The following is a 50,009-nucleotide window of genomic DNA, read 5'->3' on the forward strand; positions in this document are numbered from 1 at the left end:
CCATAATAAGTATACTGAAAAAAAATAATCAACAAAAATATAATAAAAAATCCCTTAAACTATAAATAAACAGTTAAAAATAAGTATTTTTACTAGTACTCCCAAAACTGCGATTCATCCTCGACTTCAGAAGTCGAGGTATTCTCGCATTCTTAAGATAAAGAAGATAATGGGCATGTCGCATATATTATTCATTAACTTTTACATTTAAGGGGGATTTTGTTTAGTGGAGTTGTAATTTTGGTTTGTGTAAAACTCTCTTTAATTTGTTCTTTGATTAGGGATAGGAATATTTCAAATTATTATCTGTTTAAGACTTTCCAAAGTTAAGTCAATCATTTAGTTTCATCGCAATTAAACAAATAAACAATTTAAAGGAATTTAATTTTATTATTGTAAAATGTTTAATGATTTTCATAAGAAAATTATTTTTAATTCAATAAACTATTATATTTAATGAATGAAAGATATATATTTCATTTGAATTGTTGAAAATCATATAGATTAACTTTATATATTATGTACAACTTATATATAACTGGTTAATCTAAGACTTTGATTTTTAGATTAAATCATAAAAATGAGGTTGCGTAAAATATGAAGAAATCGTATATATCAATATTGTTGCTATTTTTAGTAATGATATTAGCAGTTTCTGCTGTCAGTGCAGCAGAAGATATTGATACTTCAGACTCAGACCTACAGGCTGTAGATGAGGCACCTGTTGAAGAGGTGGCTTCTGAGGACGTTGAACCGCTTGCGGCAACGGACGATGCAGATGTAGTGGCTGATCCTGGAGATGGTAATAATTTCACCTCACTTCAAACCATAGTTGATACAAAGTATTCCCATACTCTTCAAAAGGATTACACTAGGGTTGAAGGAGACAGCGATATATCAATAAGTGGTAAAACCTTTACTTTGATAGGTAACAACTACAAAATTGATGCTAATAACTTGGGTGGAATTTTTAAAGTTGATTCTGATGCTACTTTAATTTTAGTCGGTGTGACTTTGGTTAACGGTAACTCAGATTATGGTGGAGCAATTTATAACGAAGGACTACTTACTATTTCTGAATGTAAATTAACTAACAACACTGCTAGTGCTAATGGTGGTGCAATTTACAACGTTGGTACAATAGAAAGCTTTTCTTCCTCCACTTTTGAAAACAATAAAGCAAGTAATGGTGCTGCACTTTATACAACAACTGATACAGAAGTGCGAAGTTCCACTTTTGATGGAAACATTGCAGTAAATAAAGGTGGTGCTATTTATGCAGATGAAAATGTTGCACTAACAGTTGAAAACAGTATTTTCATGAACAATGAAATTACTAAAAACAGCTATTCCAATGGTGGTGCAGCAATATTTAATCTTGGAAACAATTTAAATGTTCGTGGATCCCGATTTGTTAACAACCTAGCTCCTTGGATAGGCAGTACAGGTGCCATATCCTCCTGGAGTACAGGTACTGTATACATTAAAGACTCATACTTCGAACGCAACGTTGCACGTTTCGGTGCAGCAATCGAACTTGAAGAATTAGATCAAAAAGAGGTTGCAGTTGAAAACTGTACATTCTACAATAATACAGGTTATGTTGGTGTTGGTATTAATGCAAATGATAATGTAAAATATTTAAACGTAACCAAATGTACATTTGACTCAAACAACTTCCATGGTCCTCAAGGCGCTCCTACTACTGGTGCTATGGGTGCAGGTATCTGTGTTGGTACTAATACTGTTCCTGTAACATTAGAAATATCTTACAGTGTCTTTAAAAACAATTATGGAGATGATAAAAACGGATCTACTGGTGCAGCTATCCGTTTAGCAAATTGTGCATCCGGTATCATTGACAACTGTACCTTTGAAAACAACTATGGTACTCGTAGCGCTGCAATCAGCAGTGGTACTTTTAAGGATGATGGTGATGTAACTTTAGTTATCAAAGATTCTACATTCATAAATAACCAAGCCACAGACAATATCACTGTGTCTATAGATGAAGAATTCAATGCAAAAATTGAAAATTGTGATATTCAGGATTCAAACAAGTATTCAGTTTATAATTCAGGTACTCTTGAGTTAAGTGAGAATAATATTCCTAACGGTGTTTACAGTAAAGGTACCATTATATCACAAATCAATGCAACTATTTTAAACAATGAGACTGTTACCACTAATGATGGTACATACCTGATTAATGCTACAGTTACTGATGACAATGGTAACCTAATGACAATCGTTAATGGTTTAACCTTTGTGACTGACGGTGCTGAAGTTGAAGCAGTCTACAATGCTACTACTGGAGTATATGAAGGACTCATGACATTACCTGCTCCTGGTATATACACTGTTAACATTACTTATATAGATGAGGATAAGTTGAATGTGAAAACAGCTACTATTAATAACTACAAAGGTACCTTCCAGGACTTGCAGAATAAAATAGATAATGCTATAAGTGGTACTTTAGACTTAGCATATGACTTTGCATTCACTCCTGAACTTGGCGACAGTGAGGTTAATGGTATAATTATTGATGAAGATTTAACTATTAATGGTAATGGTCATACTATCAGTGGTAGTAATGCTGCTAGAATCTTTAATATTACTGCAGGTACTTTAACCTTAACTAATGTCACTGTTTGTAATGGTGCTGCTAGTGAAGGTGCTGGTGTATATGTTGCTAATGGTGCTACTTTAGCTGCTAATGATGCTGTATTTAGTAATAATATTGCACAGGAATATGATGGTGGTGCTATTTATACTAATGGTGGTAGTATTAATCTTACTAGTTGTGTTTTAGATAGTAATGATGTAACTAAATTAGAAGCTAGGGCTTCTGAAAATCATGGTGGTGCTGCAATATATGCTAATAATGCAATGGTTACTTTAACTAATACTAATGTTATTAATAATGGTAAAAATCTCAACCGTACTGAAGGCGATTTAGTTAATGGTGTTTTAAACTTACTCAATTCCCAAACCACTATTGAAAATTGTTTATTTGAAAACAACAATGGTGTTTATGGTGGAGCAATTTATGCTGAAGATGGGACTATAACTATTTCTAAATCTAGTTTCCTTGCTAATAATGCATATTGCGGTGGAGCTATTCAATTAGAAGGAAATTTAAACTTTGAAATTAAAGATACTATATTCACTGAAAATAACAAAGCAGTAGGTATTGGTAGTCCTGGTTATACTGCTGGTGGAGGTGCCATATTTATTAAAAACGCTGGTGGTTCTATTGATAATATTACTGTGAAAGATTCTTATTCAGCCCAAGGTGGTGCTGTTGATATAGAAAGTACCAAAAAAACTAATATTACTGGCAGTACTTTTGAAAACAATCACGCTGATAATTTGGCAGGTGCACTTTACTTATATGCTCCTTCTATAACTGTTGACAATTGTACTTTTAAAAACAATAGTGCTGATAAAGGTGGGGCTATTTTTATTTATGATAATAGAGGAGGATCTGCAGCTACCATTAATAATGTAATATTTGATTCAAATAATGCTACTAATGCTGGTGCTCTCTGGGCATGGGATAATGTTGCTATTTCTGATTCTAGATTCATCGATAACACCGCTACTGAAACAGGTGGTGCTATAGTTTTCACTAATTACTGCACTGATTCTTCCTTAACTAACTCTAACTTCACTGGAAACACTGCTGAGGATGGTAATGCAATATATAATAATCAAGGTGTTATCACATTATCTAAAAACAATGTGTCCAGCGAAAAAGCTGATATTGTAAGTACAGGAATAATCAAATCAACAATCTACATTGAAATCTTGAACAATGGTACTACATACCACTGTGGCGATATTACTCTTCAAGCTACTGTTACAGATGATATTGGTAACTTAATGGATATTACTGGTCTCAAATTCAAAGTCAATGATACTGCAAACTCTTTAGTTGATGCAAAATATAATCCTGATAATAGATTATATGAAGGAATTTACACTCCTAAAGATGCTGGTATATTCAACATTGATGCTAATTGCACTACTTCAGCCAATTTAGTAATAATTACAACTGCTAACATTACTATTGTCAAATCATTAATCGACATCCAAAACATGATTGATGCAGCTGACGCTGGTGACATTATTGAGTTAACCGGTGATTACGCATATGTTGAAGAATTTGATTCAAGCATTAAAAATGGTATTGTAGTTAATAAGACTGTAACTATTGACGGTAAAGGATACACTATTTCAGGTTCCGATGCCGCCAGAATATTTAATGTTGGTAATAATGCTGTTTTAAATTTATCTAATGTTACTTTAACCAAAGGTAAAGCTTTAAATGGTGGTGCTGTTTATGTTAATGCTGGTGCTGAATTGAATGCTGATTATGTAAACTTCGATGAAAACACTGCTGCTGAACGTGGTGGAGCTATCTGGTCTGCAGGTACTGTAACCATTGATAATTCAGGATTTGACAGCAATAATATTACAGAAAGGAAAAACAATGTTGACAATGGTGGAGCAGCTATCTACAATTACGGTACTTTAAATGTTGATCACTCATCATTCACTAATGACCTTAAAAACTATGTTGTCAGAACTGGAGATAATAATAATCCTCAATTTATTGAGGCTGTTGTTTTCAATTCAGGCAAAGCTGTAATAAATAATTCCTACTTTGAAAATAACAGTGGTACCTATGGAGGTGCTATAGCTTCATATCCTATACTCGGTGCTACCAAAGCTAGTTTAACTGTTGAAAATTCTGATTTTGTCAATAACTTAGCATATTGCGGTGCAGCTATCTATATCGCTGCAGATAAAGGTGAAGAATCTTATTTCTCCATTGATAATTGTACATTTATAGGAAATAATGCTACCGGTATTGGCAGTTATGGTTACACTTCTGCTGGTGGTGCAATCGTTATAGTAGATATTGCTGAAGGTACTATTAAAAATTCCAAGTTCTATAATAACACAGCTACCGTAGGTGGTGCTGTTGATATTAGTAGCAATAATAATGCTAATAATGTTATTGATGTAGAAATTGATAATTGTGACTTTGAAAACAACACTGCTGTCGGTTCTCCTAAAAGAGAAGCTGTTGGTGGTGCTATACGTACCAATACCAAGTATGCAACTGGTGACATATTGAATTTAACTGTTAATAATTCCAACTTCACCAACAATAAAGCTGCTGCTGGAGGTTCAGCAATTTACAGCAACGGTACTTTAACATTATCCGGAAACAATGTAACTTCAGGAAATGCCGAAATCGAAGTTGGTGCAAAAGGATTTATAACTTCAACCATTAAAGTAACAATCCTTGACGGTGAAGTTAAAACCATTGAAACTCTGGAAGCTGAATTATCCGCTAAAGTGACTGATGATGAGGATAACCTGATTAAAGACGCCCAATTCAAATTCACAATAAATGATGAGGAAGTTGCTGCAGTTTATAATGCTGCTAATAAATTATATGAAGCTACTTACACTCTTCCATCTGCTGGTATCTATCCGGTAAACATTACCTATGCCAGTGATGATGAATTGGAAGTTGAAAACGCTACTGTTAAATCCATTTATGGTACTTTCACACAATTACAACAATTAATTGATAATGCAACTGATACTTTAGTTTTACCATACAACTTCACATATAATGCTGAAATTGATGGTGACGCATTGAAAGCTGGTGTGGTAATAAACAAAGCATTGACTGTAGACGGTAACGGTTCCACTATCAGTGGTGCTGATGCCGCTAGAATCTTCCAACTCAATGCAAATAACATTAACATTACAAACACTACTTTCACTAATGGTCATGCTAACACTTCAAGTCAACAATTTGCTGACTGGGGTGGAGCAATCTACTCTAACGGTGCTTATAACAGTCATGTAATATCTGATTGTAAGTTCTACAACAACACCGCTTACAATGGTGGTGCGATTTACTTAAGTAGTGACGGTAGTGACATCATCGGTTGTGAATTTGAAGACAACAATGCTACCGCATCCGGTGGTGCAGTATTCCTATATGGTTTGAATGATGCCATTTCTGATTCCACATTCAAGTTCAACATGGCAGATGAATTAGGTGGAGCTGTTGCATGCTACAGCGGTCAACAAGCTGCTGAGATTACAAATTCTGTTTTCATTGGCAATGCTGCTCTTAAAAACGGTGGTGCAGTATCCATGCAAAAAGCTGCAGGTAAGATAACTGATTCCAATTTCACAGGAAACACTGCTTATAATGGTGGTGCTGTCTACTGGGGTGCAAATGGAGGTTCCATCACTGGTGGTGAATTCATTGAAAACAAGGCATTTGGTGATTTAGGTGGAGCAATCTTTGCTGAAGGTACTGGTTTAACCCTTACATCCACATTCACTGAAAACTATGCTGATAACGGTGGAGCCATTGCTGTATTTAAAGATGCAACAATCACTGAAAGCACATTCACCAACAACACTGCTAAAAATTATGGTGGTGCAATATACGTGAACAGCAGTGCAAAACTGGACATTACAAAATCTGCAATGAAAAACAACTCTGCTACTGTCGGTAGTTCAATTTATTCCAACGGTACAATCGGATCCACTATTGTCAACGCTACAATCTTAGATAATAAGACCTTGAATGACACTGGTTTAGGTGATCTTTACGTACTCAATGCTACATTGACTGATGATATGGGCAATAGCATTTACGACCCTAACTTCAGATTCACTGTAAATGGTGTTGAAATTGAAGATGCTCCATTATATCATGATGGAACCGGTTTATACACTCTTGGCTATGCTGTGGAAAAAGCTGGTTTAAATGTCATTTCAACCAGTTACAGTGCTGCTGGCTTGCAAGTGTTCACTGGTGCTTTAGATATTCCATTAGCTAATGTTACCGAGTTCACTGTTAAGGTTGAAAGCATTGTTGAAGGCGAAAACGCTACAGTATTCGTAACCCTGATTGGTGTGAATGACGCTGGTTTAAATGCTATTGTTACTGTAATCGTTAACAATGAAGATCATGCTGTAAATGTTGTGAATGGTACTGGTAACATTACAATTGATGGTTTAGCTCATGGTCAATACCCGGTTGTTGCAATGTTTGAAGATCCTAATTACGAACCTGCAATCAACTCAACAGTATTCTACGTCAAAGGAGCTACAAAATTAACCGTTGAGTCAGTTGAAGCTAACTACAGTGACATTATCACAATAACCGTCAACTTGACTGACAGTGAAGGAAACCCATTAACCGGCATTGTTAATGTCATGGGTGAAGACGTATTCGTAGAAAACGGTGTTGGAACATTTACCATTGACACTCAACCTGATGTTGGCACCTACAATTGGACTGCAGTCTATGAAGGTAACAACGCCTACATGAACTCCAGTGCTGATTTCACAGTGACTGTTAACGTCAAGGAATTGACTGAGGATGACTTGTACATAGAAATCTCTGGTGATGCCCCTGACAATGTGACCGTTTACATTGAAGGTCCTGTCGGTGAATACAATGTTACTGTTGACGGTCAGACCGTAACTGTGCCTGTTGTATATGATGAAGAGGATGGATTTGCATGGGGCGAAGCTAACATCACAGGATTGACTCCTGGTGTGAAAGTCGCCACTATCTCACTCGATGATCCTCAATACAAATTGGCCGAAGACGTATCCACCAAGGAATTTGAATACCTAGGATACCCTGAATACACTGTGAATATTACTGGAACCTATCCTAATGCTGTAATCAACATTGAAGGTCCTGACGGAAACTATACCGTATCTATCGATGAAGACCATCAATATGAGATTACCGTAAAAGATGGTGTTGGCAGTCAAAATGTTTCAGGCTTATTCGCCGGTGACTATGAAGCATATGTTGAATTTGAAGAACAAGATGGATATCATGGTGTTGATAGCTGGGTTGATTTCACTATTGCTAAAGCTCCTTTAGATATTGCTGAGCCTGAAGTAATCGGCGATATGGTAATCGGCAGTCAAATCAACATTACTTTCACATTACCTACAGACGTTGACCCTTCCAATGTATCCGCATTCATGGATGGTGAACCTGTTGATGTATTCATCATCAATGAAACCACTGGAGTCTACACTTTAGTATTATACGGTTTCACTGCTGCTGAAGGTCATTATTTCGTTGTTCAAGTAAACGACCCTAACTATGAGGATGCTATTGCTGAGGTATATTTCTCAATTGAAAAAATCACTCCAGCTTTAGAGGTTAATGATACCGTTGGTGAATGGAACGAATCTGTTGACATTCCAATCAAATTGACCGGTGCTGACGGCACTCCTATCACTGGAGATGTTATTGTCACTGTATCATGGGGTGTTGATGGCAAAACTCAAGTGGTAACACTTAATGAAACTGGTGAAGGTGTTGCAACCTTTGCAATCACTGAATCTTTAGGCAATTTGACCGTAACTGCGAAATACTATGGTGACGATACCTACTATGCAGTTGAAAAAACAGCTACATTAACCATTACAGACTCTATGGAAGCTAAATTGGTTGTTGTTGCTGACAGTCAAGTTCCATACAATGATACTGTATATGTGAATGTAACCTTAACCAATGCTCGTGATGCTGTAATCGGTAACGCTACAATCACTTACACTGTTGACGGTGGAGAAGTTCAAACAGCAAAGGTTAATGAAGATGGATTTGTAAGCATTCCAGTCACTGGTTTAGCTGGAGGCAAACACACTATTGAAGTCAAATTCAATAATGAATCATACAGTCCTGTTAGTGAATCCGTAACTGTTACTGTAACTCCTATAGCACCTGTTGTAACATCCAATGTTACTGAAAATGCTAAAGTCGGTGAAAACGTGACTATTACCATAATCGCTCCTGGTTTAACCGGTAATTTCACTGTGACTGTTGACAGCGATCCTGTTACCTTTGATTTACCTGTAATTGATGGTGTTGCAATCATCAACGTTACCGGTTTGGCTGCTGGTCACCACTCATATGAGGTTATCTACAACGGTGATGAAAACTACACAACCGGCACTGATGCTAACTCATTCGATGTTGCTCAAGTTCCAACAGAAACCGCTTTAGACATTACAGTTCCTGAAAACTCAACTGCTCCTGTAATCAGTGTTGAATTGCCTGAAGACGCTACAGGTTACTTGCTGGTTGATATTGACGGTGATAAAAAATACTATGCTCCTCTTGTAAACGGATCTGCAACTATCCAAACCGATTCATTGGATGCTGGAAACCACACTGTAAATGTCACATACACAGGTGATGATAAATACGCTAAAGCAAGTGTTAGCAAAGAGATTACTATTAACACTATTCCGGTTAATTTAACTGCTAGTGCTGCTAACATTGAAGTTGGTCAAAACGCTACAATCATTGTCAAATTGCCTGAAGGCGTTGATGGTGTCGCATTAGTTGAATTGGATGGTGTATACTATCCTGTGACTGACGGTAAGGCTGTTATCGAAAACTTAACTGAAGGCACATACACTGCAACTGTAACCTTTATGGGTAACGGCTTATATGAGGACAATGAAACCACTGTCACATTCAATGTGACTAAAGTTAAGGTCTCACCTGAACAGGCATTCAACATTACCGCTCCTGAAAACAGCACTTCACAAGTCATTTCAGTCAACTTGCCTGAAGATGCTACTGGATACCTATTGTTAGACATCAATGGAACACAAACACACGTCCCATTGGTCAACGGTAAAGCAAATGTGACTGTCCCTACTCTTGCTGAAGGTACTTACAACGCTACTATCACATACACTGGTGACGACAAGTACGGTCCAATCACAACAACCAAGGAAATCAACGTGACATCCAACGTTCCTGAAAACGCACTCAACATTCCTGACAGTGCAAAATCAGATGAGCCAACCACTTACTCCATTAGCTTGCCAAGCAATGCTACCGGATACCTTGAAGTGGATGTTGACGGAACCAAGTATGTTGCTGCTTTAAACAATGGATCTGCCAGTGTAACTATACCAGCATTGCCTGCAGGCAATCATAACGTGACCGTTACATACACCGGTGATGCTAATTACTCACCTGTGAGCAAGGCAACCACTTTAAGTGTAGCTGCTCCTGTATTCAACCTATCTAACAACAAGAACGTGAATGTTGTATACTCAGCTAAAGCCAACTACAAAGTTCTCGTGACTCGTGACGGCAAGGCTGTTGGTGCAGGTCAGACCGTTACTTTCAAGTTCAACGGCAAAACATACACTGCCAAGACTGACAGTAAAGGTTACGCAACCTTGAATCTCAATACTAAAGTGAAAGTCAAAAAATACACTATCACAGCAACCTACAATGGCGTAACAGTCAAAAACACAGTCAATGTGAAACACTTGATTAAGGCTTCTAACAAGAAGATTAAGAAATCCAAGAAAGTCAACAAGATTAAAGTTAAAACCAATAAGGTCAATGGTAAATACCTTAAAGGTAAGAAGTTAACTTTAAAAATCAAGGGCAAAAAGGTTAAAGCTAAAATCAACAAGAAAGGTGTAGCTACTTTCAAACTCAAGAAGAGCATTACTAAAAAGCTCAAAGCGGGTAAGAAATACAAATACACCGTAACCTACGGTAAGGACAAAGTAACCAAGAAAGTTAAAGTTAGAAGATAGGGATTAAATTTAATCTCTATTACTTTTTTTATTTTTTCATATAGATTTCAAAATCAACAAACGCTTATTTTTCAAACAACTGTCATTTAAACACAATACCAATTAAGAATCAACCCACTTTTTCATAAAACAATTGTTTTAATCACACTCACAATTCATTTAACGAAACATAATCCCCGGTCCGGAAACCCTCATGTTTTCACTTCACTAAATTTTTATATAATATTAAAAATAGAAATTAAATCATTAATATATTGGTGATTAAATGAGAATACTTCTTATTCATTCTGATTATTTAAACTACAATGTGAAAAAAGAGACACCTGTAGCCGAGAAAATCGAAGAAGCCAAAAAACAAGGCCAATTCGATGATTCCCTGGTAGTGTTTACAGCTGTCGAGAAAGACGATGAAAATAATCCAGAAGGTATCGTTAAAAACTTAGTTAAAGAAGTTTTAAAAACTAATGATCAAGTTAAAGCAGAAAATATAGTGTTATATCCATATGCCCACTTATCTTCATCATTAAGTTCCCCAAAAGTCGCTGTTCAAATCCTGAAAGATGCTGAAGAGGCACTTTTGGCTGAAAACTTAACAGTTCAAAGAGTACCTTTCGGATGGTACAAGGCATTCGAGATATCCTGCAAAGGACACCCGTTAAGCGAGCTTTCAAGAACCATAACTGCCGAAGAGGAAGAGGCAAAGGTTGAAAGGAAACCGTCAAAATGGCAAATCCTCGAAGGGGACAAGATCACTCAAATCGATGAGTTCAACTTCGAAAACCATGCCTTCAAGCAGCTCGTCGACTATGAGCTTGGACGCGGAGCATCAGATGAAGGAGAACCTCCACATGTTAAAATCATGCGTGAAAAGGAAATCTGCGACTACGAGCCTGCATCAGATGTCGGAAACCTCAGATGGTACCCTAAAGGAAAACTCATAAGGGACCTTCTTGCAGACTACGTCTATGACCTCACAGTCGACCGTGGAGCGATGCCTGTTGAAACCCCAATCTTTTATGACCTGGACAATCAGGCAATCTACGAGCACGCATACAAGTTCGGTGAAAGGCAATACCGTACCGACACCAAAAAGAATTTAATGCTGAGGTTTGCTGCATGCTTCGGAGCATTCAGACTGATGAGCGATTCATACCTCACATGGAAAAACTTCCCTGCAAAGATATTCGAATTGACCAGGTACAGTTTCCGTTACGAGAAAAAAGGAGAAGTCGTCGGTCTTAAAAGATTAAGGGCATTCACAATGCCGGACTGCCACTCATTCTGTACAGACGTGCATGCATCCCTTCAGGAATTCTCCGAGCAAACCGACATGTGCATGCAGACCGGCGTGGACCTCAACCTTGACTTCGAGGTTATCTTCAGGGCAACCCAGGACTTCTTCGAGGAAAACGAGGAATGGATGTACGATATCGCAAGGAAATTCAACAAACCTATCCTTTTAGAGATCTTGCCTGAAAGACACCACTACTGGGTGTGCAAAATAGACCTTGCCAATATCGATGCACTAGGACGCCCAATCGAAAACCCAACCGTGCAGATTGACGTTGAAAGCGGTAAAAGGTTCGACATCACCTACCTCGGTGAAGACGGCAAGCAGCACAACCCGACAATCATTCACACTTCCCCAACCGGAAGTATCGAAAGGGTCTTATGCGCAATGCTTGAAAAGACCGCAATCGAGCTTGATGAAAGAGCGCCAATGCTTCCAACCTGGCTGAGCCCAATACAGGCAAGAATACTCACAATCAGCGAGGCACACAAGGAATTCGCAGAGGAACTCTACACAAAAATCAACGCCGCCAACATCCGTGTCGACATTGACGACAGGGATGAAAGCGTAGGTAAAAAGATAAGAAACGCATCCAAGGAATGGATACCATACATTTTCGTAGTCGGAGACAAGGAAATGGAATCCGGCAAGTTCCAGGTTACAGTGCGTGAAACCGGCGAGAAAGTCGACATGAGAGTTGACGAATTGATCAGTGAAATTAATGCTAAATGCGAAGGAAAACCATTCAGAAGATTGCCTTTACCAAAGGACATCTCAAGAAGGATTAACTTCCAATAGTTTATTAAAAATAAAAATTATATTATAATATGGAGGAAATTTAATGGACCCAATGTATAGAATAGGAGAAGCCCTTATTGGAGACGGCCCAGAATTAGCACACGTTGATTTATTAATCGGTGATAAGCAAGGACCAGTAGGCCAAGCATTCGCTAACGGTTTATCAAACCTTTCAGTAGGCCACACTCCACTAACAAGTGTAATCAGACCTAACTTAATGACCAAACCGGCTACTTTAATAATTCCTAAAGTAACAGTCGGAGACCTGGATGATGCAAGCAAAATCTTCGGACCTGCACAGACCGCAGTTGCAAGAGCCGTTGCAGATGCAGTGGAAGACGGATACATCCCAAAAGACATAGTTGAAGATATCGTGATTAACGTAAGTGTATTCATCGACCCATCCGCTGAAGACTACAGGAAAATCTACCAATACAATTACGGTGCAACCAAACTGGCAATCAGAAGAGCAATGGAAGGATACCCATCCATCGAAAAAGTGCTTGCGGAAAAAGACCGTGGAACTCACCCAATCATGGGATTCAAAGTCAAAAAACTCTGGAGCCCACCATACCTGCAAGTTGCACTTGACCTTGACAATGAAGCTGCAATGGAAAGAATCATCAACGATTTACCAGACAACGACAGGATCCTGCTCGAAGCGGGCACTCCTCTTGTCAAAAAATTCGGTGTTGGAATCATCGGCAAAATCAGGGCATTACGTCCGGATGCATTCATCATTGCTGACTTAAAGACTTTGGATGTAGGTCGTGTTGAAGTTAAGATGGCAGCAGACGAAACAGCTGACGCAGTTGCAATTTCCGGTCTCGGTACCGTTGAATCAATCGCAAAGGCAATTCATGAAACCCAAAAACAAGGAATCTATTCCATCTTGGACATGATGAACGTTGCTGAGTTCGAGAAAAAACTCGCAAAACTGCCTGAAGACTTAAAACCTGACATCGTATTGTTACACAGAAATGTTGATATGGAAACCTACAGGGCAGAGCACGGTGAAGACACCAGCGACATGACCGAATGGGGTAACATCAAGGACATCAAATCAGCACTCGGTCCTAAAGGACTCGTTGCTGTTGCAGGCGGTATCAAGCCTAACAATGTTGAGGAAGCAATCACCAAAGGCGCTAACATCATCATTGCAGGAAGATACATCATCGGTTCAAGAGATGTGAGAAGAGCTGCACAAGACTTCTTAGAACACTTTGACCCAGATCCAGACAACATGAGACTTGCAATGGATGAAGACGAAAACATTGAAGTGAAAGACGACTAAGTAAATTAGATTAAATCTAATTTACCTTTACTATTTTTTTTAAAACAAGGTGGATACTATGGGATTTTGTAATTCATGCGGACAGCCAATAGTAAAAGAGGATTACGGTACAAACAAGGACGGCAGCCTAAACCCGGACTACTGCAAGGACTGCTATCAGAACGGCGAGTTCACAGAACCCGACATAACTCTCGAGGAAATGATAGTTAGAAAAACAAAAGAGATGATGGATAAAAATCCTAGACTGGCAGAAACCCAGGCAACAGGCATCACTGCAATGTTCATTCCGGGATTGAAAAGATGGAATCCAGAGTTTCAAGATGATGACCTTATCTTTTAACTCCTATTCAACATAAATTCTTTAACTCTATTTGCGATGAACTCATCCTGTGTCTGATGAGTTTTAATATTATATAATTCTTCCTGCAAATCATTGAACCTGTCAACCAAGTCATTGTATTCGATGATAAGGGAATCATATTCTTTTTCCAAGCCTTCAGTTTTATCATATATTTCAGCATAGCTTGTTTTTGTGTTTAAATTTTCCTGCTTTAGGTGATCATACTTTGATGACACTTGATTGTAGCTTTCCTTAAGTGAATGATGCTCTTCCTTGAGATTTGAGCATTTGTTTTTAAGGTTCTTGTTCTCTTCCTTGATGCTTGAGTATTTTGTTTTCAGGTTTTCGTTTTCTGTTTTTATGTTGACGAATTTGTTTTTAAGGTTCTCGTTTTCAACAATAAGCTTGGAATGCTTGTCCCTGATTGTCTCGTTTTCTTGTTTCAGGGATTCTAGATTTTCATGGTGCAGGGTCTGGTACTTGTTTTCTATTTCATTCAGGGCATTGTCCTGTTCGGTTATTTTTGCCTTCAGCTCTTCAATCTCCCTTTCATATTCCAAAGTAGATGGGACGTTTGTGTTGTTTTCAATTTCTTTTTCCAATTTATTCACTTCCTCGACGTATAAATAATTAGCCACTTTCAATGCTTCTAGTTCTTCCTCTCTACTTTTAAATTCCTCAATTTCGGAGTTTGGGATAATTAGGACTTCCTCCTTGTTTTCGTAGATGTCCTCGTTTTTCGGCACGGTTATTTGTATCTGTTCGGTGGTGTATTTTTTCCTCTCACCGTTTTTCAGTGTCCGGTTGTATTCCCTTGAATATTTCTTTACAATACCATTCCCAAATTTCATGATTATCCCCTAGATATTAATGTTTTAAGTTTTGTTTTTTTGATTAAATAAATATTTTGTAGTTTAATTTTTTAGTAATACTTTTTATATTTATTTGACTATGTTAGTAATACTTTAATAATATTTATTAATAATGATTTTAAATATATAAATTATTTATAAGTTAATGGGATAAAAATGTTTAGAAATAAGAGAGGTTTTTTAGTAATATTCGCAATTTTTATCATAATTATTTCTACTCAAGTTGTTTTTGCTATAGAAAATGGCACTGATTTGAGTATTGAAAACAATCAAGCGATTGATAGTGGCAATGATTTAATTGTAGAAGAGATTGTTGGTGAAGATTGCGCAGAAAGCGGAAGTGAGCTGAATTCAGATAGGTTAAATTCACATGACATGCTTGAACCTGAAGACACTTCCTCTTCTCAAGATAATTATACTCTGTTTTTTATTAGTGATAATCCTGGCACTAATATTCTAGATGCGGCTAGTCGGGAACTTTTCAATGAGCATGATTTCAAGAATGTCAATATAATTGTCAGAAGCGGTGAACAGGTTAAGACAATGAGTGAAATGGAATTAGTGAATTTAATATATGAATCCGATGCATTCGTTGGAGAGTGGATTAGTACTGATGTTGATGCCGTTTTGACAAGTGCTATTGAAAAATATCCTGACCTTGTAGAAAAGCAAGTGTTTTTGACATTGGAACCTCCTTCAGGGAATTTGAATTCTGGATCTTCTTCCATTAATTTAATCAAACAGAATACAATTAATTATAATAGGATTTTATCATCATTTTCAACAGATGATATCATTACATATTTTTCAAATACTCAGAGGGGAACTGCTTACGAAGACATTGAAAGATATATAAGGGGTGATGGTGCTGCATTCAATAAAGTGTTAAACGATTTGGTGTTGTATAAGGATATCAATGACAAGAACAACATGAAAAATCAAATTCTATACATTTTGAATCATTTGGGTTTAGATGTTGATTATGATGAACCAAATTTCACAGGGTCTTATCTATATGGGATATACAGGGAAAGGTGGTTTTCTTTAGATGAGTATATTGCAACTTATTTTGACTCTTCAAGAACTCGTACTGTAGGTATATTGGAAAGTACGATGTATGTTTCATCCCAGCAACTGCATCCAACATATGCAATAATAGAATCATTGGAATCTAAAGGATATAATGTCATTCCAGTATTTGCTGCTGGAGGTACAGCTGAACAGTTAAGGGTTATGGTCGAATCTTTCACAAGTGCTGGCAGTGACATTTCAGGATTTTTAGCGAACTCATCAAATTATGAAATGTATGTAGATGCCATAATATCAATGGTTGCATATGGGGTAGGCGGAGAAAATTTTACTAAAACAATAGACTTTTTTGAAGAGCTCGGAGTTCCAGTTTTCAGGGCTGTCCATTCCGATTATGTTTCAAATGAACAGTGGGAGCTTGGAAGTACAGGTTTGACCACAGAAAAAAGTGATAAATGGTGGCATGTTGCTATTGCAGAGGCACAAGGTATTATTGATGCTACATTCATTGGAGGTGTTTCATCATACATCTCAGAATTGACCGGTGCAAGAATCGTCACATATATTTCTCATGTAAGAAACATTGATTTGTTGACTGACAGGGTAGACTCATGGGTAGACTTGAAATATGCTGAAAATGGTGAAAAGGTACTCTCCATAATCTATTATAACTATCCTCCAGGAAAACAGAATATAGGATCAAGTTATTTGGATACAATTACCAGCATTTATAATATGCTATACACTTTAAAGGCCGCAGGATATAAGGTTGAAGATTTGCCTAACAATGTTTCAGAACTTGAAGACATGATTTTAAGGTGTGGAATCAATGTAGCTAATTGGGCTCCTGGTGAACTTGAAAAATTGGCTAATCAATCCGGTGTAACATTGTTTCCGGTAAGCGAATACACTGAATGGTTCAATTCATTAGATGACATTATTAAGTTGCAGGTTCGTGAAGGTCCAGTCGCATACATTGGAGAGTTGGCAAGAAGGGCGGTTGAGTTAAACTACACCGTGACTATTGGGGATACAATTGATGATTGGTTAAATCAGGTAACTTCATTGCTTCCTGATGATAAGGCTGCTGATGCCAAAGTCGTTTTAAATAAGATTGTAGGTGCATTGAAAAACTATACCAAGACCCAGGATATTAAATACTTCAATTTGTTCCAACAGTATTTTGCCGAATTCAAGCAGCTGAATGTTTCAGGATTAAACGGATGGGGTGACTCACCGGGTACAGTAATGGTTGTCAATAGGAATGGAATCGATTACTTTGTGATTCCGGGTTTGACATTTGGAAATATTTTCATTGCTCCAGAACCTCAGAGGGGTTGGGAGGCGGACATTTCAAATCTATACCATTGTACTGCCGTTGCTCCAACACACCAGTATTTGGCAGCATATTACTATATGCAAAAATATTATTCAAACGCAATGGTCTTTGTTGGAAGGCATGCAACTCATGAATGGTTGCCTGGAAAAGAGATTTTATTGTCAGCAACTGATTACGGATCTGTTGTTGTTGGAGATGTGCCTCAATTGTATTTCTATATTTCTGATGGTTTGGGAGAAGCTATTCAAGCAAAAAGAAGGGGATTTGCAGTATTGATTTCGCATTTGACTTCTCCAATGTCTTATACTCATTTATATGGAAATTTAACAATTTCGGTTAATTTGATTAATTATTATTATAATACTGAAAATGTAGAATTGAAATCAGAGTTTGCACAGCAAATACGCCAATTCATTATTGAACAGGATTATTCAATGAATTTGGGATTAAGTGTTGAGGAAGTGGCAAATTTAGCTGATGATATTCTTGTTGATAAGTTGGACACATTTTTAAAATCGCTTCAGGATGTTCTCTATCCTTTAGGTCTTCATGCTTTAGGACAATATTGGACAGAACAAGACCTTGCAAGCACGGTTTCGGTAATGCTGTCATTCGATTTTGAAAGCGAACAAGGTGAAACCAACCTATTCGATGAACTTTCATACATATATTACTCTAAGGATTATGACAGTTTATCATCTTTTGAAAGAGAATTTATCCTCAACAAATCATATGATATCTGCAAAGCCCTGATTTATTGGGATGTGGATGATATTTACAGAACATTGGTTGCAGGAAATAATTTATATGATAATGCAAAAGTTCTTGCCTGTTTGCAATTGGCTAAAAAATACATAGGTTTGATTAATGAAAGTGTAACCAATGAAATGAATTCAATGCTCAATGGGTTAAACGGCAGATATATCCCTATTAGTGCTGGGGGAGAAGTAATATTAAACCCAATTGTTCTTCCAACAGGAAGGAATATGTATCAGGACCAATCCCAGGAACTACCAACTCAGGATGCATGGAATTATGCAAAGACATTGGCGCTCTTGACCCTATCCGGCTTGAATGATACAACTGATAAAGTCATAATGGGAATTTGGTGTGTTGAAACTGCAAGGGATGACGGGGCTTTGGTTGCATCCGTTTTATATCTTCTTGGAATGAAGCCAGTATGGTCAGATTCACCAAGTGCAGGATATTTCATAGATGATGAGGATGATCCTGACCATGACCATGGGGAAATAGGTCAAAAAACCAAATCAATGCCGGAATATATTCTTTTGGAAGACTTAACTCGTCCTGAAGGTTGGGATAAGAAAAGAATTGATGTAACTGTGATTACCAGTGGTCTGTTTAGGGATTTATACTCTTCTCAATCCATTTTGTTAGATAATGCGTTTAGGGTTGCACTTGCAAGATCTTACAATACCATTGTTCGAAACAGTACTCTTATGAGAAGTCAATACGGTAAGCAAATAAAAGAGGCCATTAATTTTGTCATGGGAGGCATAGGATATTATGGTATTAGTTCAGAATCACTTGAGGATAATTACGTTGCAAAGCACTGGGTTGAAGATTGCATATACTATTTAAGTCAAGGTTATAATGCCACTTATGCAGGTGAATGTGCCATTACACGCATTTTTGCACCACCGAACGGCGATTATGGTGCAGGAATATCAAAATTGGTATCAATGTCATGGACCTGGAACGATACAAGCGAGCTAGCCGACTTTTACCTTGGAAGGATGGGAAACATGTATTCCAAAAATTATTGGGGAGATACAAATCCATTGGTATTCCTTAGGGCACTATCCAATTCAGATACAATCGTAACTAGCCGTAACACTAATCAATATGGTGTTCTCGACAACGATGACTTCTTTGATTATTGGGGTGGATTGTCCATGACAGTCGAGAAGATATCTGGAAAAACCCCTAACATGAACGTATTGATGTACGCCAATAAGGATAAGGCATATATTGCATCCTTGGAGGAAGTGATGTATCAGGAAATTGCTTCAAGATATGACAATCCCGAATGGATTAAGGGAATGATGGCCGAAGGATACAGCGGTGCAAGATACATGTCAAATAAATTTGTAACTAATCTATATGGTTGGCAGGTTACCAGACCTTCTGCCGTCAGTGATGCTTTATGGAACAGAGTTTATAATACTTACTACAATGACAGATACAATATTGGTGTTACCGATTGGCTGAAAACTGGAAATAATGCATATTCCCTTATTTCAATGAGTGGAACAATGTTGACTGCCATTCAGGAAGGCTATTGGAATGCAAATGAGGGAACAATAAGAAACATTGCAAACACATGGGCTCAGGCAACAGTTCAAAATGGTGTTGCCTGCTGTGACTGCAGCTGCGGAAATATCGCAATGATGCAATGGGCAGTTCAATATGTCAATCCTGATATTTTGGCACAGTTGCTTCCTAAATTATATGAGGCAACCAAAAATCCGGTATTTGCAAACAATACTCAATCAACTGTTCCTCCAGAAACTCAGGACAATGTCCAAAATCAGAATGAGGCGTCAACAAACAATCCAGTTGAGGGTTCAACTTCATCAGCCACTATTGCAACAAATTCAAGTTCAACAACCAATCAAGCTACCGCACAAAACGGTGAAAATGCACAGGGTGAAGCATTTTCAAATGTCGGTGCAGGCAGTGAGTCAGTACAGGCGGGAAGTTCTTCTGTTGAAGGTGCTGACGTTAAAAAATCAGTTGAAATCAATCCAATCACTTCACAGTCAGCAAGTGAAGTTGGATTGTCTCTTATAGCGGTTATAGCTATATTGTGTTTGATTATGGTTATAGCATTCGGATACTTTAGAGACAGTGACGATAAGGATAAAAAACATGATTTGGATAAGCTTTTCAGAGAAAAATTTTAGGTGATTAAAATGGATGCGATTAATATTTTATGGCAAGTGGGTATTTTATCTGCTGTTTTGATTTTTGGAATTAAATTGGGTCTGGCAACAGGTCTGGCCAATATGTCAAAGAAATATTTGGCATTGGTTTCCATTGGATATGGTGGAGGTGTGTTGATATTGACAGAAATCTCTTCCCATTTCACACAGCAGATTACAGACTTGATTTATACTTATAATTTTGAATTTTTCCTGATAATGGCAATAATCATGATTTTGGCAGGATTGTTCACAATAAGGGAATATAAGGTGTTTGAAAAGAACACAACCGCCGCAACTTGCATGGCTGTTGTGGCACCTTGTCCGTGCTGTTTTGGATCTATTATAGTGAGCATCATGCTTGTTGCACCTACAGTTGGTTTGGGATTGATGGATTTGAGTCTTGTCGTTGCAGGTGCATTGGTTCTGACAATTGTTCTAACCTATTTTGCATCCAACCACCTTGTTAGGTTTATTGATAAGCCATATCCGATTGTTTTAGGTAATTTCATGTTCTTTTTGGGAATATATTTCCTCCTCTCAGCATTGTTTTTACCAAACATCACAGCAATGATTCAAAATCCGATGGATGCAATATCAATATCTTCTCCTTATTCATTGATTGGAGCATTGATACTGATATTGGTGATTATTGGAATAGGCGGAATAATTTCAAGGAGAAACAGCAATTTTAATTAGGTGATTTTATGGTAGCAACAATTCCCGGCAGCGAAATATTGACTTCAACATTAAACATGATTTCTCAAAGTCTGCAGATTCCCGTAATTATCTTTTTAGTGATATTTGCGGTTTTCGCAGTCTTGGCTATTGGAGGGCTGGTTTCTGAGTACACTTCAAGAAAAAAAGTCACTCCTGACCTCATCGAGCAGCTAATATATTCAATTTCAAATGCGGGCTCTTTAGAGGAAATAAAGGACATAATTAAGAACGCAAAAATCTATGAATCCCAGAAGGTTGTCCTGATTAAAATTTTAAGATCAAGTTCCCTTACAGTCGATTCAAGGCATGCCCTTGCAAAGAAACTGATAGAGTTTGAGGAAAACAAATTCACAAAGACAATAGAGAAAACTGATGTGGTAACTCGTATAGGGCCGACTTTAGGTTTAATGGGTACTTTAATCCCAATGGGTCCAGGTCTTGCCGCATTGGGTGCTGGTGATGTAAATACTCTTGCCAACGCGATTATTGTAGCATTTGATACCACTGTTGTTGGTATTGGTGCAGGTGCTGTGGCCTACTTCGTATCAAAAGTAAGACGCAGATGGTATGAGGAATACCTGTCCAACTTGGATGCGCTTGCCGATGCGCTTCTGGATAAATTAAATCAATGAGGTTTTCACATGGTTCTAGACAAGTCTAAGAAAAGATTTTCAGAAGGTGAAGAGGATCCGATGGCAGGAACCTCAAATCTTGTTGATGCAATGCTTGTTATTGCAGTTGGATTGCTGATATTTGTTGTAATAAGTTGGAATATGCAGAGTGTTGTATTTCAGGATTCGCAAGACCAACAAAAGGCCATTGAGGAATCATCACCTGATGTGACTGAAGTGGCTGAAGGACAGGTTTTAAATGAGACTCCAGATACCTCCGACAGCTCCGGTCAGGGATACATGGAAATGGGTAAGGTCTATAAGGATCCTTCAACGGGAAAATTGATAATGGTTGAAGGTTAATTTTTTTAAGGGATTTTGTTAAAAATCTCGGTATTCTTTTTTTACTTTTTATTTTAACTATTATTAACTTAAACTTGATTTAAGTATTACTTTTTTTATTATTTTCCTATTTTAGTAATAAATTGATTAGTTTTAAATATTAAATATTATATAGTAATAATTAAGGGTATAATTTTATTATTACCTTTAATAAATTTTTAAAAATTCGTATTAAATATTTGGAGGAAATTATTTTGCAAAGTAAAAGAAGAAATTCGATATTATTGATTGCATTGCTTTTCATATTATTGATGTCTATCTCTTTTGTTAGTGCACAAGAATTAGATGATTCAAATAATGATGATTTGGCTGTTGATAATAGCGAATCTGTAATTGAAAGTCAAAATGATGGACTGGATGATATATCTAGTCAAGATAATGAAGATGAATTGAAAGATTCAAGTCAGGTTGTCGAAACAATTCCTCAAGCCGATACAGGGGTTGTTTCAGGAGGAGTTGACTTAACTACTTATAATGGTAGGACTACAACAGGTAATGTGGTGTATACAGTTCCAGTTAATCAAACCAATCTTAAATCTGCAATAGTTGTTGTAAATGTTTATTCAGGTAGTGGAGCTGAGACATATGGTCTTTATTCCAATGTTACATTAAATACAAACAATGGACTGGAAGTTTTGGGATATGAAACATTAACATTTGATACTAATCTCGCAAACGATCCAACTGTTTATTATGTAAATGACCACACTACCAAACAATATTCAGACTACCAAATGGTTTACGATATTACAAACAAGGTCAAAAACTTAAATCCTGGAGATACCATCACTGTAGGTGTTGAAAACACAAAGATTCCAGACAAACTATTTGATGGTAATATTAAATTAATTGGCCTATTCTATGCTTATGATGATGGGGATGAAGATAAGTATACTTATTGGTTACATTTAGGTCAGTTATGGAGATCTGCAACCACCGGTAATTTTAATTTTGCAACTCAGAATTATAATGGTAAAACTGATGATATTTCATTAAGGACAATCGCATTATCCAGTTCACTTGCAGATTCTTATAAAATTAACAATAATGAAATTACTCCAACTAGCGTAACCCCAGGGGACTATTATTCTAATGATATTAAATGGGACAATATTGCGTATGCATTTAGTTCTGGAAGTGAAACCAATTTCTCCTTTGAAAAAAGTTCCGGTTCCTATAAAACTAATGTCGCTTTGTTGGTGGTTAGAGAACAATATGAAACCGCACCTATAACTGAAGTTTATGTTAATTATGCTACAGGTTCCGATGATTATGCGGGAACAAGTTCAGAAAACTCATTTAAAACAATTGAACATGCATTAAGTGTAATTGAACCAAATGGAATCATTCATTTAAGTGGTGTAAACTACTTGGATAATGTTGGCGTTGATGGTATTTCCATTGATAAAAATGTTTCCATTATTGGTATGGGTGATGATGCTGTAATCGATGCTAACAATAATGGTAGGATTTTCAGTATTGGTGCTTATACAGTCAATTTATCTAATTTGGCATTTGTCAATGCTAATGTTGCTGGTGCCAGCGATAAACGTGGAGGAGCATTATGGGTCAATGGGGCTACTTTAACAGTTGATAATTGTAAATTCATCAATAACACTGCAGGTACAAGTTCATCCTACGGTGGAGCCATCAACTTAAAATCTGCTACAGCAACCATTAGAGATTCCTATTTCGAAAACAACTCTGCATGGTATGCTGCTGGTGCAATTAATGCTGAAAATAGTAATGTGCTTTTAAACATTACAGGCTCAACATTTACTAACAATGTTATTTTAAACAATGGATGGTCCGCAGGAGCTGCAATATGTGCCTATAATACTGTAATAATTGACAGATCAATGTTTTATGGTAACAGATTAACTGACACTACCCGTAATGGTAAATCCATCAACGAATACAGTACTGGCAGTTTAACAATCACCAATTCTGTTTTATTGGATGGTGAAAAAGGAGTATGGATTGCAACCGGCCCAACTGTTTTAGAAAATAACTGGTGGGGAAACAATGACACTACCAAAGATACCAATCCAAAAGACTTAGGATACACAAATGCTGATGTAACTTCCTATTTATATCTTAATATGGTAATGTATGCAACTGGTATGGATATAGATGATGTGGCAACTGTAAATATTAACTTGGTTTCAAGTGATGACAGTGAATTTGATATGCCAAATCTTCCTGCAACCATTGCTGCTGTAAATGGAGATGTTAATCCTGAAACTACCACTCTCGTCAATGGTATTGCATCTGTTGCATATACAATCACTGAAGTTGGAAACAATGCTGTAACTGTTGATGTTTTAGGAATTAAAGATACTGTAACTTTATCTTCTGAAGATGTAGTTTCAACCGCTATAGTTTATGTAAACTCAACTGGCGGTTCTGATTCAAACTCTGGAAATAGCTGGGAAAATGCATTTAAAACAATTGAAAAGGCTGTAAGTGCTGTAGAAGAGGATGGAACAATTTATGTTGCTGATGGTTTCTATCAATTAGGTGATTCTGTTCCTGCAGCAGGTATTTCTATAACTAAAAACATCGCTATCATCGGTCAAAGTACAAATGCTGTAATTTCAGGTGGTAATGCAAAAAGAATATTTACTATTGGTGTAGATTGTACTTTAAACATTACTAAATTAACTTTAACTGAAGGTAAAGGTACTTATGGTGGTGCTATTCAGATTGAAGATGGTGGAAATACAAACCCTGTCCGTCAAGGTTATTTAATAATTTCCGATTCAATTATTTCAAATTCTCAAGCAACTACTATCGGAGGAGCTATTGGAACAAATAGGGGAACTATCAGCAATATTAACAATGTCACATTCGTAGGCAATAGTGCACCTATCGGTGGGGCGGTAGGTTCATCTCAAAAAGGAACTGTTAATATTGGAGAAAATTGTAAATTTATTGAAAATAGTGCTTCTGGTCGTGGATCCGTGATTTATGCTCAAGCAGAAGTAACCACAGGTAAAAACAACCTATTTTATGGAAATATTGCAACTGGCAACTATGGTTATGGTGCTATATTTGGTTATGGATTTGATATAGGTCCCGCTAATGTATTTATTAATAACAAAGCAGCAGCAGGTGGATCATTATATCTTGGTGGAAACAGATATTCTGGAACCGGTAGCTATTGTATATTCATTAATAATACAGATAATGATGGTTACACTATTGCAAAACAAAGTAAAAACCGCCCAGTAACCCTTAATAATTGTTATTGGGGAACAAATACTCCTGATTTCAGTGCTTTATGTAATGGGGCTATAACTTATACCAATTATTTGGTATTGAATATATCTTCAGATAGTGATGAAATCCATGTTGGTGAAAATGTGGTCATCACTGTCGATTTGACTAAAAATCAGAATGGTGGAACTGTAGATATTAATTCACTTCCAGGCAGTCTACCTTTAGTATTCGCAGTTGTTAACGGTAATGTAAATCCAATTACAACAGAGCTTGTAAATGGTGTTGGAACAACTACTTATTCACCTTCTGTAATGGGTGAAGGTTCTGTGACAGCTAATATTTATGCAGTTGCTGAAACTTACACCTTAAATGTATTGCCTGAAGCTGGAACAGTATTTGTTAATAGTACTGGTGGCTTAGATACTAATGCAGGTGACAGTTGGACAAATGCTGTTAAAACTATTAAACATGCTTTGGAAATTGTTGGTGAAAATAGAACAATTTATGTTGCTGATGGTATTTATTATTTAGAAGATGTTTCCGTTGATGGATTAACCATTGATAAAAATGTTTCCATTATTGGTATGGGAGATAATATTGTCATCGATGCTAATAATAATGGTAGAATATTCAATATTGATGGTTCAACAGTTACTTTGAATAATTTAATTTTCACCCATGCGGACGTTTCCAATGCTACAGTTAAACGTGGTGGAGCACTATACGTAACCAGTTCAATTTTAAATATTGATAATTGTAAGTTCATTGACAATACTGCTGGAATTTCTGGCAGTTATTCAGGTGCAATCAATTTAATAGGATCCAATACTACAATTTCCAATTCCTACTTTGAAAATAACACTGCATGGTATGGTGGTAGTGCAATTAATGCACAATCTGGAAATATCTTTGTCAATATCCAAAATTCCCAATTCATTAACAATAGGGCTCTGAACACAGGATATGCAATGGGTGGAGCACTCATGATTTATGGTGATTCCATCATTAACAGGTCAGTTCTTTTCAATAATAGTTTAGGTGATAAATCTAGGGCAAATGCTGGTCAAGCAATCAACTATGGTCAAGGTAATCATGTTCTTGTCAATTCAGTATTGATAGGCGAAGGATTATTGACAGTTAACCTAGGAAATAGTGCTGTCGTTTCATTAGAAGACAACTGGTGGGGAAACAATGACACAACCAAAGACACAAATCCTAAAGATTTAGGACACACAAACGGTAATGTGGAATCTTATTTAGTTTTATCTTCAACTATAGATAAAGATTTAATTTTTGCTGGTGATTTGGTTACTGTTACCACTACATTAGGCAATGTAATTGAATTGCCTGTTGTATTCGATGCTAATTTAGGCAGTGTAACTCCTAATGAAGCAACTATTCTTGGTCAGGTAGTGTCTACTTATAATGCCACTGACATGGGAGATGTTATTGTTACAGTTGATGTGTTAGGAATTAAAAATGAAATTAAATTCACTGTAAAAGAATCTCTTCCTAATGTTGCTATTGCTCAAGTCAAAACTCCTTGGAACGATGGAATCTATCCGGGAGTTAACAATACTTTCACTATCACATTAAATAATTTAGAAAATGACCCTGTGGAAGGTTTAGTCCTTGAAGTATATTCCAATGAAACCGGTGAATTAATTGCTAGTTACACTATCGATTCATTAGTTGCTGGAACTTCAACAATTTCAGTGACAGACCCTACAATTCGTCCAATAACAGAACAGACTGTATGGCCTACTGCAAGAGATAATAAGATTAGATTCACATTTAATTTAATGAGGGGAGAAGATGTGGCTGCCACATTAAGTGTTGACAAAATGCTTGCATATGACGGATATTTAAATAAGACATATGCATATGGTGGTCATGACAATATCATAAACAGAAATTACACAATTACTGGAGACATTATCATTGCTACACAGGATGAGAGCGTTTACATGGATCAATTATCAAGGTTCAGAAATGAAACATGGAACATTGAAACACCTGAAGATGCAGAAAATATTAGAGCATTCTTATACTTCAACTATAACTGGGATACTTCATTCTTCCCTAACGGATGGACTTTAACATTCAATGATGTTGAAATAACCGCTGATTATATCTCTTATGAAAGAGATAGAGGTAACCTAGGTGGTTGGGGTGCATATGACTATGGTCTTTTAGTATTTGATGTAACTGAGTATTATAAGGCAAATCAAAATAATTCTTTCGTCATTGAAAAAACCGGCAATTGTGCATTATATCCATCAACTTTATATGTATTATATGACATGCCAAACAGCCATGTAACCAAGGATGTTTACTTCAGCGATATTTGTGACGTATTCTATCCAAACTATAACATGAATGGCTATGACGACTTGATTAAATTTGTTGTTGATTATAATGGATTGAATTTAGAAAATATGACTGAAGCTACCTGGTATGTATTTAGTGGTTCTTCTTCAACTAACAATATTCTTTTATTCAATGATAAGGAAGAAAATGCGTTCATTGGACGTACTTCTAATAGCTGTTATGCTTTAGAATTGGATGTAACTGATTACATTTCTGAAAACAATAAAGCATGGTTCATTTCAACCAATAGGTCTACAACCACTGTCGCTTATGAACAGGTATTGGTTATTACTAAAGTTTCAACTGTTGAAACTTCTATAGAAATTACATCAATCCAAGGTAACGGCACTATTTTAGGAATTCTAAAAGATAATTCTGGTTTAGGAGTAGCTAATCAAATCATCAACTTAACTGTTGATGGTACAAGCTTCGCAAGCACCGTCACTAATGATGCTGGTGAATTCACAATAATTGGTAAAAACGGTGTAAATAACATTATTTTTGAAGGAGATAATGTATTTTTAACTTCAATCAAGTCAATCACCTTAACTGACATTGCTTCAAATGAGGAAACCAACAAAACAATTTCAGATTTAGAAAAACAATTAGAAGAAGCTCAGGCTAATGCCACTGCTTTGGCTGATGAGCTTGATGATGCTAAGGCTAATTTGACTGCTGCTGATGAGAAAATTGCTGGTTTGGAAAGTGATCTTGCTGAAGCAAATCAAAAAATTGCTAATTTGACTAGTCAATTAGAAAATATCACTGCCCAATTGGCAAATAAAACTTCTGAAGTAGCTAACTTAACTGATCAATTGGCTGAGGCTCAGGCTAATGCTACTGCTTTGGCTGATGAGCTTGCTGATGCTAAGGCTAATTTGACTGCTGCTGATGAAAGAATTGCTGATTTGGAAAGTGATCTTGCTGAAGCAAATCAAAAGGTTGGTAACTTAACTGATCAATTGGCTGAGGCTAACAGTAATATCACTAGTTTAACTGAAAAATTATCAACTGTCACTACTCAATTGGCTGAGGCTCAGGCTAATGCTACTGCTTTGGCTGATGAGCTTGCTGATGCTAAGGCTAATTTGACTGCTGCAGAAGCTAAAGTTGCTGATTTGACTAATAAATTGGCTGATGCTAATAATAATATTACTAATTTGACTGATAAATTAGCTAATATCACTGCTCAATTGGAAGAAGCTCAAAAACAAATTCAAAACCTGTCTTCTGAGTTAATCCCTACAGCAATCACAGCAAATGCCTTAAAAATTAAAGCTTTAAATAGTGGAAACTTCCAAGTCACCTTAAAAGATAATAAAGGTAATGCTTTAGCAAATAAAACAGTATCCATTATTATTAATGGTGTAACAAAACAAGTAACCACTGATGCCAATGGTATTGCAAAATTATCAGTTAAATACTCAACTGCTGGTACTTACAATGTGGTAGTCACATTCTTGGGTGATAAAACATACTCAGCTACTGTAGCAACCGGTAAAATTACCGTAACTAAAAAGGCTACAAAAATCACCGCTCCTAAAAAGAAATTTAAAGTTAAGAAGAAAACCAAAAAGGTTAAAATCACTTTAAAATCTGAAGGAAAAGCTTTGGCTAAAAAGAAAATCACTTTAACTGTCAAAGGTAAAACTTTCAAAGCTAAAACCAATTCAAAAGGTGTGGCTACAATTAAAGTTAAACTTAATAAAAGAGGAACTTTCAAGTACAAAGTGAAATTCGCTGGTGATGGAGCTTACAAAGCAATCAGTAAAAAAGGTAAAATTGTAATCAAAAAATAGAGATTAACTTCTCTATTTTTTATCTATTTTTTTGTATTTTGCTCAAATTTTCAACTTTTTGGAAAAACTTATATTATTATTTTTAATAAATATATTATCTAAATAATAAAATATTATTAAAAATTATTAAGGTAGGACAATGATTAATAAAAAATTTTTTCTAATTATTTTAACATTTGTTCTCATCATTAATGTTAGTATGGTCTTTGCTGAAGACACTAATGATTTAAATCAAACTACTGATGATACGGACATATTATCTATTGATGATGAGAGTGTTGGCTTGCAGGAGATTGAATCATCTTCTGTCGATGAAAAATTATCTGATTCTCATGAAGATATTTTAAAAGATGGGGTCATAAGCGACGACATCCCTCTTGTTGAGAAAGGTGTTGTTTCAGGAGGTGTGGATTTAACAGCTACACATCCATGGGCGCCTAGTGATAGTGTTAACGGTAATCACGGTGGAATAACTTATTTAATACCATCAGAAGCCACTGACATTAAGTTTGCACATGTTTATGTTAATATTTATGCGGGAAGTGCACAGCCAACTTATGATATAATTGCAAATACTACTATAACCACTGCTAATGCCACTTCTACTCATTCAGAATATTTATGGTATCCAAGTGGAGTAATTGACGGTACAAGATTTGTTTTAAATGATTATATAGATAAAGTCTATTCTGATTATATGATCTTTTATAATATAACAGATATGGTTCAAGGATTGAATGGGACTTCAGTGTCTGTTGATGTTCTTTCCCTACCTGGAAGCAAACAATTCGACGGCAGGATTAAGTTGGTATCTTTAATTCTTGCATATGATGACGGTGATGATGATGAGGTCTTCTACCAGTTCAATGCAGGTCAAGCATGGACTAATGCCAAGACTGGTGTTTCTTTTGATGCCGGTGAAATTGAATTAGGGGATAATGGTAAGGTAACTCTTACAAATATTGGACTTTCAAGCATTGATGCGTTTTATGAGTTGAATGGTATGCCTCTAATTTCTCAGGAGGATTTTGGGGATGTTTACATTGATGGAAGTTATTACCAATATCACGAGTGGGATTTAACTGACCTATTTGAACCTGAGTTTTATTTGGAATGCACAGCCAGTTCTTCCGGATGGGCTTCATTTAAAGAGGCCATGTCCCTTTTGGTCGTTGACAACAGTTTTTATTCTAGAGATGCTGCTGGTAGCGATGAACTCTCATTCAGAACAGAGTATTCATTAGGTACCACTCCAATCATCCTTGTTTATGCAGGTACCAATAATACCATAACAGCTTCCGTTAAAGTGAATAACGCAGGAAATTATAACCTTAAGTTATTGGCTGATGGTGTGGAAGTGGATAGCGTTAACGTTAATTTGCAAAGATTGGTGGCTACAACCGTTCATCTTACTGATCCTACAATCAGGGCTGTTGACAAAAACACTGATTATAAGGCAAATCATGATAAAACTAATTACACTTTATTATTGTATTATGATGGGGAAATAGTCAATTCGTTTTCCAGTCTCATTCCGGTTCTCTACAATGGTCTTTTAAGTAAAGATCTCGCATATGAATCAGGTTATGACATTCCATTCTCATACAATGCTTCAATCACTGGAGATATTGTAGTTGATGTTAAAGATGAGAACACATACTTGAATAGAAAAGATTTAAACAGAACAGATGTTTGGAATCTGGAATTGCCTAGCGGTTCTAATCTTGTTAGGGCATTTATTTATGTTCCTTATAATTACTATATTCCAAATTATCTCAATAACATTACTGAAGATGAAAATCTGATTGAAGCCACATTCAACGGAAACAAATTGAACGTATGTGGATATTATAGGGATCAATCCAATATTCTTCATGCATTTACAACTGAATATCCTTATGCAGTATATGGATATGGTGTTTTCATTTATGATGTGACTGACTATCTTAGAAATGGTGATAATACATTGTTCCTCAAGAAATTTGATGAATATCCTGCATTAAATCCAAGCACCCTGGTATACATGTATAACATGACAGGTAGCGATACTGTAAAATTTATTTATATAGACAATACTGCAGATATTCTTGAAAACTCTTACAATGTGGCCAACAGGCCAGTCGAATTGAAAACCAGATTCAATGTCAGTTCCGAATTGGTTCAATCTGCCGATTTTTACGTTTTTGCTGCAACAGACGATTCCGGTGATGAAGCATATATTATTTTTAATGGTGAAAAAACCAAATGGACAATTGAAGGCAGACAAACCTCTTTTAAAAAGTTAAATATTAAAAGAACAGTTAAGGATATCAACAATGTCACTGTTGGTGCCTATTCCAATGTGCCTGGATACAGACTCTTTGCATTGCAGCAAATAATGGTGTTAACCAAAAAAATACAGACTTCTGTTTCTTCAATAAACACAGAATATGATAACGTTGCCTTTGCAGGCACTTCTAACAAAGTATACATCGAAATTAAAAACACAAGAAGTGGCGAGTTTACAGTTAAGCTGTATGCGGATAATGTCTTCATAGGTTCACAGGATATTATTCTAAATGGAAAAAGTGATACAATATCATTAATTGACCCAACAATCAGGCCGATTGATGGAAATACAGTTTATGGTGGGGACAATGATAAAGTCAACTACCTGGCTGAAATAATATTCAATGGAGAGAAGATTAGTTCATATTCAATTAATGCACCTATATTATATGATGGATACTTAGGAAAAGATTTTTCATATCATTCAAATGCCTTTAATCCTTTCTTTAATGGAACAATAACCGGGGATATTGTAATTGATATCAAGGATTACAATTCCTATCTGGATAATTACGGCACTTCCAGGACAGATGTATGGACTGTAACCTTGCCTGCCAATTCTATCCTTGTAAAATCATTAATATATGTACCTTATAGTTACTTCAACCCTAATGAAGGATTATCCGAAAATTTAAGCATGTTTTCAACAAGATTCAATGATGTTGAAATAACTCCTATTATGCTGTACAGGGATCAAATCAACTTTGGAAGAGAAGCTGATTATGGATATGGTGTTTTGGTTTATGATGTAAGCCAATTAATTAAGGCAGGTTCCAATTCATTTGCTTTAACTAAAAAATCAAACATTCCATTTGTTTATCCGTCAACCCTAATTTATATGTACAATACAACAGGAAGCAAAACCATTAAGGATGTTTACATTTCAAATGATGCAGATTTGCTCTCTTTCGTTGACTTCAATGATTTGAATAGGGAAGTTAAGGTGGATTCTGTATTTAATGTTAACTCTAGTGGGAAAGTAGATGCTAAACTGTATATTTTTGCTGCTGGTGCTCAAAAGGGTGAAGGTAATGTTATTTTCAATAACATGTTAAATGAAGATGTTTGGAATGGAAATTCCAATTCCACAGATTTGTATGTCTTAGATGTCACCAATTCAATTGGGGATGCCAATTCAGTATCATTTATTTCAACCAATTCTTATTTATTGGCATTGCAACAGATTATTGTAATTACTAAAGAAGCTCCTAAGGAGGACGATACTTCTACAAACACTACTCCGGGAGATTCCACTAATCCTGATACCAATAAACAAGGCACTGCTAAAGTAACCAAAAAAGCAACTAAAATAACTGCTAAAAAGAAAAAATTCAAGGCAAAAACCAAAATTAAAAAATACTCAATTACCTTAAAATCCGGTAATAAAGCTGTTAAAAAGGTTAAAGTTACTATTAAAATAGGTAAGAAAACTTACACTGCAAAAACCAACAGTAAGGGTAAAGCAACCTTTAAAATTAAGAAACTAACCAAAAAAGGCAAATATAATGCAGTTATTAAGTTTAAAGGAAACAGTGCTTACAAAGCATCAAGTAAAAAAGTGAAAATAACTATTAAATAGAGATTTATTTCTCTATTTATTCTATTTTTTAATAAAATATTTTAATTGATTTGGCTAAAACTATCTTCATGAAAGTTTTTGGAATCTGTGCAAGTCCCCGTAAGAGCACAACAGAATATATTTTAACACAGGCACTAAAAAAATTAAATTGTGAAACAGAAATGTTTACATGTAATGGTAAAGATTTAAAGCCATGTCTTCATTGTGACTATTGTCTTGAAAACAAGAAATGCATCATACAGGACGATATGGGTGAGGTATATGAGAATCTTCAAAGCGCTGACGGAATCATTCTGGCAACTCCGGTTCAGTCAGGATCCGTTTCAGCAAACCTTTCGATAATAATGGACCGTACAAGGGCACTGGAAGCCATTGACTATAATCTTTTAAGGGGAAAAATCGGCATGAGTATTGCCGTTGGAGGTGACCGCACCGGGGGGCAGGATTTCGCACATCTCGCAAATATAACCTACTTCATGATACATGGAATAATACCGGTCAGCGGTGGGCCTTTCGGTTCAAACTTGGGTGCATCATTCTGGTCACAGGATTCAATTGAGGAAATAAAGAAGGATGATTATGGCATGGAGTCATTGAACAGAACTTTGGTTGAATTTGAAAATTTCTTAAATAAATATATTTAAATATCAAAATCAATTTATATTATTAATAACTAATTTTTAAGGTTAAATTATGGCTAACAAATTGGTGCGTGGCAGTTTCATCATTCTCATAGGAAACATAATCTTCCGTATCGGAGGTTATGTCTACCGTTTCCTTATGGCGATACTGTTGGGACCTACTGCGTATGGTATATTGGGAATCACACTGCCTTTCCAGGGCATTTTCCAGACATTGTCTGCTGGGGGCTTGCCTCCGGCAATTGCAAAGTATGTTGCAGAGTACGAGGCTGTTGACGAGAAGGACATGGCGAGACAGACCATATACACGGCCTTGAAGATAATGGTGTTTCTGGGACTCTTCTTTGGGGTATTGATGATTTTCGTCGTGGCGCCGTATCTGGCCTATGACTATCTTGGAAAGCCTGCCGCACTGGTTCCGCTGCAGATTGTCGGTCTAATCACTCCGTTCAGCGTTATCGTGGGTGCGTTCAGGGGAGCGTTCCAGGGAGTGTACAAGATGGAGTATATCGTCTACACCCGTGCCGTGGAGCAGCTCGGTATGATTTTATGTGCCACTGCGTTCGTTCTCATAGGATTGTCCACTGTAGGGGCCCTATGGGGTACAGTGTTAGGCTATTCCCTTTCTGTTGTGGCTGCAGTCTACATCTTCAAGTACCATATGGGCAAGTTCATACCTAAGGCCAGCGACGACTTTGTATTCACTCGCAAGGATGAGATGAAGCTTGCAGGAACATTGGTGAAGTTCTCCATACCTGTAATCATCACTGCGATTGCCGAAATGCTTATCTACAACATTTGCACAATCGTAATGGGCAAGTTTCTGACATTTGCAGACATCGGGTTTTTTGCAGCCGCAGACCCAATTGCGCGCCTGCCGCTGATCATTTCAATTTCAATTGCAACCACAATACTTCCTGCCTCATCCGAGGCGTTCAAGCTGAAGGACATTGACATGCTTCAGAAGTATGTCTCCGAGGCCTATAAGTTCTCATTGCTGTTCGTTGTCCCAATGTGTGTCGGTCTGGCATTGTTCGCTTCACCTACATTGAGGATACTCTACTTTAAGAACCCTGCATATGTTGCGGGTGCGGGCGCATTGGCAATACTTTCAATCGGAATGACATTCTATTCAATTTTCGCGATTTCAACCAGCATAATCCAGGGCATAGGCAATCCTAGAATCCCAATGTACATCCTTGTCGGCGGTGCAGTCGTGACAGGCGTATTGAACTGGATCATGGTTCCGACCATGGGCATTGCCGGAGGGGCATTGGCAACCAGTATAGCATGCCTTTTGATGATGATTCCATGTGTCTATTTCGTATTCAGGCTGACTGAAACAAAGGCTCCGGCATCATCGGTCATTAAGATTATAGCTGCCGCATTGATAATGGGGGTTTTTGCTTTCTTCATTCCAAAATCCACATTATGGCTATTCCCGGGCATCATTGCATGTGTGATTGTTTATTTCTTCGCATTGATACTGGTCAAGTTCTTCCAAAAGGATGATATTGAGAGTTTAAGGCATCTCTCTTCCAGATTCGGCCCCCTATCCAAGATTGTCAATAAGATGTTGAATCTTGTTGAGAAATTGGAATTTAGAAACTAAACTATTTAAAATATGAAAAAAATATATATAATATTATATTTTGGGGGATTTATAATATGGCTGATGTAAGAGCAGGTGTAGAATATAAAATCAATGTGGATGGCAATTCATTCTTGCTTGACAGCAAGAAGTACCAATTGCTTGAATCAATTATTGAAACCGGTTCGCTGACAAGTGCTGCCAAGGAGATTAAGGTTTCATACCGTACAGCATTGAATTACATTGAGAAGATGGAGTCATCACTTGACGTGAAGATAGTGAGCACCACTAAAGGCGGCAAAGGCGGAGGGGGAGGAACCTCCCTGACCGAGGAGGGTTACTCAATCCTCAAGGAATGCAAGAAGATAAATGCCATCATGGAGCTTCACAAGGATGTTAATGAGATTGAAGCTGAGATAGTTAACATTAATGATGTTAAGGGTGTAATGACCATTAGCATGGGGGATTTTGAAATAAACGCTCCATTAAACAGGAATTATGAGATAGGAGACCATATTCTTGCATTGATTAGCTATGACAATATTTTCCTTATGTTGGAGCCTCAGACCTCAAGCATTCGTAATATATTGAAGGGTAAGATTATAGAAATGAAGCTTGAAGGAGAAATTATCCGCGTTAAAATCGATGTGGGCGGAGTAATATTATGTTCTGATATTACAGTGTCTGCTGAGAAGGAATTGAACCTTAATATAGGAAAAGATATTTATATTGGATTTAAGGCAATGTCAGTTGCAACTTTAAAGTTATAGGTGATTATTTATGCCGTTGCAGATTTTAATTGATGAGGAGAAATGTATAGGTTGTGGAGAGTGTGCGGAGATTTGTCCAAAATCTGCTAAAATTTGGAAAGTTGGTAGAGTTGCACGTATATTGGATTTAAGATATTGTCATGTTTGTACAATATGTGCAATGAAATGTCCTACAGACTGCATTACAATTATACGTCCGGGCGAAGAAGCATGAATTATCAATGCTTAAATCAATTATTTGATAGGTAATATTATGACTAGAATTTCAAACGTTTCAAGGAAAACCTCAGAAACCGACATTTCAATAAAAATGAATCTTGACGGTGAAGGAAAATACGACATTGATACAGGAGTTAACTTCTTCAACCACATGCTGGAATCATTTTCCAAGCACTCAATGATAGATTTGGATGTTAAGGCGGTCGGTGATATAGAGATTGATGACCACCACACCATAGAGGATGTGGGAATCCTTTTGGGTGAAGCTTTTCTTGAAGCTATTGGAGATAAAAAGGGCATAAAAAGAATGGCTCATGCAATAGTGCCGATGGACGAGTCAGTATCCACAGTGGCAATAGACATCAGTGGAAGAAGCTACTGCAACATGTCACTGAACTTTAAAAACGAAAAAATAGGTGACATGACCTCGGATATTGTCATTCACTTTTTTGAATCATTCGCTTCAAGTGCAAAATTAAATATTTACGGCACTGTTGAAGGTGCAAACGACCACCACAAGGCAGAAGCAGTATTTAAGGCATTTGCTAAAGCATTAAAAGAAGCTATTAAAATAGAACATGATCAGATTCCTTCTACAAAAGGAGTGTTATAGTTAATTCTTTTAACTATCTTTTTTTCTAATTTTTTATTATTATTTTCTTTAAAAAATTATATTTTAAAGTATTTTCAATAATCGTGGTGTTCTGGTTTTAAAAAAAGAAAAAAATGAAGTAGCAAAAATTATGCTACTTATTCTGGTTTAGAGATTAAATCAACTTTGCAGCCTGGGTTTCCTTCTTTCATGTGAGGAGTTCTTAAGACTGTGTCGTTGGATTTTTCGATTTCTCTTGCTTCTTGTGCTAATTTAGCAGCACATGCAGCCATTTCGTGTGCAGCAGCTACTAATGGGATGAAGTTTTCGAAACCTTTGGTCATGAAACAACCTTTCATGTCTAAGTTTGCGACTGCTCCAGCCATTTCGTATGCAGCAATAGCTTTTGCTTTTGCGTATGGGTTTGCGAATCCTGCTGCTTCTACAGCTTTTTCAGCAGTAATAATGAGTTTTGGTAATTCGATGTCTTCGCCTGCGTCAGCAGCAGCAATTACACCGTCAATGGTTTTTTGTACTAATCTTAATGCACCGGTTTCTGCGAGTACTTTTAAGATGTCAGCGTTGAAGATAGCCATTTCAGTTGGGTCTAACCATTCTCTTTTTGCACCGATCATTGGGTCGGACATAACGATGATGTAACCGAGGCCTTGTTCATCCATTTCATCTTTTTTACCTTTACCAGGTGCGTCACCGATGATAATAGCAGGTACATCTTTTTCGGATAATAATTCTCTTGCTTTAGCTGGTCCAGGTGCTCCTGGGTTTGGGCTAATGAAGATTGCGAAGTCAGGTTCGAAAGCGTCTATTTTAGGTACGACGTCTTCTACTTGTTCTGGGTTCATTTTTGCTCCAGATCCAAAGGTTCTAACATCGATGTTTGGTCTGTCTGCTCTTTCGTCTAACAATAGGTCAATTACTGGTGAAGTACCAATATTACCACTTTTAATAATAGCAATTTTAACTACCATATTTTTAATCTCCTTATTTGATATATTATTTTTTAATTAGAAAACTATTTAAATTTTATTATTTGATAATTTTAATCATCAATTAATTTTATTTTTAAATTCTGTTCAGTTAAACATGATTGCTATTAGAAAATTGAATAAAGTGGTAATTTAATTTAAATAATTTGGCATAAGAATTAATTTGGAGAGTGATTTTTCACGAAAAAACAACGATAAAATATGGATAAAAATCATGAAAAAATCTTTGAAAAATAGAATTAAGAGTGGTTCCGACGAGACTCGAACTCGTGATCCCCTCCTTGTAAGGGAGGTATCATACCAACTAGACCACGGAACCAACAAACAATATTATGACTTTACTAGTATATATACTTTTCGGTAATTCAAAAATCATGAAGAAAATTTTATAAAATAATAAGGATATATAAAATATTACATAAAAAATTGAAGTGATAAAATGGCTTGGGATGACAAAGAAACCAAAGTATGGCTAGACGGAAAATTCGTAGAATGGAAAGACGCAAACATATCAGTGCTCTCACACGTGGTTCACTATGGAACAAGTGTCTTTGAAGGAATAAGAGCATACTCCAATGAAAACGGAACAGCAGTATACCGCCTCGAGGAACACGTCCAAAGACTGTTCGACTCAGCGAAAATCTACAAGATGGACATACCGTTCACACAAGAGGAAATCGCAGAAGCGATTCTTGAAACCCTCCGCGTAAACGACCTCGGAGGATGCTACATACGCCCAATCGTATTCAGAGGATACGGGGAACTCGGAGTCAACCCACTTGGATGCCCTGTAAACGTTGCAATCGCAGCATGGGAATGGGGATCATACCTTGGAGAGGAAGGAATGGCAAACGGAGTCGACATCGGAGTGTCCTCCTGGAGAAAACCTGCACCTGACACCTTCCCGACACTTGCAAAATGCGGTGCAAACTACATGAACTCACAGCTTGCAAAACTCGAAGCCCTCGACAACGGATTCGACGAGGCAATCATGCTCGACTATGAAGGACACGTATCCGAAGGAAGTGGTGAAAACATCTTTTTAGTAGAAGGGGACAAGTTATACACTCCATCAATGTCATCATCAAACCTTAAGGGAATAACCCGTGACTCAGTAATGACACTCGCACGTGACCTCGGATATGAGGTGATTGAAGAGACAATTTCAAGGGAAAGACTATACATTGCAGACGAAGTATTCTTCACAGGAACAGCAGCGGAAGTAACACCAATCAGATCAATCGACCACAGGACAATCGGAATAGGCAGAAGAGGACCTGTTTCAGAAAAACTACAAAAAACATTCTTCGACATTGTGGAAGCGAAAGCGGAAGACAAGTACGGCTGGCTGACTTACATCTAAGCGGTGTAGACAATGGATATACTACAGGGAATTATAATCGGTATCGTACAGGGATTGACAGAATTCCTGCCGGTTAGTAGTTCAGCGCACCTTGTGTTCATTCAAAACCTCTTGGGGGTTGAAAGCTCACTGGCTTTCGACACATTCCTTCATTTGGGATCCCTCATCGCAGTATTGTGGTTCTTCAGGTATGACATCTACAAGATGCTCAAGTCATGGTGGCTGAGCATCGGAGACATCCTCCAGGGAAGATTCAGGGAAGGATTCTACGATGACCCATACAAGAGGCTTGCATGGTACGTGATAATGGCGACAATACCGGTCGGAATCGTGGGATTGCTGTTCGAGGACTCCGTTGATGCACTGTTTTCAGGCGCATTGTACGTTCCGGCATTCTTCCTATTCGTTACAGGAACAATATTGTACCTTTCACAAAGGATGCCTAGCGGAAACATCAACTACAACAACATAACCAAAAAGGAAGCCTTGTTCATGGGACTGGGTCAGGCATGCGCCATACTGCCGGGCCTTTCACGTTCAGGAACAACAATCGCAGCAGGACTCACAATCGGATTGGATAAGGAATTTGCGGCAAAGTTCAGTTTCATACTCTCCATTCCAGCAATCCTTGGAGCATTTCTCCTTCAGGCAAAAGACATCGGCTCTGCAATGGACGCCAACTTCCTGCCGGTGATATTGGGTTTCATCGCATCCATCATTGCAGGTTACATGGCTATTAAGTGGATGCTTGACCTGGTACAGAACAGGAACCTTGACATATTCTCATATTACTGCTGGCTGATGGGTCTGATAGTGTTCATGGGTTCAATCGCCCACATATTTTAAACAGATGTATATCAATACATCTTTAAATCTTTTTTTTTGAAAAACAGTTAAAAATAGTTTAAATTTTAATATAAAGTTAGAGTTAACTAACTTCATATTAAACCCTCAATAAATGTAACAAATTATCACAAAGTTCTAATAATTTGCATATATTCCTTTATTATTAACATTATAAATAATTTTTGATACGTATCATGAAAGCGGAAAACCTTACCCAAAGGAAAATTCTAAAACTTTTTAGTTTTTTTGGCATTCAACTGCTTAGTTCTTTTTTTTTAAAACAACCTTATGAAAATTATGGTGATGAGTTGTAGAATGGTAATAACTAGTTTAATTATTAATTCTATTTTTTTACTCATTATTTCACCTTTACATTTATTAAGGGCGATTTAATCCAAGCAAGTAAAAGCTTTCATAGACTAGTCTATTACTAAATTAACCTATGAATCATATAAATCTATGTATAAAAATAAGTAAAAATTGTTCAATCATTAAAATAAGTATTTAAATTAGTTTTTTTGACATGATGATGTCAATATTGCTTTATAGTTAAAATTTTGGTGGATGGTTAAATAGGGATTTAATTCCCTATTCTGCATACCTTTTCTATTTTTCTTCTTAGTTTCTCAACGGAATTTCCTAAAACCAGTGCGGTGAACATTGCGCCGCCTGCGCCTGCGCCTTCCTTGACGAATCCTTTAAGGTAGTTTTTCAAACCCTCGTGTTCGGAGTCTTCAAACCTTGGGTCAACCACATTGACTGTGATGTTGTCGTCAATCTGCTCGAGGATACCGAAAAGATCAGCGGTCTCATCAGCCGCCACAAAGACGGTTGTTGCGAGGTTGATTCTTGAAAAGTCAAATGTCGGCTGTATGGATTTTATCACTGCACAGGTTGCGGCCATCTGTGTTCCTCCGGCCAGTATGATTGGAATGTCTGAGCCCAATACCAGTCCTGCGATTGCTGGGATTGTTGGGTCTCCCACTGCACCGATTGCCTGCATTGCATCAGCTTCACCTGGCTTTAAGCCGGCGTTTTCCAGTCCTTCATTAACGGTATCTGATTTCATGTCATGTGGGTTGTGGGGCATGCTTCCGCTCACTTTCTCATTGGCCTCATAGCCCAATGCCTTTAAAACGCCCAGGGCGGTTGTGGTTCCGGCGGCTATGCTTTCTCCGATGATGAGCATTTCATGCCTTAGTGACAGTTCATTTCCCAAATCCTTTGCGTTTTCAAATATTTCCAATGGGTTCAATACGCCCTTGCCTGTTCTGATGTCTCTTCCATAGTCTTTTCCGAGGCTGACGTATTCGAGGTCGGGTTTGATTTTGGATCCTGCATCAACAATCACGAATGGGATGCTTGCGAGTTGCAGCGCCGCTTTTGTAAGTCTTGCAGGGGTTGGCGCTGCAGCATCGCCCACTACTGTTTCCGCCGGTGCTTCGCAGCATCTCACCTCTCCCAAAACCATGAATTCCGCATCGCTTGCCGGTGTGTATTCGGTAAGGTCTGCGGATGGTCCTGCACCGGATATTCCATCTATAAGTGATGTTTCGGTTGTTCCTATTGTCAGTAGGAATACAGCTTCGTCTTCAGCTTCCTGTAGCTTTTCAATCAGTTCTGTTGAACCGTAAGTTGTTACACCATCAATCATTATTGTTCACCTTGTTTTTTCAATAAGTCTATGATAATCTTGTTCTGGTTAATAATCTTCTTGTTTTGAAGCATGATTTTTTTAAGCATTTCGATTTCAGGCAATTCCTCATCTGTCTGGAATGTCTTGCCGTCCCTTGCTCTTGGTGGGATTCTAATCTGATCTTTTGGTGGCAGTGAAGTTTTCTCATCTGACCTTGGAGGTATTACTCCTCTTGACGCACTGTCCTCATTGGATATGAAGTCGACGTAGCGGTGTGTCACCTTGTTCTTTCCCCTTTCGTCAAGCAGTTCCATCAGCCTGTCGTCCACTTGCTTCACGCCAACCAACTGTTCCTGTTCCACTTCATGCAATAAGCGTTTTTGAATGTTGTATGCATTGTAGATTGGTATTCCTCTGGTTTCACATTCGTTTTTAAACATTTCACTGATGTTAATGTCTCCGGTTAATTTCTTAACCCTTTTCTGTTCTGGAGTGTTTGCGCTATAAAATCCCATACTATTCACTTATGTATTTTGAATTTAAAAAATATTTTTATATTTTAAATAATATATACTATTAATAAAATTTTTTTGCAGTTGATTATTTTGATAAGTTTAGGAATTGAAGGAACAGCGGAAAAGACAGGTGTGGGCATAGTTGACAGTGACGGTAACATTCTGGCGATGGCCGGAAAACAGTTATATCCAGAGGAAGGGGGAATTCACCCTCGACTGGCAGCCGAGCACCATGCGGAATGGATTCCTAAACTGATACCCGAAGCAATCGAGCAGTCAGGACTGGAATACTCCGACATTGATCTAGTCTCATTTTCCCAGGGTCCCGGACTCGGGCCGGCATTGAGGATTGTTGCAACATCCGCCAGAAGCCTTGCACTGTCACTGAATAAACCAATCATTGGCGTCAACCACTGCATAGGCCACGTTGAAGTCGGAAAGCTCGACACCGGAGCCGTCAACCCAGTGTCATTGTACGTCAGCGGTGGAAACAGTCAGGTCATCGCATATGAAAGCGGAAGGTACAGGATATTTGGTGAGACACTTGACATTGCTGTGGGAAACTGCCTTGACCATTTCGGCCGTGAAACAGGACTTGGACATCCCGGCGGACCGGTGATTGAGAAGCTCGCCAAGAAGGGCTCATACGTTGACCTGCCATATATCGTCAAGGGAATGGACTTCTCGTTTTCAGGATTGTTATCGGCGGCCATTAGGGAAGTTCAGAAAGGCACTCCAATCGAGGATGTGTGCTTCTCACTTCAGGAAACCGCCTTCGCAATGCTTGTGGAGGTGACCGAGCGGGCGCTATCACACACCCAAAAGGATGAGGTGATGCTGTGCGGAGGAGTGTCAGCCAACTCACGCCTGCGCGAAATGCTCAAAACAATGTCCGAGGAGCACGGCGCCAGGTTCTACATGCCCGAGATGAAGCTGTGCGGGGACAATGGGGTCATGATCGCATGGCTTGGACTTTTGATGTGCAGGCAGTTCGGGCCGATGGAATTGTCGGAAACCGGAATCATCCAGAAGTTCAGAACCGATGAGGTTGACATCCCATGGATCGACAATGCCAAAACCTACCTGAAGCTGCCGGATGAGTTCATCGCCAAGGGGGCTGAGTCAAACATTGTAAAAGGCAAGTATCTGGGCGAAAATGCAGTGGTCAAGGACCGCATACCCAAAAGCTATAGGATTCCTGAAATCGACAATAAGATACGTAAGGCAAGAACCAAGGAAGAGGCTAAACTGTTGTCCGACGCCAAGCGCGCAGGAGTCAAGACTCCCGTGCTCTATGATGTTGACTTGAAAAGAAAGGCCATTGTAATGGAGGAAATCGATGGAGTCATGGTAAAGGACATCATCGATGAGGACTTGGCCCGTGAGATTGGTGTGGAAATCTCAAAGCTTCACTCAGCCGACATCATCCACGGGGACATCACAACCTCCAACATAATGTATCGCGACGGCAAACTCGTCTTCATCGACTTCGGCCTTGGAAGATACTCACAGGTCAAGGAGGATAAGGCGGTCGACTTGCTGGTGTTGAAGAAGTCCCTGCAAAGTATAGACTATAATCTGGCTGTCAAGTATTTCGATTGCGTATTGGAGGGATATGGTGACGCATCAATAGTCAATTCCATAAGGGATATTGAATCCCGAGGAAGGTACACTCATTAGCTCATGACAATTTTTCACTGTGGTGACAATATTTCATTCATGGGGCAATTTTTCAAAGTGCCAACAATTTTTCAATTCTAAAGCAATATTTCATTCTAAAAACAACTTAAAAACCTTTAAATACTAATTAAACATATATATTTTTAGTTAATTAATTTTTAAGGAGGTTTTTTGATGAAATTTAAAGTTTTCCTTAGCAGCGTCCGAAGCGAATTTGAAAATGAAAGAAAATTCATTAAACAAGAAATAGAGAATGACTATGTCTTGAACAGATTCTTTGAAGTGTTCACTTTCGAAGAAACATCCTCATCTGGAAAACGCCCAGTTGAACTATATTCTCATAAAGTTGTTAACTCAGAAATATATGTCGGATTGATTGGATCTGATTATGGTTCAAAACTGGAATCTGGAATATCCGCAACAGAATATGAATATGACCTGTTCAACAGAGCCCATAATGATGCATTGATCTTCATTAAAAACCGTGAATACCGCGATGATGAGGTAAACAAATTCATTGATAAGATTAAAAATGAACACAGCTACCAGACTTTCGATGACATCTACGAGTTATACTATGAAGTTAGAAGAAGCCTGACTGATTTTTTAGAAAAAAATCTCATCAACTACAGGGCATATGACTCACAGATATTATTGGATTCCTCATGTGATGATGTGGATATGGAAGCTGTAGAAATGTTTTTTAGAGTGTGTGATAATCAGGCATTGAAAAAATTAAGGGATGAAAAGGGTCTAGACTATATATTATCTACCATTAATGCAGGTGAATTTCATAATGGTGAATTCAAGTTAAATGTGGCGGGGGCATTGTTTTTTGCTAAAGACATATCCAAATTCAACATCGCTCATGAAGTTAAAATGGTTAAGTTCATTGATAGGGATTCTTTGGAGGATGTTGTTAAAATCAATTCGAATAAGCCATTATTGAAGTTGCTTTCCGATGCATTGGTTTTTTTGTATGATAATACTAGTCATGTTCATCATATCAAGGGATTTTTGAGAGATACAATTGATGAATATCCTGAAGAAGCAATTCGTGAAGCATTGGTTAATGCTATTGCCCATAGGGATTATTCAATCACATCTTCAGCGATAACATTTTACATTTATGAGGATACGATTGAAATTAAAAGTCCTGGAAGATTGCAATATCCTTTAAAGGTTTCTGATTTGGAATTTCATGAACCGGTTCATAGAAATAAAGTAATATGCAGTATTTTTTCAAATACAAAATATATGGAACACATTGGCACTGGCATTAAAAGGATGAAGAATATCATGCTTGAAAGTGACTTGAAAGAACCTGAGTTTGAGGAGTCCGGCGAGTTTTTCAAGGTCACTTTTCATGGTAAGGATTTCCTGAATAAGCATGTTAAGTTGAATGAGCGTCAATCAAGCTTTTTAGAAAGTGATAAATCTTCAATATCTATTACTGAATATGTAAATATATTTAATGTTTCTAGAAATACTGCTAGAGCGGATTTAAATAAATTAGTGGATAAACATTTGGTTAAAAAAATGAAATTAGAAAAATCATTCATGTATAAAAAATTATAATGTCAATCATGTGTCAATTTTTTTGACACATTTTTCATATTTTGTTGACACATATTTAATCAAAGTCATTGTTAATATTTCATAGTTTTCCACTACCTTGTCATATTTAATTAATCATTTCTTCAAGTATTATATGAATATTTATAAATATATTACTTTCTTGTAAAATCGTATTAACTGTCAATCATGTGTCAATTTTTTTGACATTTGAACTACAATTCATTGACACATCACCAATACCTATAATATAAACCATAGCTAAAACTTAAAAATATGATAACATTTATAACTGGTAACGAACATAAAGTAATAGAAGCAGAGAATATTTTCAAAGATTACGGCATTGAACTTGAGCATATTGATTTAGGCTATGAAGAACCCCAAGGAACCCTTGAGGAAGTGGCCTTATCAGGCGCAAAATATGCCAGCCGTAAGCTTGACAAACCTGTGATTGTGGAAGACGCTGGCTTATTCATCAAGGCTTTAAACGGGTTTCCGGGAACATATTCACATTACGTTCAGGATACCATTGGAAACCAGGGAATATTGAAGCTATTGAAAGACACTGATGACCGTTATGCCGAATTCAGGTCAGTTATTGGGTACTGTGCCCCCAATTCTGAGCCCAAGACTTTTTTAGGCAAGGTCGAAGGTGAAATCGCAGTTGAAGAAAGAGGAGATTTAGGATTCGCATTCGATCCCCTATTCTATGTTCCAAGTCTAGACAAGACTTTCGGGGAACTCACCACTGAAGAGAAGAACCAGTTTTCACATAGGAAAAATTCATTAATCAAATTCATTGAATGGTATTCCAGTCAAGAGTAGACTTTATTTTCTGTTTATATTGGGCTTATTTAAGATTTAAAAAATTTAAAGAGGTTTATATTATGGCAAGACCAGAATGGGTAACTTACAGTGACGAAGAAATTGAAGAAATGATTTTGAAATTTAACAGGGAAGGAAAAAGCACTTCCGAAATCGGTATCATCCTAAGAGATCAATACGGAATCCCATCCGTTAAGGACGTAACCGGTGAAAGAATCACTCAAATCCTAAAAAGAAACGGTCAGGCTGGAGACTACCCAGAAGACTTAATGAACTTAATCAGAAGGGCTGTAAACATCAGGGACCACCTTGAAGAAAACCCTAAAGACTTACACTCCAAAAGAGGATTAACCATTATCGAAGCAAGAATCAGAAGATTAGCATCTTACTATGTAAGTGAAGGTGCATTACCAGAAGGATGGAGATATAATCCAAAAGAAGCAGCACTCCTTGTTAAATAGGGCTGGCGAAGCCACTGATATGCTCAAGGAGCATATTGAAAAGGATAGTGTTATAAGATTAATTTCTCATAACGATGCTGATGGAATATCAGCTGCGGCAGTCATAGCGAATGCCTTAAAAGAAGAGGATGTTCAGTTCCACACAACAATAATCCCTCGTCTGAAAGAGGACATTGTCAATCAGCTGAGAAGCGAGAAGTACGATCTTTTCATCTTCTCAGACATGGGAAGTCCCTTTATTAAGGAATTCAACACCTACAAGCATGACGTCATAGTTGCAGACCACCATCAGGTCAACGACACAGAGGCTGAGAGCAATGTGGTTCACATAAACCCTCACCTCTTTGAAATCGACGGCAGCCGAGACCTATGCGGTGCCGGTTCAGCATACCTTGCTGTGCGCGAGCTTGACAAGAAGCACCTTGCATACTTCGCACTCGTCGGTGCATTCGGTGACATGCAAGGCCAGGAAGGATTCACTGGCGTCAACCGCATGATACTGGATGATGCAGTCCAAAGCGGAACCGTTGAGATACATGAAGGATTGAAGATAGTTTCAAAGGCATCAGAACCGATTTTCAAATCCCTCGCCTACACCTTCTCACCGCCGCTGCCTGGAATCAGCGGAGACCTTGAAGGCGCACAGGAATTCCTGGAGAGAATGAACCTGTCCTACGGAATCAAGTTCACCGACCTTGAGGATGAGGAAAAGGACCTTCTAAAAGAGGCCTTGGTGGAGGTCAACCCGGACATCTTCGGTGACTGCTACACAGTGCCTAAGGAAATCCCGCTGCTCAGGGACCTGGAGGAATACTCATATATCCTTGACGCATGCGGAAAGAACAAGAAGCAAGGCTTGGGATTGAGCATAGCCTTGGGCGAAAGGGAACAGGCACTGGATGCCGCATTGAAGCTTCAGCGCCAATACCGTGATCAAATCGTTAAGGGACTTGAATGGATCAAGCGCGAAGGCGCCCAGCAATTGAACGCCATACAATACTTGTATTCTGAAGATAAGGTGTTGAAATCTGTAATGGGCACCATTGCAAGCATCGGCTTGTCAGTACAATTATTGGATAATTCCAAACCGGTCATTGGACTGTCACGTCTTCACAAGGACATTAAGATCTCCGGGCGCACAACCAGGGACATGGTTGCCCGTGGAGTGAACCTTGGAAAGGCACTGATGGACTCATCCAACAACTTCAACGGCACCGGGGGAGGACATGACATTGCCGCAGGCGCTATGATTCCATACGAGGCAAAGGATAATTTCCTTCACCTGGTGGATGAGATGGTTGAATATCAATTAAGTAATGATTAATATGTTTTTAACAAAAGAAGAACAGGCAATGTGCGATGGCGAATACGGTGAAACCATACGCAAAAGCATGGATATACTGGTTGCATTAGGCGACATCTACGGCGCTTCCAAGCTCGTGGACATCACCTCAGCTCAGGTATCCGGCGTATCATACAAGACAATCGGCGAAGCGGGACTTGAATACCTGCAGGACCTTGCAGGCGACGGTTCAGGAAAAGCCACAATCAACGCATCCCTAAACCCTCCTGGAACCGATCTGGACAATTGGGAGGAATTGGGATTTCCGGAATACTTCGCAGTCAAGCAGAATGAAATCGTTGACGCCTATGCGGAACTTGGAATTGCTAAAACATGCACTTGCACTCCTTATTTGGTTGGAAACGTGCCAAGATTTAGGGATCATGTGTCATGGTCCGAATCATCAGCTGTTGCATACGTCAACTCAGTCATAGGTGCAAGAAGCAACCGTGAAGGCGGACCGGCAGCGCTTGCAGCTGCAATTGTCGGAAAAACCCCATTATACGGGTTCCATCTGCCTGAAAACCGTAAGGCAAACCTTGTCGTTAATGTTAACACAGAATTGCACGGCGCGGATTTCGGAGCATTGGGCTATTATATCGGAAAGGTTGTCGGAAGCGGAGTACCATACTTTAAACTGCAAAACACTCCAAACAACAATGACCTGAAGACATTGGGTGCGGCACTGGCATCATCCGGTTCAGTCGCATTATACCATATGGAGAATGTGACACCTGAGTTCGACATTGCCGGCGAGGCTGATGTTGAGGATATAATGTTTATTGGCGAGAAGGAAATCACCGATACACGTGAAAAACTCACTACAAGCGACAGGACACCTGACCTGATCTGTCTGGGTTGTCCTCATGCATCACTTGAAGAGATTAAGCAAGTTGCAGCTATCGTTCAGGGAAAAACAATTAAGAACAAGTTATGGATATGCACATCCGTCAGCGTCAAGGCCACAGCCGACAGGATGGGCTACACTAAACTCATCGAGGCCGCAGGCGGAAACATAGTATGTGACACCTGCATGGTTGTAGCTCCAATCGAGGAAATGGGCTTTGAGGTTATTGGCGTGAATTCCGCAAAGGCGGCCAACTACGTTCCGTCAATGTGCGGTTTGGAAGTTGTCTATAATGATGTTGAAAATCTTATTCAGTTCGAGTAAGGTTTTCATAATATTTTTTTTAATATTATTCTATTTTTTAGAATACGTCCAATTATGGCATAATTTACATAATGATATTAAACATTTTAGGGGCCTGAATTTTTCAGTTTTCTGAAAGTTGTTGTATGGCTGTTTTTGAGTAAAATCCTTGCGATATGATTAGTGCTCCTAAAAATACATTTA

27 protein-coding genes and 1 tRNA gene are annotated in these 50,009 nt (G+C 37.8%); 23 read left to right on the forward strand and 5 right to left on the reverse strand.

Annotated elements, in window-relative coordinates:
* Positions 1 to 639 precede the first annotated feature (639 nt).
* The 4 genes from QZU77_RS03385 to QZU77_RS03400 all read left to right on the forward strand — a co-directional run bounded on the left by QZU77_RS03385 (position 640) and on the right by QZU77_RS03400 (position 14,373).
* Positions 640 to 10,650 carry an Ig-like domain repeat protein gene (locus QZU77_RS03385; protein ID WP_295600020.1) on the forward strand — a complete coding sequence of 3,337 codons (10,011 nt, stop codon included), beginning with the start codon at positions 640 to 642 and terminating at the stop codon, positions 10,648 to 10,650.
* A gap of 265 nt (positions 10,651 to 10,915) precedes the next feature.
* Entirely contained in the window at positions 10,916 to 12,739 is a 1,824-nt protein-coding gene (locus QZU77_RS03390) for a threonine--tRNA ligase (RefSeq protein WP_295600023.1), read from the forward strand.
* Positions 12,740 to 12,791: 52 nt separating this feature from the next.
* Complete coding sequence (locus QZU77_RS03395) at positions 12,792 to 14,033, forward strand: bifunctional 5,6,7,8-tetrahydromethanopterin hydro-lyase/3-hexulose-6-phosphate synthase (RefSeq protein ID WP_295600089.1); 1,242 nt, start codon at positions 12,792 to 12,794, stop codon at positions 14,031 to 14,033.
* Positions 14,034 to 14,091: 58 nt separating this feature from the next.
* A complete protein-coding gene (locus tag QZU77_RS03400; RefSeq protein WP_295600025.1) occupies positions 14,092 to 14,373 on the forward strand; it encodes a zinc ribbon domain-containing protein in 282 nt (93 codons plus the stop codon).
* Here QZU77_RS03400 and QZU77_RS03405 read toward each other — a convergent pair.
* A complete protein-coding gene (locus QZU77_RS03405) occupies positions 14,370 to 15,224 on the reverse strand; it encodes a phosphoserine phosphatase (RefSeq protein ID WP_295600028.1) in 855 nt (284 codons plus the stop codon). The genes QZU77_RS03400 and QZU77_RS03405 overlap by 4 nt on opposite strands.
* Positions 15,225 to 15,401: 177 nt before the next feature.
* On the opposite strand from QZU77_RS03405, the gene QZU77_RS03410 reads away from it, so the two are divergent.
* From QZU77_RS03410 to hisB, 11 genes are all read left to right on the forward strand, one after another.
* Positions 15,402 to 20,540 carry a cobaltochelatase subunit CobN gene (locus QZU77_RS03410; protein ID WP_295600031.1) on the forward strand — a complete coding sequence of 1,713 codons (5,139 nt, stop codon included), beginning with the start codon at positions 15,402 to 15,404 and terminating at the stop codon, positions 20,538 to 20,540.
* A 9-nt stretch (positions 20,541 to 20,549) separates the two neighbouring features.
* Positions 20,550 to 21,257 carry a DUF2162 domain-containing protein gene (locus QZU77_RS03415; protein WP_292802637.1) on the forward strand — a complete coding sequence of 236 codons (708 nt, stop codon included), beginning with the start codon at positions 20,550 to 20,552 and terminating at the stop codon, positions 21,255 to 21,257.
* Between the two features lie 8 nt (positions 21,258 to 21,265).
* On the forward strand, positions 21,266 to 21,910 hold the full coding sequence (locus tag QZU77_RS03420; protein ID WP_295600036.1) for a MotA/TolQ/ExbB proton channel family protein: 645 nt from the start codon (positions 21,266 to 21,268) through the stop codon (positions 21,908 to 21,910).
* A gap of 9 nt (positions 21,911 to 21,919) precedes the next feature.
* Positions 21,920 to 22,252 carry a DUF2149 domain-containing protein gene (locus QZU77_RS03425; RefSeq protein WP_295600038.1) on the forward strand — a complete coding sequence of 111 codons (333 nt, stop codon included), beginning with the start codon at positions 21,920 to 21,922 and terminating at the stop codon, positions 22,250 to 22,252.
* Between the two features lie 428 nt (positions 22,253 to 22,680).
* The gene (locus QZU77_RS03430) at positions 22,681 to 29,682 is read left to right on the forward strand and encodes a tropomyosin (RefSeq protein ID WP_295600042.1); all 7,002 of its coding nucleotides are present in this window, start codon (positions 22,681 to 22,683) and stop codon (positions 29,680 to 29,682) included.
* A 199-nt stretch (positions 29,683 to 29,881) separates the two neighbouring features.
* Entirely contained in the window at positions 29,882 to 33,589 is a 3,708-nt protein-coding gene (locus QZU77_RS03435) for a DUF3344 domain-containing protein (RefSeq protein WP_295600045.1), read from the forward strand.
* 68 nt (positions 33,590 to 33,657) lie between these two features.
* Positions 33,658 to 34,233 (forward strand): flavodoxin family protein, encoded by a 576-nt coding sequence (locus QZU77_RS03440; RefSeq protein WP_295600048.1) that lies wholly within the window; start codon positions 33,658 to 33,660, stop codon positions 34,231 to 34,233.
* Positions 34,234 to 34,282: 49 nt separating this feature from the next.
* Positions 34,283 to 35,842 (forward strand): flippase, encoded by a 1,560-nt coding sequence (locus tag QZU77_RS03445; RefSeq protein ID WP_295600051.1) that lies wholly within the window; start codon positions 34,283 to 34,285, stop codon positions 35,840 to 35,842.
* A gap of 56 nt (positions 35,843 to 35,898) precedes the next feature.
* Entirely contained in the window at positions 35,899 to 36,591 is a 693-nt protein-coding gene (locus QZU77_RS03450) for a TOBE domain-containing protein (protein ID WP_295600054.1), read from the forward strand.
* A gap of 10 nt (positions 36,592 to 36,601) precedes the next feature.
* Positions 36,602 to 36,805 (forward strand): 4Fe-4S binding protein, encoded by a 204-nt coding sequence (locus tag QZU77_RS03455; RefSeq protein WP_366208857.1) that lies wholly within the window; start codon positions 36,602 to 36,604, stop codon positions 36,803 to 36,805.
* 39 nt (positions 36,806 to 36,844) lie between these two features.
* Entirely contained in the window at positions 36,845 to 37,423 is a 579-nt protein-coding gene (hisB, locus tag QZU77_RS03460) for an imidazoleglycerol-phosphate dehydratase HisB (RefSeq protein WP_295600056.1), read from the forward strand.
* Between the two features lie 137 nt (positions 37,424 to 37,560).
* Here the strand turns inward: hisB and QZU77_RS03465 are convergent, their stop codons facing one another.
* Together QZU77_RS03465 and QZU77_RS03470 are read right to left on the reverse strand one after the other, a co-directional pair.
* Positions 37,561 to 38,391 carry a F420-dependent methylenetetrahydromethanopterin dehydrogenase gene (locus tag QZU77_RS03465; protein WP_295600058.1) on the reverse strand — a complete coding sequence of 277 codons (831 nt, stop codon included), beginning with the start codon at positions 38,389 to 38,391 and terminating at the stop codon, positions 37,561 to 37,563.
* 264 nt (positions 38,392 to 38,655) lie between these two features.
* A tRNA-Val gene (locus QZU77_RS03470) sits at positions 38,656 to 38,728 on the reverse strand.
* A 120-nt stretch (positions 38,729 to 38,848) separates the two neighbouring features.
* On the opposite strand from QZU77_RS03470, the gene QZU77_RS03475 reads away from it, so the two are divergent.
* Positions 38,849 to 39,772 carry a branched-chain amino acid transaminase gene (locus tag QZU77_RS03475; protein WP_295600062.1) on the forward strand — a complete coding sequence of 308 codons (924 nt, stop codon included), beginning with the start codon at positions 38,849 to 38,851 and terminating at the stop codon, positions 39,770 to 39,772.
* A 12-nt stretch (positions 39,773 to 39,784) separates the two neighbouring features.
* Positions 39,785 to 40,618: an undecaprenyl-diphosphate phosphatase gene (locus tag QZU77_RS03480; RefSeq protein WP_295600063.1), complete on the forward strand. Its 834-nt coding sequence runs from the start codon at positions 39,785 to 39,787 to the stop codon at positions 40,616 to 40,618.
* A gap of 580 nt (positions 40,619 to 41,198) precedes the next feature.
* Here the strand turns inward: QZU77_RS03480 and cobT are convergent.
* A complete protein-coding gene (gene cobT / locus QZU77_RS03485; RefSeq protein ID WP_295600066.1) occupies positions 41,199 to 42,272 on the reverse strand; it encodes a nicotinate mononucleotide-dependent phosphoribosyltransferase CobT in 1,074 nt (357 codons plus the stop codon).
* Positions 42,272 to 42,769 (reverse strand): hypothetical protein, encoded by a 498-nt coding sequence (locus QZU77_RS03490; protein WP_295600068.1) that lies wholly within the window; start codon positions 42,767 to 42,769, stop codon positions 42,272 to 42,274. Before QZU77_RS03490 ends, cobT begins: the two co-directional genes overlap by 1 nt.
* Positions 42,770 to 42,850: 81 nt before the next feature.
* On the opposite strand from QZU77_RS03490, the gene QZU77_RS03495 reads away from it, so the two are divergent.
* The 6 genes from QZU77_RS03495 to QZU77_RS03520 all read left to right on the forward strand — a co-directional run bounded on the left by QZU77_RS03495 (position 42,851) and on the right by QZU77_RS03520 (position 49,826).
* The gene (locus QZU77_RS03495; RefSeq protein ID WP_295600071.1) at positions 42,851 to 44,449 is read left to right on the forward strand and encodes a bifunctional N(6)-L-threonylcarbamoyladenine synthase/serine/threonine protein kinase; all 1,599 of its coding nucleotides are present in this window, start codon (positions 42,851 to 42,853) and stop codon (positions 44,447 to 44,449) included.
* A gap of 174 nt (positions 44,450 to 44,623) precedes the next feature.
* Entirely contained in the window at positions 44,624 to 46,027 is a 1,404-nt protein-coding gene (locus QZU77_RS03500) for an ATP-binding protein (RefSeq protein ID WP_295600074.1), read from the forward strand.
* 273 nt (positions 46,028 to 46,300) lie between these two features.
* Positions 46,301 to 46,852, forward strand: a complete 552-nt coding sequence (locus tag QZU77_RS03505) for an XTP/dITP diphosphatase (RefSeq protein WP_295600077.1) — start codon at positions 46,301 to 46,303, stop codon at positions 46,850 to 46,852.
* 62 nt (positions 46,853 to 46,914) lie between these two features.
* Positions 46,915 to 47,313: a 30S ribosomal protein S15 gene (locus QZU77_RS03510; protein WP_295600080.1), complete on the forward strand. Its 399-nt coding sequence runs from the start codon at positions 46,915 to 46,917 to the stop codon at positions 47,311 to 47,313.
* Positions 47,303 to 48,637 carry a DHH family phosphoesterase gene (locus QZU77_RS03515; RefSeq protein WP_295600083.1) on the forward strand — a complete coding sequence of 445 codons (1,335 nt, stop codon included), beginning with the start codon at positions 47,303 to 47,305 and terminating at the stop codon, positions 48,635 to 48,637. Before QZU77_RS03510 ends, QZU77_RS03515 begins: the two co-directional genes overlap by 11 nt.
* Position 48,638: 1 nt before the next feature.
* Complete coding sequence (locus tag QZU77_RS03520) at positions 48,639 to 49,826, forward strand: aconitase X catalytic domain-containing protein (RefSeq protein ID WP_295600086.1); 1,188 nt, start codon at positions 48,639 to 48,641, stop codon at positions 49,824 to 49,826.
* Positions 49,827 to 50,009 lie beyond the last annotated feature (183 nt).

It is taken from the genome of uncultured Methanobrevibacter sp., assembly GCF_902774605.1.
In the GTDB taxonomy this organism is placed as follows: Archaea; Methanobacteriota; Methanobacteria; order Methanobacteriales; family Methanobacteriaceae; genus Methanocatella.

What these genes read in the sequence shown, in the direction of transcription:
- QZU77_RS03455 (WP_366208857.1), top strand. Translation starts at nt 36,602, where the DNA reads ATGCCGTTGCAGATTTTAATTGATGAGGAGAAATGTATAGGTTGTGGA.
- QZU77_RS03395 (WP_295600089.1), top strand. Translation starts at nt 12,792, where the DNA reads ATGTATAGAATAGGAGAAGCCCTTATTGGAGACGGCCCAGAATTAGCA.
- QZU77_RS03450 (WP_295600054.1), top strand. Translation starts at nt 35,899, where the DNA reads ATGGCTGATGTAAGAGCAGGTGTAGAATATAAAATCAATGTGGATGGC.
- QZU77_RS03420 (WP_295600036.1), top strand. Translation starts at nt 21,266, where the DNA reads ATGGTAGCAACAATTCCCGGCAGCGAAATATTGACTTCAACATTAAAC.
- QZU77_RS03410 (WP_295600031.1), top strand. Translation starts at nt 15,402, where the DNA reads ATGTTTAGAAATAAGAGAGGTTTTTTAGTAATATTCGCAATTTTTATC.
- QZU77_RS03415 (WP_292802637.1), top strand. Translation starts at nt 20,550, where the DNA reads ATGGATGCGATTAATATTTTATGGCAAGTGGGTATTTTATCTGCTGTT.
- QZU77_RS03510 (WP_295600080.1), top strand. Translation starts at nt 46,915, where the DNA reads ATGGCAAGACCAGAATGGGTAACTTACAGTGACGAAGAAATTGAAGAA.
- QZU77_RS03445 (WP_295600051.1), top strand. Translation starts at nt 34,283, where the DNA reads ATGGCTAACAAATTGGTGCGTGGCAGTTTCATCATTCTCATAGGAAAC.
- QZU77_RS03400 (WP_295600025.1), top strand. Translation starts at nt 14,092, where the DNA reads ATGGGATTTTGTAATTCATGCGGACAGCCAATAGTAAAAGAGGATTAC.
- QZU77_RS03480 (WP_295600063.1), top strand. Translation starts at nt 39,785, where the DNA reads ATGGATATACTACAGGGAATTATAATCGGTATCGTACAGGGATTGACA.
- QZU77_RS03475 (WP_295600062.1), top strand. Translation starts at nt 38,849, where the DNA reads ATGGCTTGGGATGACAAAGAAACCAAAGTATGGCTAGACGGAAAATTC.
- QZU77_RS03385 (WP_295600020.1), top strand. Translation starts at nt 640, where the DNA reads ATGATATTAGCAGTTTCTGCTGTCAGTGCAGCAGAAGATATTGATACT.
- QZU77_RS03505 (WP_295600077.1), top strand. Translation starts at nt 46,301, where the DNA reads ATGATAACATTTATAACTGGTAACGAACATAAAGTAATAGAAGCAGAG.
- QZU77_RS03425 (WP_295600038.1), top strand. Translation starts at nt 21,920, where the DNA reads ATGGTTCTAGACAAGTCTAAGAAAAGATTTTCAGAAGGTGAAGAGGAT.
- QZU77_RS03490 (WP_295600068.1), bottom strand. Translation starts at nt 42,769, where the DNA reads ATGGGATTTTATAGCGCAAACACTCCAGAACAGAAAAGGGTTAAGAAA.
- QZU77_RS03435 (WP_295600045.1), top strand. Translation starts at nt 29,882, where the DNA reads ATGGTCTTTGCTGAAGACACTAATGATTTAAATCAAACTACTGATGAT.
- QZU77_RS03500 (WP_295600074.1), top strand. Translation starts at nt 44,624, where the DNA reads ATGAAATTTAAAGTTTTCCTTAGCAGCGTCCGAAGCGAATTTGAAAAT.
- QZU77_RS03440 (WP_295600048.1), top strand. Translation starts at nt 33,658, where the DNA reads ATGAAAGTTTTTGGAATCTGTGCAAGTCCCCGTAAGAGCACAACAGAA.
- QZU77_RS03520 (WP_295600086.1), top strand. Translation starts at nt 48,639, where the DNA reads ATGTTTTTAACAAAAGAAGAACAGGCAATGTGCGATGGCGAATACGGT.
- hisB (WP_295600056.1), top strand. Translation starts at nt 36,845, where the DNA reads ATGACTAGAATTTCAAACGTTTCAAGGAAAACCTCAGAAACCGACATT.
- QZU77_RS03465 (WP_295600058.1), bottom strand. Translation starts at nt 38,391, where the DNA reads ATGGTAGTTAAAATTGCTATTATTAAAAGTGGTAATATTGGTACTTCA.
- cobT (WP_295600066.1), bottom strand. Translation starts at nt 42,272, where the DNA reads ATGATTGATGGTGTAACAACTTACGGTTCAACAGAACTGATTGAAAAG.
- QZU77_RS03405 (WP_295600028.1), bottom strand. Translation starts at nt 15,224, where the DNA reads ATGAAATTTGGGAATGGTATTGTAAAGAAATATTCAAGGGAATACAAC.
- QZU77_RS03390 (WP_295600023.1), top strand. Translation starts at nt 10,916, where the DNA reads ATGAGAATACTTCTTATTCATTCTGATTATTTAAACTACAATGTGAAA.